The 57,671-nt window shown below is 66.7% G+C and carries 54 protein-coding genes and 1 riboswitch (2 of these 55 running past the window's edge); of the genes, 34 read left to right on the top strand and 20 right to left on the bottom strand.

Annotated features, from left to right (window positions below):
* Positions 1-598 carry the 3' portion of a winged helix DNA-binding domain-containing protein gene (locus tag ACZ46K_RS20125; RefSeq protein ID WP_464744398.1) on the top strand. Its footprint begins 587 nt before the window's first position, so 598 of the gene's 1,185 nt are visible here — the last part of the coding sequence; its start codon lies off the left edge, out of view; its stop codon occupies positions 596-598.
* Position 599: 1 nt separating this feature from the next.
* Here the strand turns inward: ACZ46K_RS20125 and ACZ46K_RS20120 are convergent, their stop codons facing one another.
* Both ACZ46K_RS20120 and ACZ46K_RS20115 read right to left on the bottom strand, forming a co-directional pair.
* A complete protein-coding gene (locus ACZ46K_RS20120) occupies positions 600-1,211 on the bottom strand; it encodes a hypothetical protein (RefSeq protein WP_054805712.1) in 612 nt (203 codons plus the stop codon).
* A gap of 56 nt (positions 1,212-1,267) precedes the next feature.
* Complete coding sequence (locus ACZ46K_RS20115) at positions 1,268-2,131, bottom strand: formate/nitrite transporter family protein (protein ID WP_054809577.1); 864 nt, start codon at positions 2,129-2,131, stop codon at positions 1,268-1,270.
* Between the two features lie 145 nt (positions 2,132-2,276).
* Positions 2,277-2,389, top strand: a riboswitch (SAM riboswitch).
* Positions 2,390-2,417: 28 nt separating this feature from the next.
* Between ACZ46K_RS20115 and ACZ46K_RS20110 the strand changes: the two genes are divergently transcribed.
* Positions 2,418-2,810 carry a hypothetical protein gene (locus ACZ46K_RS20110; protein ID WP_054807447.1) on the top strand — a complete coding sequence of 131 codons (393 nt, stop codon included), beginning with the start codon at positions 2,418-2,420 and terminating at the stop codon, positions 2,808-2,810.
* 9 nt (positions 2,811-2,819) lie between these two features.
* Here ACZ46K_RS20110 and ACZ46K_RS20105 read toward each other — a convergent pair whose 3' ends face one another.
* Positions 2,820-3,872 (bottom strand): alpha/beta fold hydrolase, encoded by a 1,053-nt coding sequence (locus ACZ46K_RS20105; protein WP_464744396.1) that lies wholly within the window; start codon positions 3,870-3,872, stop codon positions 2,820-2,822.
* A gap of 65 nt (positions 3,873-3,937) precedes the next feature.
* On the opposite strand from ACZ46K_RS20105, the gene ACZ46K_RS20100 reads away from it, so the two are divergent.
* Both ACZ46K_RS20100 and ACZ46K_RS20095 read left to right on the top strand, forming a co-directional pair.
* Entirely contained in the window at positions 3,938-4,606 is a 669-nt protein-coding gene (locus ACZ46K_RS20100) for a TetR/AcrR family transcriptional regulator (protein WP_464744394.1), read from the top strand.
* A 52-nt stretch (positions 4,607-4,658) separates the two neighbouring features.
* Complete coding sequence (locus ACZ46K_RS20095) at positions 4,659-5,015, top strand: VOC family protein (protein ID WP_464744392.1); 357 nt, start codon at positions 4,659-4,661, stop codon at positions 5,013-5,015.
* Positions 5,016-5,066: 51 nt separating this feature from the next.
* Here ACZ46K_RS20095 and idi read toward each other — a convergent pair whose 3' ends face one another.
* The 7 genes from idi to ACZ46K_RS20060 all read right to left on the bottom strand — a co-directional run bounded on the left by idi (position 5,067) and on the right by ACZ46K_RS20060 (position 13,556).
* Complete coding sequence (gene idi / locus ACZ46K_RS20090; protein ID WP_054809578.1) at positions 5,067-5,624, bottom strand: isopentenyl-diphosphate Delta-isomerase; 558 nt, start codon at positions 5,622-5,624, stop codon at positions 5,067-5,069.
* A gap of 159 nt (positions 5,625-5,783) precedes the next feature.
* Positions 5,784-6,464: a response regulator gene (locus ACZ46K_RS20085; protein WP_464744389.1), complete on the bottom strand. Its 681-nt coding sequence runs from the start codon at positions 6,462-6,464 to the stop codon at positions 5,784-5,786.
* A complete protein-coding gene (locus tag ACZ46K_RS20080) occupies positions 6,461-8,995 on the bottom strand; it encodes a DUF4118 domain-containing protein (protein WP_464744387.1) in 2,535 nt (844 codons plus the stop codon). Before ACZ46K_RS20080 ends, ACZ46K_RS20085 begins: the two co-directional genes overlap by 4 nt.
* A 7-nt stretch (positions 8,996-9,002) precedes the next feature.
* Positions 9,003-9,641, bottom strand: coding sequence for a potassium-transporting ATPase subunit C (locus tag ACZ46K_RS20075; protein WP_054809579.1), 639 nt, complete (start codon positions 9,639-9,641; stop codon positions 9,003-9,005).
* 3 nt (positions 9,642-9,644) lie between these two features.
* The gene (gene kdpB, locus ACZ46K_RS20070) at positions 9,645-11,660 is read right to left on the bottom strand and encodes a potassium-transporting ATPase subunit KdpB (RefSeq protein WP_464744385.1); all 2,016 of its coding nucleotides are present in this window, start codon (positions 11,658-11,660) and stop codon (positions 9,645-9,647) included.
* Between the two features lie 89 nt (positions 11,661-11,749).
* Positions 11,750-13,450, bottom strand: a complete 1,701-nt coding sequence (gene kdpA / locus ACZ46K_RS20065) for a potassium-transporting ATPase subunit KdpA (protein ID WP_054809580.1) — start codon at positions 13,448-13,450, stop codon at positions 11,750-11,752.
* A gap of 7 nt (positions 13,451-13,457) precedes the next feature.
* A complete protein-coding gene (locus tag ACZ46K_RS20060) occupies positions 13,458-13,556 on the bottom strand; it encodes a potassium-transporting ATPase subunit F (protein ID WP_054806438.1) in 99 nt (32 codons plus the stop codon).
* A gap of 481 nt (positions 13,557-14,037) precedes the next feature.
* On the opposite strand from ACZ46K_RS20060, the gene ACZ46K_RS20055 reads away from it, so the two are divergent.
* Positions 14,038-14,220, top strand: a complete 183-nt coding sequence (locus ACZ46K_RS20055) for a hypothetical protein (protein WP_054806437.1) — start codon at positions 14,038-14,040, stop codon at positions 14,218-14,220.
* Positions 14,221-14,329: 109 nt separating this feature from the next.
* Here ACZ46K_RS20055 and ACZ46K_RS20050 read toward each other — a convergent pair whose 3' ends face one another.
* Positions 14,330-15,511 carry a trans-sulfuration enzyme family protein gene (locus tag ACZ46K_RS20050; RefSeq protein ID WP_464744382.1) on the bottom strand — a complete coding sequence of 394 codons (1,182 nt, stop codon included), beginning with the start codon at positions 15,509-15,511 and terminating at the stop codon, positions 14,330-14,332.
* 212 nt (positions 15,512-15,723) lie between these two features.
* On the opposite strand from ACZ46K_RS20050, the gene acnA reads away from it, so the two are divergent.
* Positions 15,724-18,519, top strand: a complete 2,796-nt coding sequence (gene acnA / locus ACZ46K_RS20045; RefSeq protein ID WP_464744380.1) for an aconitate hydratase AcnA — start codon at positions 15,724-15,726, stop codon at positions 18,517-18,519.
* A gap of 107 nt (positions 18,520-18,626) precedes the next feature.
* On the opposite strand, the gene ACZ46K_RS20040 is transcribed toward acnA, so the two are convergent.
* Positions 18,627-20,336 (bottom strand): alpha/beta hydrolase, encoded by a 1,710-nt coding sequence (locus tag ACZ46K_RS20040; protein WP_464744378.1) that lies wholly within the window; start codon positions 20,334-20,336, stop codon positions 18,627-18,629.
* A gap of 41 nt (positions 20,337-20,377) precedes the next feature.
* On the opposite strand from ACZ46K_RS20040, the gene ACZ46K_RS20035 reads away from it, so the two are divergent.
* Positions 20,378-21,250 carry a TIGR03620 family F420-dependent LLM class oxidoreductase gene (locus tag ACZ46K_RS20035; RefSeq protein WP_054806440.1) on the top strand — a complete coding sequence of 291 codons (873 nt, stop codon included), beginning with the start codon at positions 20,378-20,380 and terminating at the stop codon, positions 21,248-21,250.
* Between the two features lie 277 nt (positions 21,251-21,527).
* Positions 21,528-22,067 (top strand): hypothetical protein, encoded by a 540-nt coding sequence (locus ACZ46K_RS20030; RefSeq protein WP_464744376.1) that lies wholly within the window; start codon positions 21,528-21,530, stop codon positions 22,065-22,067.
* 7 nt (positions 22,068-22,074) lie between these two features.
* On the opposite strand, the gene ACZ46K_RS20025 is transcribed toward ACZ46K_RS20030, so the two are convergent.
* Positions 22,075-22,350 (bottom strand): hypothetical protein, encoded by a 276-nt coding sequence (locus ACZ46K_RS20025; protein WP_464744374.1) that lies wholly within the window; start codon positions 22,348-22,350, stop codon positions 22,075-22,077.
* A 60-nt stretch (positions 22,351-22,410) separates the two neighbouring features.
* Here ACZ46K_RS20025 and ACZ46K_RS20020 point away from each other — a divergent pair, with 60 nt between their 5' ends.
* The 5 genes from ACZ46K_RS20020 to ACZ46K_RS20000 all read left to right on the top strand — a co-directional run bounded on the left by ACZ46K_RS20020 (position 22,411) and on the right by ACZ46K_RS20000 (position 28,613).
* Complete coding sequence (locus tag ACZ46K_RS20020; RefSeq protein ID WP_330131523.1) at positions 22,411-22,542, top strand: hypothetical protein; 132 nt, start codon at positions 22,411-22,413, stop codon at positions 22,540-22,542.
* A 106-nt stretch (positions 22,543-22,648) separates the two neighbouring features.
* A complete protein-coding gene (locus ACZ46K_RS20015; RefSeq protein WP_464744372.1) occupies positions 22,649-26,989 on the top strand; it encodes a cation-translocating P-type ATPase in 4,341 nt (1,446 codons plus the stop codon).
* Positions 26,990-27,027: 38 nt separating this feature from the next.
* The gene (locus ACZ46K_RS20010) at positions 27,028-27,327 is read left to right on the top strand and encodes a protease inhibitor I42 family protein (RefSeq protein ID WP_054807559.1); all 300 of its coding nucleotides are present in this window, start codon (positions 27,028-27,030) and stop codon (positions 27,325-27,327) included.
* Between the two features lie 11 nt (positions 27,328-27,338).
* On the top strand, positions 27,339-27,809 hold the full coding sequence (locus tag ACZ46K_RS20005; RefSeq protein WP_054807556.1) for a nucleoside deaminase: 471 nt from the start codon (positions 27,339-27,341) through the stop codon (positions 27,807-27,809).
* Between the two features lie 114 nt (positions 27,810-27,923).
* Positions 27,924-28,613, top strand: coding sequence for a hypothetical protein (locus ACZ46K_RS20000; protein ID WP_054807555.1), 690 nt, complete (start codon positions 27,924-27,926; stop codon positions 28,611-28,613).
* Positions 28,614-28,639: 26 nt separating this feature from the next.
* Here the strand turns inward: ACZ46K_RS20000 and ypfJ are convergent, their stop codons facing one another.
* Positions 28,640-29,551 (bottom strand): KPN_02809 family neutral zinc metallopeptidase, encoded by a 912-nt coding sequence (gene ypfJ / locus ACZ46K_RS19995; protein ID WP_054810732.1) that lies wholly within the window; start codon positions 29,549-29,551, stop codon positions 28,640-28,642.
* Positions 29,552-29,689: 138 nt separating this feature from the next.
* Between ypfJ and aspS the strand changes: the two genes are divergently transcribed.
* Together aspS and ACZ46K_RS19985 are read left to right on the top strand one after the other, a co-directional pair.
* A complete protein-coding gene (gene aspS, locus ACZ46K_RS19990) occupies positions 29,690-31,486 on the top strand; it encodes an aspartate--tRNA ligase (protein ID WP_464744369.1) in 1,797 nt (598 codons plus the stop codon).
* A 406-nt stretch (positions 31,487-31,892) separates the two neighbouring features.
* A complete protein-coding gene (locus ACZ46K_RS19985; protein WP_464744367.1) occupies positions 31,893-33,059 on the top strand; it encodes a kinase in 1,167 nt (388 codons plus the stop codon).
* Positions 33,060-33,086: 27 nt separating this feature from the next.
* Here the strand turns inward: ACZ46K_RS19985 and ACZ46K_RS19980 are convergent, their stop codons facing one another.
* On the bottom strand, positions 33,087-34,697 hold the full coding sequence (locus ACZ46K_RS19980) for an alkaline phosphatase D family protein (RefSeq protein WP_464749415.1): 1,611 nt from the start codon (positions 34,695-34,697) through the stop codon (positions 33,087-33,089).
* 193 nt (positions 34,698-34,890) lie between these two features.
* On the opposite strand from ACZ46K_RS19980, the gene ACZ46K_RS19975 reads away from it, so the two are divergent.
* The 7 genes from ACZ46K_RS19975 to ACZ46K_RS19945 all read left to right on the top strand — a co-directional run bounded on the left by ACZ46K_RS19975 (position 34,891) and on the right by ACZ46K_RS19945 (position 43,807).
* The gene (locus tag ACZ46K_RS19975) at positions 34,891-36,297 is read left to right on the top strand and encodes a replication-associated recombination protein A (RefSeq protein ID WP_464744365.1); all 1,407 of its coding nucleotides are present in this window, start codon (positions 34,891-34,893) and stop codon (positions 36,295-36,297) included.
* 121 nt (positions 36,298-36,418) lie between these two features.
* A complete protein-coding gene (alaS, locus tag ACZ46K_RS19970) occupies positions 36,419-39,085 on the top strand; it encodes an alanine--tRNA ligase (protein WP_464744363.1) in 2,667 nt (888 codons plus the stop codon).
* Entirely contained in the window at positions 39,085-39,606 is a 522-nt protein-coding gene (gene ruvX, locus ACZ46K_RS19965) for a Holliday junction resolvase RuvX (protein WP_464749413.1), read from the top strand. The genes alaS and ruvX overlap by 1 nt, the downstream gene beginning before the upstream one ends.
* A 50-nt stretch (positions 39,607-39,656) precedes the next feature.
* Positions 39,657-41,282, top strand: coding sequence for an endolytic transglycosylase MltG (locus ACZ46K_RS19960; RefSeq protein WP_464749412.1), 1,626 nt, complete (start codon positions 39,657-39,659; stop codon positions 41,280-41,282).
* 10 nt (positions 41,283-41,292) lie between these two features.
* Positions 41,293-42,132 (top strand): shikimate dehydrogenase, encoded by an 840-nt coding sequence (locus ACZ46K_RS19955; RefSeq protein WP_464744361.1) that lies wholly within the window; start codon positions 41,293-41,295, stop codon positions 42,130-42,132.
* Positions 42,133-42,222: 90 nt separating this feature from the next.
* Positions 42,223-42,576 (top strand): YciI family protein, encoded by a 354-nt coding sequence (locus ACZ46K_RS19950; RefSeq protein ID WP_054808028.1) that lies wholly within the window; start codon positions 42,223-42,225, stop codon positions 42,574-42,576.
* Between the two features lies 1 nt (position 42,577).
* Positions 42,578-43,807, top strand: coding sequence for an RNA polymerase sigma factor (locus ACZ46K_RS19945; protein WP_464744359.1), 1,230 nt, complete (start codon positions 42,578-42,580; stop codon positions 43,805-43,807).
* Here ACZ46K_RS19945 and ACZ46K_RS19940 read toward each other — a convergent pair.
* A complete protein-coding gene (locus ACZ46K_RS19940) occupies positions 43,794-44,162 on the bottom strand; it encodes a DUF1622 domain-containing protein (protein ID WP_464744357.1) in 369 nt (122 codons plus the stop codon). The genes ACZ46K_RS19945 and ACZ46K_RS19940 overlap by 14 nt on opposite strands.
* 144 nt (positions 44,163-44,306) lie before the next feature.
* Between ACZ46K_RS19940 and ACZ46K_RS19935 the strand changes: the two genes are divergently transcribed.
* Genes ACZ46K_RS19935 through aroB form a run of 4 tightly spaced genes read left to right on the top strand, consistent with a single transcriptional unit; the run spans position 44,307 to position 47,839 of the window.
* A complete protein-coding gene (locus ACZ46K_RS19935; RefSeq protein ID WP_464744355.1) occupies positions 44,307-44,933 on the top strand; it encodes a prepilin peptidase in 627 nt (208 codons plus the stop codon).
* 47 nt (positions 44,934-44,980) lie between these two features.
* Positions 44,981-46,168, top strand: a complete 1,188-nt coding sequence (aroC, locus tag ACZ46K_RS19930) for a chorismate synthase (protein ID WP_464744353.1) — start codon at positions 44,981-44,983, stop codon at positions 46,166-46,168.
* Positions 46,169-46,172: 4 nt separating this feature from the next.
* Positions 46,173-46,733 carry a shikimate kinase gene (locus ACZ46K_RS19925; protein WP_464744351.1) on the top strand — a complete coding sequence of 187 codons (561 nt, stop codon included), beginning with the start codon at positions 46,173-46,175 and terminating at the stop codon, positions 46,731-46,733.
* Complete coding sequence (aroB, locus tag ACZ46K_RS19920; protein ID WP_054807834.1) at positions 46,730-47,839, top strand: 3-dehydroquinate synthase; 1,110 nt, start codon at positions 46,730-46,732, stop codon at positions 47,837-47,839. The genes ACZ46K_RS19925 and aroB overlap by 4 nt, the downstream gene beginning before the upstream one ends.
* Positions 47,840-47,843: 4 nt before the next feature.
* Here the strand turns inward: aroB and ACZ46K_RS19915 are convergent, their stop codons facing one another.
* The 4 genes from ACZ46K_RS19915 to ACZ46K_RS19900 all read right to left on the bottom strand — a co-directional run bounded on the left by ACZ46K_RS19915 (position 47,844) and on the right by ACZ46K_RS19900 (position 50,535).
* A complete protein-coding gene (locus ACZ46K_RS19915; protein WP_464744349.1) occupies positions 47,844-48,437 on the bottom strand; it encodes a TIGR03086 family metal-binding protein in 594 nt (197 codons plus the stop codon).
* Between the two features lie 63 nt (positions 48,438-48,500).
* On the bottom strand, positions 48,501-49,337 hold the full coding sequence (locus ACZ46K_RS19910; protein WP_464744348.1) for an alpha/beta fold hydrolase: 837 nt from the start codon (positions 49,335-49,337) through the stop codon (positions 48,501-48,503).
* Positions 49,334-49,762, bottom strand: coding sequence for a helix-turn-helix domain-containing protein (locus ACZ46K_RS19905; protein ID WP_464744346.1), 429 nt, complete (start codon positions 49,760-49,762; stop codon positions 49,334-49,336). The genes ACZ46K_RS19910 and ACZ46K_RS19905 overlap by 4 nt, the downstream gene beginning before the upstream one ends.
* Positions 49,763-49,839: 77 nt before the next feature.
* The gene (locus tag ACZ46K_RS19900; RefSeq protein WP_464744344.1) at positions 49,840-50,535 is read right to left on the bottom strand and encodes a B-4DMT family transporter; all 696 of its coding nucleotides are present in this window, start codon (positions 50,533-50,535) and stop codon (positions 49,840-49,842) included.
* A 75-nt stretch (positions 50,536-50,610) separates the two neighbouring features.
* Between ACZ46K_RS19900 and ACZ46K_RS19895 the strand changes: the two genes are divergently transcribed.
* The 8 genes from ACZ46K_RS19895 to carA form a co-directional block, all read left to right on the top strand.
* Entirely contained in the window at positions 50,611-51,711 is a 1,101-nt protein-coding gene (locus ACZ46K_RS19895; RefSeq protein ID WP_464744342.1) for a M24 family metallopeptidase, read from the top strand.
* A gap of 36 nt (positions 51,712-51,747) precedes the next feature.
* Positions 51,748-52,311 (top strand): elongation factor P, encoded by a 564-nt coding sequence (efp, locus tag ACZ46K_RS19890; protein WP_054807759.1) that lies wholly within the window; start codon positions 51,748-51,750, stop codon positions 52,309-52,311.
* Positions 52,312-52,839 carry a transcription antitermination factor NusB gene (nusB, locus tag ACZ46K_RS19885; RefSeq protein WP_464744339.1) on the top strand — a complete coding sequence of 176 codons (528 nt, stop codon included), beginning with the start codon at positions 52,312-52,314 and terminating at the stop codon, positions 52,837-52,839.
* 223 nt (positions 52,840-53,062) lie between these two features.
* Positions 53,063-53,680, top strand: a complete 618-nt coding sequence (gene pyrR, locus ACZ46K_RS19880; RefSeq protein ID WP_464744337.1) for a bifunctional pyr operon transcriptional regulator/uracil phosphoribosyltransferase PyrR — start codon at positions 53,063-53,065, stop codon at positions 53,678-53,680.
* Complete coding sequence (locus ACZ46K_RS19875; protein ID WP_054807973.1) at positions 53,677-54,618, top strand: aspartate carbamoyltransferase catalytic subunit; 942 nt, start codon at positions 53,677-53,679, stop codon at positions 54,616-54,618. The genes pyrR and ACZ46K_RS19875 overlap by 4 nt, the downstream gene beginning before the upstream one ends.
* A gap of 29 nt (positions 54,619-54,647) precedes the next feature.
* Positions 54,648-55,970, top strand: a complete 1,323-nt coding sequence (locus ACZ46K_RS19870) for a dihydroorotase (protein ID WP_464744335.1) — start codon at positions 54,648-54,650, stop codon at positions 55,968-55,970.
* Positions 55,970-56,461, top strand: a complete 492-nt coding sequence (locus tag ACZ46K_RS19865; protein WP_054807465.1) for a PH-like domain-containing protein — start codon at positions 55,970-55,972, stop codon at positions 56,459-56,461. Before ACZ46K_RS19870 ends, ACZ46K_RS19865 begins: the two co-directional genes overlap by 1 nt.
* Before the next feature lie 105 nt (positions 56,462-56,566).
* Positions 56,567-57,671 carry the 5' portion of a glutamine-hydrolyzing carbamoyl-phosphate synthase small subunit gene (gene carA, locus ACZ46K_RS19860; protein ID WP_464744332.1) on the top strand. Its footprint extends 80 nt past the window's final position, so only the first 1,105 of its 1,185 coding nucleotides appear in the window; the start codon lies at positions 56,567-56,569; its stop codon lies off the right edge, out of view.

Here is a 57,671-nt window from a genome sequence, read left to right as displayed (position 1 = left end):
GCCATGGCGCATCTCGCGACCGAACTGGGCACGCACTGCCGCGTGGTTGGGGGAGGAGATCGAACCACGGAGCGAATCGGAAGGACTTCGCGACCTCGTCGAGATGTGGCTGCGCGCCTTCGGTCCGGGCACCGAAGCCGACATCAAGTGGTGGCTCGGCTCGACGGTCAGAGGGGTCCGGGCGGCCCTGACCGAACTGGAGGCCGTGGAAGTGGATCTCGAGGGACGTACCGGCTACTTGCTTCCCGCCGACCTCGACCGTGCTCCGGCTGTCGAACCGTGGGGTGCACTGTTGCCGTCGCTCGATCCCACGACGATGGGCTGGTTCGAACGCGAGTGGTATCTCGGCCCCTACAAGCAGCAACTCTTCGACACCAGTGGAAACGCGGGACCGACGGCGTGGTGGGACGGCAGGATCGTCGGCACGTGGTGGCAGACCGACGACGGCGCAGTTCGACTCCACATGCTCGAAGATGCAGGGAAGGAAGCCACGGAATTCCTCACCGACGAAGCGGCGCGGCTCGAGGAATGGCTCGGTGGTGTGCGGGTGATGCCGAGATTCCCGTCACCCCTCGCCAAGGCCTTGGCAGCCGGGTAACTCAGGAAACCCGCAGCGCGGGCCGGTCGGGGTGTTCGAAACGCACGACGATGTCGGCACCGGGCGAGGCGTCGGCGGAATGCGCGAGTAGTGGCGCGATCGTCCAACGATGGTCGGAGGGGGTTCGCCGCTCGAGCGCACCCTTGGACATTCTCAGATCGACGGTCGTATCGAACGTGAGACCGCGGCCGAGGAGCATCGGGCCGGCCACGATGATCACGTGATCGTCTGCGGCGTCGATCCGGCGGGCTCGGGCCGAGCGGTCGGTGGTCTCGTCCCACAGTCGCGGAAGAAAACGATGCCGCTCCTTCAACGACGACACCACCTCGCGGTCCAGCGCGTCGTAGTCGAACCAGCTCGACCGGTAACTCTGCTCGTCGGTGCGCCCGTGTTCGAGACGGAGCGATGCCGGTCGCACGAAATCGTGCAGTGCTACCGCGTGCGCGGGACGGCCCGCGGTGCGCAGGGTATCGACCACCCGCTTTGCCAGATCCATGGGGTCAGCGGCGTCGGCGGCCGAAATGGCCATGACGACCCGGCCCGGTCGTGCGCATGCCCGCTCGGCGAGCAGTTCGGCAAGTGCGGCCGGAGAGATCGGTGTGAACGACGCCATCCGATCAGAGTAGGCATCGAGTGCTCGTAAGAACCGGAAGGCCTCGAACGGACCCTTCACACGGATTCGGGAGTCCTATCGGTCACTGCAGCATGCTCCGGGAGCGGTGTCGCGACCGAGCGCTTGGGCTGTGTCCGAACGTGGGTGACGTAGAGGGCAAGACCCACGAACACGACACCGCCGACCAGATTGCCCAGAACCGTCGGGATTTCGTTCCAGATCAGGTAGTCACCGAGGGTGAAGTCTCCACCCAGCAGCAGACCGGACGGGAACAGGAACATGTTGACGACCGAGTGTTCGAATCCCATGTAGAAGAACAACATGACGGGCATCCACATGACGAGAACCTTGCCCGGCACACTCTTCGACATCATCGCTGCCACAACACCGGTGGACACCATCCAGTTGCACAGCATTCCACGGAAGAACAGGGTCGCCATGCCGGCAGCGCCGTGCTCGGCATACCCGAGCGTGCGGGCCTCACCGATCTCGCCGAGACGCTCACCGACCGCGTCCGGCGGGATCGAGTAGCCGTAGGTGAGGATGAATGTGATCAGCACGGCCACTGTGACGGCTCCGAGGAAGTTACCGACGAAGACCAGTCCCCAGTTCCGGAGCATCGACCCGATCGTCACCCCCGGACGTTTGTCCAGATAGGCGATGGGGACCATCGTGAACACGCCGGTGAGTAGATCGAACCCCAGCAGGTAGAGCAGACAGAATCCGACCGGGAAGAGAATCGCTCCGAGGAGCGCGTTGCCGGTCTGCACGGTGACGGTGATCGCGAACGCCGCTCCGAGCGTGAGGATGGCACCGGCCATGTACGCCCTGATCAGGGTGTCGCGGGTGGACATGAGGACCTTGCTCTGGCCGGCGTCGACCATCGCGCGGGCCAACTCGGCGGGTGGAACGTAGGACACAGCAACCTCCTGGTGAGAACAATGCCCGATCAGTGTCAGCAGTGCCCGTCACCAGTGTGTTGCGGGGCAATAAGGATGCGTTGCGTTCTCTTCCGAGCGGGGCCGCTCGGGTTGTGAGATCTCTCGATCATGTATATTGGCGGTGCTTCACGAGATGCCGTCGCCAAGCTCCGACTTGACGGCACGCCAACCCCACGCTCGCGGGTGGCTCGGATGACGAAGCGGCTCGCGGCCGACCGGCCCGGGCACGAGCGCCCCGCCCCGGGGCCGACCCGGAGGAATAACCATGACCGACCGTATCCACAGTACCGATCGCGCAGACGCCCACGAGTGCTCCTCGTTCGGCGACGGTCACCACGTCCATTTCATCCGCGCCCGTAAGGCCTTCGGCGATTCCGACCTCAGTGTCGGTGCGCTCGTGTGCGTGCTGGACGATACTCACGTCGAATTGTCCTGGGACGGAATACGGCTCGTATTCCGGCATCATGACGCCGCCGCGATCGCCCGGGTGGTCCACGCGGGTGGGGAGATCGGGACCTGGGTTCCGCAGTGGCGGGTGCTGATTCTGCCGGGTTCCGATCCCCATGTGCCCGCGACCTTCACTCTCGCCGCTCCTGATCACTGGACGGATTGCGTATCGGGACGTGTCCCGGCGCTGACGTACGTGCCCGGACGGTGAGGATTCGGATCAGTTCTGTTCGGCCTCATTCCAGAACGAGGGAAGCTCCACCGCCAGACGCTCTTTCGCCTGCATCGGTAGTGAATGGGTGGTCTCGGGGAAGACGTCGACCGTCGCGCGCGGAAGCGTTCGTGCCCGCTGCGCGGCGGTGTCGCCGCCGGCGAGTGAATCCCGTTCCGCGATGGCGACATAGGTGGGCATGGTGAGAGAGTCCATCTCGTCGTCGTTGAGGGGCGAGGGCGTCGGCAGTGCTGCCGAATAGTGCTCCGAGCCCGCAGCGATCATCTTTGCCATGTCGTCGTTCGGATCGAACTCGGCCCCGCCGACCTTGCCGAGGGCGGTGTTGCGCCAGGCCTCCGGCAGGAGCGGCAGGCTCGACACCATCGTCCACGCCATCATGCGAGCGGACGGATACGCGAAGGTGAAGACGGGTTCGAGGAGCGTCAGCGATCGGACGCGATCGGGGAATCGCCGTGCGTATGTCGCTGCAATCGCGCCGCCGAACGAATGGCCGACGATGTGGACGGGTTCGGCGGCGAGTTCGTCGAGTGCGTCGTCGATCCAGGTCGCCTGGTCACCGAAGGAGGTCAGCGGAACGCTCTGCACCGACAGTCCGGCATCACCGAGCGAGTCGAAGGCGAGAACGCGTCGGTGTGGCAGGAAGTCGGTGAGATTTTCGGTCCACATCGGGACACCCGACGACCGGCCTGGTACCAGGACGACCGGAGCGGAGTCCTCGGTTTCCGGTGAACTCCACTCGTAGACACGAACCGAGCCGAAACGGGTCGTGACGTCGAGGGTTGCCGTAGGGGAGGGGAGCGCAGACATTGCCTGTTCATACGCCTCGACGTAGGTGCGGCGACCCTCCGCATCGCGGAAGTGCCCGACCTTCTGAGCTCCGAAGAAGAACTGCTGCACACTTATTGCGCCCACTGTGGCAAGCGCGGCAATCACGACAAACCCGCTACGGCGAAGCCATCGGTGACGGAGCAATCGGTGGTGAAGGCGGGTGGGTGGTGGATGGTCGAGCCGGGCGTATGTGCCTACGGTGTGCTCACTCACGTCTCTTCTCCTCGATGTCGGCGATCCGAACTGTTTGCAGTATAGAAATATTGTAAAATCCTGTCATGCCTAAATTGGTCGACCATGCCGAGCGCCGCAGAGAGCTCGTGTGGGCTCTGTGGGCTGTGATCCACGAACGAGGTATCGACGGGGTGACTTTTCAGGCGGTGGCGGTCGAGGCCGGCGTCTCGATCGGCAGGATCCAGCACTACTTCGAATCGAAACAACATCTGATCCGGTCCGGAGCGCAGGAGATGGTCGCCGGTGCTGAGAAGAGCTATCGCGAACTGGGATCGTCCGGCGATCCGAAAGCAGCCCTCGCGACGTTGCTCATCCAGCCTGTCCCCACCGATGCATCGTCGCGTGTCGGTGTGTCGGTCTGGTACGCCTACCTCGCGAAGACGACGAACGATCCGTGGATCAGGTCGTTCCTTGCCGAGGCGTCGCGGGGGACCGTCGGCGAGGCCGAGCGACTTCTTCGTCGCGCCGGCCTGTCCGAGGTCGAGGCACACGACGAGGCCATGAGGTTGGTGGCACTCAGCAACGGTGCGACGCAATCCGTGCTGGTTGCGGGGATGGATGCCGATGGAGCGGTCGATCTCGTCACCCGCGAGATCGACCGCAGCGTGAAGGCGTTCACCGTCTGCGCGGCGGACACGGGGCTCGCTCGATCGCCAGACCGCACGGATGCGATCCCGTCGCCGGCTGGATCGAGCGGTGCGCGAAAGTCGTGACGGGATGCCGGGTCCGTCGGCCTATGTCGGTGGGGAGGGTCACCATGGCCTCATGGGAAACACACATCACGCATTCGACTACATCGAACTCGGCGCTACCGACCTCCGCGCGTCACGCACCTTCTACGAATCCGCCTTCGGCTGGAACTTCAACGACTACGGGCCTGAATACGCCGGCATTCGCGCAGTCGAGGGTGACGGAGAGGTCGGCGGACTGACGACTCTGCGCGCACCGGGCACAGCCGGACCTCTGGTCTTGCTGTACTCCAGCGATCTCGACGCCTCCGTCGGCGCGGTCGAACGTGCCGGAGGCAGAATCTCGTCAGGACCGTACGACTTTCCCGGCGGGCGCCGGTTCACCTTCCTCGATCCGAGTGGTAACGAACTGGGCGTGTGGTCCGACGCGTGAATCCTCTCGGCCATCGATCGTCGGGGACAGCCGTCGGGCAAGTGGGGTGGGTCAGACCGCGGCGTCGACCCACCGCGCAACTCCGGCCTGCGCGAGTTGCGGAATCTGCTCGGCTGCCCACGGGCTGATGAGCCACGGAACGGTCGCCGCAGTCTGCATATCCGTCCACGACACCCACGACCACTCCATCACCTCGGATGGTTCGGGGTCGAGGCCGGATGCGGCGCGGGCGCAGAACACTGGGCAGACCTCGTTCTCGACGGTTCCGTCCGCTGCCGTCGCGCGATACCGGAAATGCGGCAACACGCACGTGACATCGTCGACGACGAGGCCCAACTCCTGCTCGAGGCGCCGACGCACCGCGTCCTCGAGGGATTCGTCCGGCCCGGGATGACCACAGCACGCGTTCGTCCACACGCCGGGCCACGTGATCTTGTCCAGTGCGCGCCGTGTGGTGAGGACCCGGCCCGCGTCATCGAACACATAGCAGGAGAACGCCAGGTGGAGAGGGGTGTCCCTGTGGTGGACGGTGGCTTTCGGAGCGGTACCGAGGGGTCGCTCGTCCTCGTCGAGCAGAACTACGAGTTCTTCGTGGGCAAGCGCTGTCATCGGGGTCTCCGTGGGGTGCTCATGAGTGTCGGGCGAGGTCTGACGTTCGCCGGATCGAGCCTACCTGTGCGTCCGGGGCCGGCGAGTCTGTGTACCGGGAGACAGGTGTACCGGGCGACAGGTCCGACGCCCTTCGAGATGAGCAGATACACGACCACGTCACGGTTCGAAGCGGTAACCACGCCCCGGTTCGGTGAGCAGGTGACGGGGGCGCGCCGGATCGAGTTCGAGTTTGCGACGCAGCTGAGTGAGATAGACACGCAGATAATGACTCTGGGTCGTGTATGTCGGGCCCCACAGTTCGGTGAGCAGTTCGCGTTGACCCACGAGCTTGCCGCGATTGCGGACGAGCATCTCGAGCATGCCCCACTCGGTGGGTGTCAGGTGCACATCGATGCCGTCGCGCGTGACCTTCTTGGATTCGAGATCGACGGTGAAGGTTGCGGCCACCACCAGCGGATCCGGTAGCCCGGAGATCGCGGTGGCGCGTCGGACCGCTGCGCGGATCCGGGCCAGGAACTCCTCCATCCCGAACGGCTTGGTGACGTAGTCGTCGGCGCCGGTGTCGAGCGCAGCGACCTTGTCGGCGGCATCGGTGCGGGCGGACAACACGATCACCGGGGTCGTACACCAGCCGCGGAGCCCGGCGAGCACCTCTATCCCGTCGATGTCCGGAAGGCCGAGGTCGAGGACTATCACGTCGGGATGATGTTGTGCCGCGGCGCGCAGTGCTGTGCCACCGTCGGCGGCGGTGATGACGTCGTAGCCGCGCGCCTTGAGGTTGATCCGCAGAGCGCGCAGTATCTGCGGTTCGTCGTCGACCACCAGGATGCGAGTCATCGGTCCATCTTCGCCGGTGCGGTGGGGAGGTCGATGACCATGGTCGTGCCTCCGCCGGGGGTGTCGGTAGGAGTGAGGGTCCCGCCCATCACCTCGATGAATCCTCGGGCGACGGTGAGCCCGAGGCCTGCACGCCCGGTTGCGCGGTGATCTCCGACCCGCGGGAAGACCGTGAACGCGTCGTTGTGTTCGTCTAGGCGCAGCCCGGGACCTCGGTCGGCGACGGTGATGATGTTCCGATCGTCGGCGATGGTCGCGTCGATGCGGACCGGACTGTCGGGTGCGTATCGCAACGCGTTGTCGATCAGGTTCGCGAGGGCCCGTTCGAGCAAGGTCTCATCGGCGCAGACGGTCGTGTCGTCGACATCGACCTCGATCCGTTTCCGGAGCGCGAGGACGATGTCGGTGCTGCCGCTCGCGAGTGTGAGTATGGCGCGATGGACCACTTCGTCCAGATAAGCCACATCGAAGGACGGTGCGACGACGCCGGACGCCAGGCGCGACGAGTCGAGGAGATTTGTCACCAGGCGGGTCAACTGATCGGTGGATTCTTCTATGGTCGCGAGTAGTTCGGCGGTGTCGTCCTCCGAGAACTCGATGTCTGTGCTGCGCAGGCTCGACACGGATGCCTTGACCGCCGCAAGCGGTGTGCGCAGGTCGTGGCTGACCGCAGAGAGCAGCAGTCGTCGCAGCCGGTCCGTCTCGGCAAGTGTCGAGGCACGGGAGGCTTCGGCCGCAAGTTCTCGCTGCCGGACGAGTCCGGCGATCTGCCCGGTGACTGCGGTGAGTATCCGTCGGTCGCGTGGACGCAACTGCCGCCCGGACAGTATGAGCACGTACCGGCCTTCGTCGACCTCGCACACGGTGTCGGCGGTGTCGGGTGAGGTCGGTGCGTCGGCCCCTGTGCTGTCGACGACGAGGTGGGCTCCGTCCTCGACTCGCAGAACGGCCACGCCCTTCTGGCCGTACGTCTCGCGCACCTTGGCGAGCAGTGCGTGCACGTCGGCGCCGCGCAGTACGGCACCGGCGAACAGCGCGAGCAACTCGGCTTCCTGAGAGACGAAGCGCGCCTCCCTCGCCCGCGCGCCCGCCACGTCGACGAGGGCGGCCACGGCCACGGCGACGACGAGCAGCACGACGGTGGTGACGAAATTCTCGGGTGCCGCGATCGTCAGACTGTGAAGTGGCTCGGTGAAGTAGAAGTTGAGCAGTAGACCGGACAGCAGGGCCGCGACGATGGCCGGTCCGATACCACCGAACAAGGCAACGGCAAGCACGGCGACGAAGAACAAAGCTTCTTGGCCCGCGACCCCGACGGTGCGATCGACCAGAACCATCAGTGCGGTCGCCACGGTAGGGATCACGAACGCGGCGATCCATGCCTGGAGGCGCCGTTCGCGGCGACCGAAGAAAGCGATTCTCGGTGTGCGCACGGCATGTTCGTGAGTGACCGTGTGCACATCGATCTTGCCGGATTCTCGCACGACGGCCGCCCCGATGCCCTCGTCGAGGATGCGAGCCCAGCGTGATCGCCGTGATGTACCGATCACGAGTTGCGTGGCGTTGACCTCCCGTGCGAACGCGAGCAGCGTCGACGGCACCTCGTCGCCGACGACCTGGTGTACCCCCGCACCGAGGCTCGCGGCGAGCTGCCGGACCTTTCCCATCTGGCGTTCCGAGACACGGGCGAGGCCGTCACCGCGGACGATATTCACGACCGACAGCTCGGCGCTCGCCTTGGCTGCGATTCGGCTCGCGCGACGGATCAGGGTCTCGGACTCGGGGCCGCCCGTCACGGCGACGACCACGCGTTCGCGGGTTTCCCACGTGTCGGTGATGGCGTGCTCGCCGCGATACTTCGCGAGTGCCACATCGACCTGGTCGGCGAGCCACAGCAACGCGATCTCACGTAACGCCGTCAGGTTCCCTTCACGGAAATAGCTGCGCAGTGCAGCGTCGACCTTGTCCTGCGCGTAGACGTTGCCGTGCGCGAGCCGCCGTAGAAGCGCCTGCGGGGTGATATCGACGAGCTCGATCTGTTCGGCGCGGCGCACCACCGTGTCCGGGACGGTTTCGCGTTGCACGACGCCGGTGATCTGCTCGACGACGTCGTTGAGCGATTCGAGGTGCTGGATGTTGACGGTGGACAGGACGTCGATACCTGCGTCGAGCAGTTCCTCGACGTCCTGCCAGCGTTTCTCGTTCCTGCTGCCGGGCACGTTCGTGTGTGCGAGCTCGTCCACCAACGCCACCGCAGGCCTGCGAGCGAGCACCGCGTCGAGATCGAGTTCGTCCAACTCGACTCCCCGATATCTCCACCGCCGTGGTGGAACGACCTCGAGGCCCGTGACCTGCTCCTCGGTGCGGATGCGACCGTGGGTGTCGACGATCGCGACCACGACATCGCCACCACGTGCGATGCGGCGATGCGCTTCCCCGAGCATTGCGTAGGTCTTGCCTGCGCCCGGCGCTGCACCGAGGTAGATCCTCAGGCGCCCGCGCCGGGGCGGTGGGTCAGGAATGTCGCTCATTGCACACTCATGAGCCGGTGCTACAGCCGGGCGCCGTCGAACCCAGCGCTACGTTCAGTTCGGGCACGTTCACTCTCTCCATACCGAGGAATCCGAGCTGCCGGCCGTCTGTGTGCGCGGCGACGAGTTCGCGGACGCGGTCGGTGCTCAGGCCGGTCACCCGCGCCACCCGTGGAATCTGCATCGCGGCGTACTCGGGGGAGATGTGCGGGTCCACGCCGGACCCTGATCCTGTGACCGCATCGACCGGTACCTCCTCTGCAGCCACATTCTCGCGGGCAGCGATCGCGGCGCGCCGCTGCTCGACGAACTCTGCCAGGGTATCGCTGCTCGGACCCTGGTTCGAGGGGAGTGAGGCCGCGGGATCACCCGGTGTGAAGGGACCCGCGTCGGCGATCGATCCCACGACCCTCAGGTGGAAGAACGGGTCGGGATCGCCGGGCGTGACCTGCGGATCCACACCGATCAACGTGCTGCCGACCACACACCCGTTCGCGTCGGTCAGACGTGCTCCCTCGGCGCTCGCGGTCCCGATGCGGCTCACCGCCCACACCGCTGCCGGGTACACGCCTCCGACGATGACGGTGAGCAGCAGCAACACGACCGCCCCCACGCGGAGCTGTCTCAGAAAATTCGTGGTGTGCATGCCTTATCCCATTCCCGGTACGAGTCGGACCACGAGGTCGATGAGCCAGATCCCGACGAACGGTGCCGCGACACCGCCGACTCCGTAGAGGAGCAGGTTGCGGCCCAGAAGCGACGACGCGCTCGACGGCCGATATCGGACCCCGCGCAGTGCCAACGGAATCAACGCGACGATCACGAGAGCATTGAAGATCACCGCCGACAGGATCGCAGACTGCGGGGTTGCCAGGCCCATGATGTTCAGCGCCGACAGTTGCGGGTAGATCCCGCTGAACAACGCGGGCAGGATCGCAAAGTACTTGGCCAGGTCGTTGGCGAGGGAGAATGTGGTCAGTGCGCCGCGCGTGATGAGCAGTTGCTTGCCGATCTCGACGATCTCGATCAGCTTGGTGGGGTCGGAATCGAGATCGACCATGTTGCCGGCCTCCTTCGCAGCGGAGGTTCCGGTGTTCATAGCGACACCGACGTCCGCCTGCGCGAGCGCGGGTGCGTCGTTGGTGCCATCGCCGGTCATCGCGACGAGACGGCCACCCTGCTGTTCGGAGCGGATCAGTGCCAGCTTGTCCTCGGGTGTCGCCTCGGCGAGATAGTCGTCCACGCCCGCTTCCGCTGCGATGGCCTTGGCGGTCAGCGGGTTGTCGCCGGTGATCATCACGGTCCGGATTCCCATCACACGCAGCTGTGCGAATCGTTGGGCCATACCGGGTTTGACGATATCGGAAAGTTCCACGACGCCGGCAACCTCGGCCCCCCGTGCGACCACCAGCGGCGTGCCGCCGCGGCCGGCGATGTCCTCGACTGTTGCGGTCACTTCGTCGGGGACAGTGCCCTGTTGTTCGCGCACCCAGCGTGCGACGGTGTCGGCGGCGCCCTTGCGGATAGGGACGACAGTTCCGCTGTCGAGTATGTCGACGCCACTCATCCGGGTCTGCGCCGTGAACGGCACGAATTCGGCGCCGTCCTCAGCGGTCGAACTGTGAGGGTCGAGCCGATATCGGTCGGCACACAGTTCGACGATGCTGCGCCCCTCCGGGGTGCCGTCCGACAGGCTGGACACTCTCGCTGCGCCGGCCAACTCGTGTTCGGTGACCCCGGGTGCGGGGTGCAGAGCGGTCGCGCGCCGATTTCCGTAGGTGATGGTGCCGGTCTTGTCGAGCAGTAGCGTGTCGATGTCGCCGGCTGCTTCGACCGCGCGGCCCGACTTGGCCAGGACGTTCCGCTGCACGAGCCGATCCATCCCGGCGATACCGATCGCGGACAGCAGCGCGCCGATCGTGGTGGGGATCAGGCACACCAGCAGCGCGATCAGCTCTATCGGCCCCTGCTCTACGCCGGCGTACGCGCTCATCGGCCCGACGGCGACCACCGCGAGCAACAGCACGATCGTCAGGGCGGCGAGCAGGATGTTCAACGCGATCTCGTTGGGTGTCTTCTGCCGGACGGCACCTTCGACGAGGGCGATCATGCGATCGACGAAGGTGTGCCCGGGTTCGGCCGTGACCCGGACGACGATGCGATCGGACAACACGGTGGTGCCTGCGGTGACAGCACAACGGTCACCTCCGGATTCGCGGATCACGGGGGCGGATTCGCCGGTGATCGCGGATTCGTCGACTGTCGCGATACCTTCCACCACATCCCCGTCGCCGGGGATGAGCTCTCCGGCTTCGACCACGACGAGGTCGCCGACCCGCAGCTCGGTGCCGTTGACCGACTCCTCGTGATCCGGACTGGTCAGCCGTCGGGCCATGGTGTCCTGCTTGGTCTTTCGCAGAGACTCTGCCTGGGCTTTGCCACGCCCTTCGGCCACCGATTCTGCGAGGTTGGCGAACAGCAGGGTGAACCAGAGCCATACGGCGATCGCCCACGCGAACATGCTCGGGTCGGCGACGGCCGCGACCGTTGCGATCACCGATCCCACCAACACGACGAACATCACGGGATTGCGTGCGACGTGGCGCGGGTCGAGTTTGCGGAATGCACCGGGGACAGCGGAGGCGAGTTGACGGGAGTCGAACACGCCCGCAGTAACGCGGTCGGTGTGTGCCCCGGATGTTCGAGAGTCGGAAGGTCGAGGGTCGGGGGACGTAAGAGGTGTAGTGGACGCGGTCAATGCAATGCCTCCGCGATCGGGCCCAGCGCAAGGGCGGGGAAGAAGGTCAGTGCCGCCACGAGAACGGCTGTGCCGGTGAGAAGTCCGGCGAACGCGACACCCGAGGTGGGTAGGGTCCCAGCGCCTGCAGGCACACGGTGCGCGGACGCCAGGGACCCGGCGAGTGCGAGGACGAAGACTATCGGTAGGAATCTCCCGAACAACATGCACATCCCGAGGCTGGCCTGGAACCAGTCGTTCGTGACGGTGAGACCGCCGAAGGCGCTGCCGTTGTTGTTCGTCGCAGACGCGTATGCGTAGAGCACTTCGGTGAATCCGTGGATCGCGCCGGGAGTTCCGGGATCTCCCGAGCTGCCCAGAGCGCCGGCCGTCGCCGGCAGGATGACGGCGATGGCAGTGCCGACCAGCACGAGGGCCGGCATCACCAGGATGCTCAGCGCGGCGAGGGTGATCTCCCGCGTGCGTAGTTTCTTGCCGAGGAATTCCGGTGTTCGGCCGACGAGCAGGCCACCGACGAACACCGCCACCATCGCGATGACGAGGATTCCGTACAGTCCGGTTCCGACGCCACCCGGCGCGATCTCGCTGAACAGCATGTTCAGCAGAACCGCGCCCCCGCCGAGCGGCGACATGCTGTCGTGGGCGGAGTTCACCGCACCGGTGCTCGTTCCCGTGGTGGAGACTGCGAACAGCACCGATCCCGGAATGCCGAAGCGCACCTCCTTGCCCTCGAGCATTGCGCCGGCTGCATCGGCAGCGACACCGTGCGTGTGGGATTCGGCCGCGAGAGTCACCGCAAGTACCGCGGTGTAGAGCGTCGCCATCACGGCCAGCACCGTCAGGCCCTGCCGGCGGTGACCGATCATGGTGCCGAAGGTGCGGGTGAATGCGACCGGAATGAGCAGGATTGCGATGACCTCCACAATGTTGCTCACGGGTGTCGGGTTCTCGAACGGGTGCGCCGAGTTCGCAGCGAGCACGCCGCCACCGTTGGTGCCCAGTTCCTTGATCGCCTCCTGTGACGCGACCGGAGCCAACGCTGTGGTCATCGCATGCCCATCCAGTCCCGTTGCGGCGAAACCGCTCCGGTAGGACTGGACCACTCCCTGGCTCAGCAGGATCATCGCGATGACGAACGAGAGGGGGAGCAGGATGCGCAGCGTGCCACGGGTGAGATCCACCCAGAAATTGCCGATCTCCCCGCCCCGGCCGACGCGTACGAGACCGCGGATCAACGCGACGGCGACGCCCATGCCCACCGCGGCGGACACGAAGTTCTGCACCGCGAGTCCGGCCGACTGGGTCAGCGGGCTCATCGTGGTTTCAGGAATGTACGACTGCCAGTTCGTGTTGGTGACGAACGAGATGGCGGTGTTGAACGCGACCGAGGGACTCACACCTTCGAGTCCGTTGTTCAACGGCAACACACCCTGGATGCGTTGCAAGCCGTACAGGAGCAGCATGCTCGCGAGGGAGAATCCCAGCACACTCGCGCCGTATCCGTACCAGGTCTGTTCTGCCCGGGAGTCGATACGGCATGCGCGGTAGATCCACGACTCGATTCTCAGGTCGTTCGATCGGAGGTCGGTGTCGGTGGTGTAGACCTTCGCCATGTAGTCGCCGAGAGGGACATATACCGCGGCGAGGACTGCGACGACCAGAGCGATCTGCAGTCCCGCAGCAAGAGCAGGCGTCATCGTGGCCTCAGAACCTCTCCGGATCGAGCAATGCGACCAGGAGATACACCACGATCACCGCTGCGACCACGATGAGGGCAGTGGTCGTCACTCCGGCCCACGTCATCTGCGTTCTCCAGTCCTGTGGAGATCGATGCTGTGGAGGGCACGCAATGTCAGAGCACACATCACGATCCCAGCGATCATCAGCGCCACATAGGCGGCGTCGGCCATCTCGTTTTCCTGTCGTCGACACGGATCGGCGCCGGTCGGCGCCGCATCACACCATCGCGCCGGAGAAGCCCGCTCGGCTTCGATCCATACGAAATCTTGACGCTGCTGTCCGATGTCCTGACGATTTGCTTACGCCACGCCGCCGAGCGATCCGGGTCGGCCTCGAGGTCATCCCTCTGAACCGGAAGAGCGCCCGAAGCGTCGTTCGCCGGTATCCGGCCGTCCTCGTCGCTGTTACCGTGTTTCTTCTCGCACCGCTCGGCGCTGCGACCGCATGCACTCGCGGCTACGCTCGGGCGTGGTAGCTGCCGCAGATGTCACCCACCGCAACGGTGCCCCCACGTACAACCTCCGACGTACCGGGACGTGATCGCATGAGCAACAACGCACGCACCGCCCGAACCGACGACCCGGCACAGATCGTGTCGGCAAACTACGAGGGCCGGAACCTCGAGGTGTCCGGCCCGTACCGGATATATCCGTCCGGATTGTGGTACTTCCGGTCGGACGACTCCGACCCCGCGCCGACGTGGATTCCGTCAGGTCACCTCACCTGAACGGATCGGGTAGCCGCGAGCACCGACGTCGGACACCGAAGTCCGGTGAGTGCCCGAGCGCCGAGGTCACGAGCCCGGCGAGCCGGGCCCGTTGCGCCGCAGTCGGCAATCACACGGTGACGACTTCGAGAGCCTGTGTGAGGTCGGCGATGAGATCGTCGGCATCCTCGAGACCGACAGACAGACGGATCATCGAGCCGGTGATTCCGCGTCGTTGCTGCTCCAGAGGAGCTAGATCGTAGTGTGTCGTGGTCACCGGCTGCGTGACCAGGCTTTCGACGCCACCGAGGCTCGGCGCCAACGCGAACAGGTCGAGACGGTCGACCACCTGCACCGTCGTCTCGGTATCGCCGGCGATCTCGATCGTCACGATGCCGCCGAAACCTGACATCTGCTTCGCGGCGAGCGCGTGCCCGGGGAAGCTCGGCAGACCCGGGTACAGCACCCGCGCGACCCGAGGGTCGGCTTCCATCGCTTCCGCAACCGCCTGTGCATTCGCGTTGTGCTGCTTGACGCGGACGATCAGTGTGCGCAGGCTCCGCGACAACAACGCTGCCGGCTCCGGTGCGATACACGACCCGAAACTCTTGCGCCACGGCTTCAACGGTTCGATCAGCTCGTCCGCGCCGAGCACGAACCCGGCCGTGACATCCGAATGCCCGCCGAGATACTTGGTGGCCGAGTACGAGACGAGGTCGGCGCCGAGTGCGAGTGGCCGCTGGTTGACGGGCGAGGCGAACGTGTTGTCGACCGCCACGAGCGCACCGTGACGGTGCGCGGTCTCGGCGATCGCGGCGACGTCGTAGATGCCGAGTGCGGGGTTCGTGGGGGTTTCGAAGAACACCAGTTTCGGCCCTCCGCGGAGCACCTCGTCCAGACGATCGACTTCGTCGCCGAGCAGGAATGTGGTGGTGATGCCGAGCTGGGACAGTTGCGTGGTGAGCAGTTCCATGGTGCCGCCGTAGGCGTCGCCGACGCACACGATGCCCTCGCGTCCGTACTGAGCGAACAGTGCGGTCTCCGCGGCCATGCCCGAGCAGAAGGCCAATGCGCTCCCTGCGCCTTCGATCGACGTCATCGTCTCCTCCAGCGCGAAGATCGTCGGATTGAGCCCGTAGCGGGTGTAGAGCGCGCCCTTCCGGCGGCCATCGGCGACGTCGAGCAGCGCCGCAGTGTTCTCGAACGCGAAGGTCGTCGTGTTGTAGACCGGCAGGTGCGGCGCGCCGTGGGCATCGGTGATGCTGGTGCCGTGGATGGCCTGGGTCGACTGACCTGCTGATTTCTGCTTCACGCCTGAACTCCGTTCACGAATTGCGTTCGAGGGGACCTCCACGAGTATCGCGTGGGCTGCTGTGCCGAGTGCGCGCCGATGCTCCCTACCGTCAGATCCTCTGACGGACTGCGACAGGTGTCGTAGCGTCGAGGTGACACCGTTTCGGCACGGTGATCGAGGTGCAGCGGTGTCGGACACGCACTCGAGCTGTGCAGCCCAGGAGGCACGATATGAGTCACGACAGTTTCAGCACACGAGACACACTCACCGTCGGGGACACCGACTACCGCATCTATCGCATCGACAGGGTGCCGGGCTCGGACCGACTGCCGTACAGCCTCAAAGTCCTGCTCGAAAATCTGTTGCGCACCGAGGACGGCAGGCTGGTCACCCGCGAGCAGATCGAAGCGGTCGCGGGATGGGATCCGGGGTCTACGCACAACCCCGAAATCCAGTTCTCGCCTGCCCGCGTTCTCATGCAGGATTTCACCGGAGTGCCGTGCGTGGTGGACCTCGTCGCGATGCGCGATGCCATGACAACCCGCGGCGGCGACGCCACCCGGATCAATCCGTTGATTCCCACCGAACTCGTCATCGACCACTCGGTGATCGCCGACGTGTTCGGCACCGAGGATGCATTCCGCATCAATACCGATCTCGAATTCTCACGCAATCGCGAACGCTACGAATTGTTGCGATGGGCGCAGGGCGCATTCGACGACTTCAAGGTCGTCCCTCCCGGTACCGGCATCTGCCACCAGGTCAACCTCGAGTATCTCGGTCGCGTCGTCTTCACCCGCGAGACCGAGGACGGAGAGATGCTGGCCTACCCGGATTCGCTGGTCGGGACCGATTCCCACACCCCGATGATCAACGGCATCGGTGTCGTCGGGTGGGGCGTCGGCGGAATCGAAGCCGAGGCCGCGATGCTCGGCCAGCCCGCCTCGATGCTGATCCCGCAGGTCGTGGGATTCAAGCTCAACGGACAGCTGGGGGAGGGCACCACCGCCACCGACCTGGTTCTCACCGTCGCCGAAATGCTGCGCAAGACCGGCGTGGTGGGAAAATTCGTCGAGTTCTTCGGACCCGGTGTAGCGAATGTGCCGCTTGCCAATCGCGCCACGATCGGCAACATGAGTCCCGAATACGGCTCGACCATCTCGATCTTCCCGATCGACGACATCACCCTCGACTACATGCGTCTCACCGGCCGCTCCGACGATCAGGTTCGTCTGGTCGAGGCGTATGCCAAGGAACAAGGGTTGTGGCACGACCCCGCCCGCGAACCCGCGTACAGCCAGGTCGTCGAACTCGACCTGTCGACGGTACGCCCGTCGATCGCCGGCCCCAAACGGCCACAGGACCGCATCCCGGTGGCTCTCGCGCCCCAGGCGGTCGGGGCGCTGCTCGCAGGCGCTGATGTGCCGGGCGTCGTCGCACAAGTGCAGGAGGTGGGCCTCGACGAAGGCTCGATCGAGTCGTTTCCTGCGAGCGATCCCGTCGCGATCTTCGGTAAGGACACCAGCGCACCACCGCGTAACCCCCTGCCCGACGACCTCATCGCAGCCGATCCGCCGTCGAACAAGATTCCCGTGCACATCGGCGACGGACCCGACTTCGAACTCGACCACGGTCACGTCGTGATCGCTGCGATCACGTCCTGTACCAATACGTCGAACCCCTCGGTCATGATCGGTGCCGGTCTGCTCGCCAAGAAGGCAGTGGAGAAGGGCCTGCGCAGCAAACCGTGGGTCAAGACCACCCTCGCGCCCGGATCGAGGATCGTCACCGACTACTACGAACGCGCAGGACTCACGCCATATCTCGAGAAGCTCGGGTTCAATCTCGTGGGATACGGATGCACCACATGCATCGGCAACTCCGGCCCCCTGCCCGACGAAATCGCCTCCGCGGTCGACGAACACGACCTCAACGTGTCGGCCGTGCTGTCGGGCAACCGCAATTTCGAAGGCAGGATCCATCCGCAGACGAAGATGAACTTCCTCGCCTCGCCGCCACTGGTGATCACCTATGCACTCGCGGGGTCGATGCTCGTCGACATCTTCGAGGACGAACTCGGCACCGACACCGACGGAAACCCCGTGTTCCTGCGCGACATCTGGCCGTCCACCGAGGAGATCCAGGCCGTCATCGACGAGTGCGTGCGCTCGGAGATGTTCGAATCCGGCTACGCCGACGTGTATCGCGGCGACGACACATGGCGGAACCTCGATGTCCCCACCGGTGAGGTGTTCGAGTGGAAGGACGACTCGACATATGTGCGGCGCCCGCCGTACTTCGACGGGATGCCGGCCGAACCCGAGCCGCTGCGCGACATCGCGGGCGCGCGGGTGCTGGCACTCCTCGGCGACTCTGTCACCACCGACCACATCTCCCCGGCAGGCGCGATCCGTCGTGACAGTCCAGCCGGACGTTATCTTCAGGAGCACGGCGTCGACCCGGCAGACTTCAATTCATACGGGTCGCGGCGCGGCAATCACGAGGTGATGATCCGCGGCACCTTCGCCAACATTCGGCTGCGGAACCAACTCGTCCCCGACGTCGAAGGGGGAGTCACCCGGTACCTTCCCACCGGCGAACAGATGGACATCTACGACGCCGCACAGAAATACGCGGACGACGGCACACCGTTGGTCGTACTGGCCGGGGCGGAGTACGGATCGGGCTCGTCGCGTGACTGGGCGGCGAAGGGCACGCTGCTGCTGGGAGTGCGCGCGGTGATCGCTCAGTCGTACGAACGCATCCACCGGTCCAACCTCATCGGGATGGGGGTGCTGCCATTGCAATTCTCCGATGGAGCCTCGGCGGAGAGCCTCGGCCTGACCGGGGAGGAAGAATTCGAGATCACCGGACTTGCCGACGCCGAAGCGATACCCGAGACCGCGCATGTGCGGGCGGGGGACATCGAATTCGATGCGAAGGTACGCATCGACACCCCCGCAGAGGCGGAGTACTTCCGGCACGGCGGAATCCTGCAGTACGTACTCCGTCAGCTCGCCACATAGCCGTGTGCGCCTCGGCCAGGTGCCGTTCATCCGGAATGGGACGGGCGAGGGCCGACTCGTGATCGACCGTGCGTTGCAACGAGACCGGGTCGCAGTATCCGGGCAGGTCAATCCTCGCGCTGCATATCGGTGATCGCTGCGGCCACCCGCTGGGTGTCGGCGTCCGTCCATCCGTCCGGTGCCGTGACGGACGCCCACCCGTACGGGATGAGATCCTCGTAGTTGTGCCCGTGCCCGACCGGAGGCGAATTGCCGACCATGATGTCGGCCGCGACCTGCCAGAACGTGACGATCGGATACCAGCGCATCGACGGCACCCGATCTGCACCCGGTGGCTCGGCGAGCCAATCGGGTCGCTCGAACAGCAGCCCGGGACCCCACCACACCACCGGGTCCGATGCGTGCTGCAGATACAGCACACGCGGATCGTGCCACGGTGCGTCGGAGGATTCCAGGTCCGGGAGGTTCGAGGCGAACCGCACCTCGAGACCGTCGTGGTGGACGGGCAGGACCTCCGGCGATCCCGGATCGCGCTCGGCGATGAGGCTCCGCCACAGCGAGTTCGAATTGGGCGGACCCACGAACAGTGCACCGTCGACGTCACCGCGCAGATCGACGAGGTCGTCGAACGCTGCCTCGGCAGACTGCGACCCGAGACTCTCGCCGTACACCACCAGTTTCGGACGTCGATCCTCCGGGAGCTGCGCCCATCGCTCGTGCACGCCGTTGATGAGCGCATCACCCGCCGCTTTCGCGGCCGAACCGTCGACCAGGAACGAAATCCAGCTCGGCAGGAACGAATACTGGATCGCGGCGATCGCCGAATCACCGTTGTAGATCATCTCGATCGAATCCGCCGCAACCGGGTTCACCCACCCGGTGCCGGTCGTTCCTGACACGACCAGGATCTCCCGGTCCCAGGCCTTGGTCCGGTCCAGTTCGTCGAGGATCGACTGCACCTGCGATTCGGTGGAGGTGTCGGCCTGCAGGCCCGCGTACACGCGGATCGGTTCACGGGCGGGCGCGCCGTTGAGCTCGGTCAACTCGTCGGCCCGGAGGCCACCGTCGGCGAACGTGCGTCCTTGCCTGCCGAGACTGTCCCACGACGATGCCGACGCAGAACTGCCCGAGCGTTCCGGTTCGTGCGGTGGTGCGACGCCCGGGTCGGTGCTGTTGTTGTCGGACGCGAACACGAATCGTGCGGCGGTCGATGTGCTTGCGAGGATCACCTGGTCGACGAATACCACCGCCGCGACCGCGAGCACCGCCGGTGCGATCACGTGAGCGGCCGGAACCGGGATACGCAGCCGTGCGCTGAGGAACCGTGCGAACCCGTGGGCCACGCGGCGCAGGCCGCGCCCGATCAGCAGGAGAACAGCGAAGACCGCGACACTGACCAGCCCGGTACGCAGATACGCGAACGAGGTGGTGTCGTCGATGCCCATGAGCGCGCGGATATCGTTCTGCCAATTGGCGGCGACCAACAGAGATCCGGTCACCGTGATGAGAGCAAGAACAGCGACGACGATCTGCGCAATGATGCGGGCGGTGCGTCGCCTGCGCCACCACATCAGGCGCGGTCCGATCCAGCGGCGCGCCGGATAGGCGAGCAGAACTCCGATTCCGTATCCCGTGACGCTTGTGATTCCGCTGACGAGGCCTTGATACAGCCATTCCCGAGGTATCAGCGACGGGCTCAGACTCCATGCGAAGAACAACACCGCGACCACGAGCCCGACGAAGTCCAGCCCGAATACCGAGAAGTACGGCCGCTGCTCGACGGTCGGGGTGCCGTCGAGGGCCGATGCGGTCGTCATCCGCCGACGGTATCCCGATGCGGGCAGATAGGCTCGGCATCATGACACGACGGGTGAGTGTATGGGGCGGCGGATTCTGGCTGAGCCGGAAAACCTCGGAGGCCGCAATCGATGCGGCGCGGGAACTCGACGCGCTGGGCTACTCGAGGTTGTGGACATCGGGCGGGTTCGGCGACGGGTTGCCCTCCATCTACGGCGAAGTGCTCGCGGCGACGCCGAAGCTCGGTGTCGCGAGTGGAATCATCAGCATCTGGCACGCGGATCCGGCGGATCTCGCGAAGGCGGTCGACCGATTCGAGCGGGAGTATCCCGGCCGTTTCCTGCTGGGCCTGGGCGCGAGCCACGGCCCGGTCGTGGAGGCGACCGACGCGGGCCGGTACACCAAGCCCTACAGCCGCATGGTCGAGTACCTCGACGCGCTGGATGCGACGAGCACCCCGGTGCCAGCGGAGCGTCTGGCGCTTGCGGCGCTCGGTCCCCGCATGTTGACGCTGTCCGCCGAACGTACTGCGGGCGCACATCCGTATTTCGTACCCGCCGAACACACTGCCCAGGCCCGGGCAATCCTCGGCGACGGCCCGCTTCTGGCACCCGAAGTCGCCGTGGTGCTCGACGAGAACGAAGACACTGCCCGCGGAATCGCTCAGGAGTACATGCGGGGCTACCTGTCGCTTCCGAACTACTCCAACAACCTCCTGCGTCTCGGTTACACCGAGGATGATGTGGCGGGAGCGGGCAGCGACCGGTTGCGTGAGGCGCTCATTCCGTCGGGCAGCATCGAACGCGTCGTCGCCGGGATCGAACGGCACTACGCGGCCGGCGCCGACGAGGTGCCCATCCAGGTATTGACAGCAGACCCGACATCGTTCCCCACACAGGCATACCGAGACCTCGCCGCCGCACTCATCGGCTGAGGGGAGGTACCAAGTCCGGCCGTCCGGCAGACTCGGTACCCACTCGAGGAACGGAACGACAAGGTCGATGGCAGGGGGAGGCACGAAAGTAGCGGAGTACGTCGCAACGCTTCTCGTGCAGGCGCGCGATGCAGGTGATCTTGCCGAGGGTGTCGACCCATCGGTGATCGTCGGTGGGCCGACCGCGACCCGAGAATCTTCCTGCTGCAGGCCGAACCACCTCCTGACCTGGACATCGGTCGTACGATGGAATGACCTATCGAGCGGGAGGCATGGAATGCAGATCCTCGACACGGCCGCGCGAGTGGTCACCGAAACCTCGTATGCGACCACGAGAGTGGCAGGCGCGACCGGTGGAGCTCTGGTGGGTGCCGTCGTGGGGAGCATGAAAGGTGCAGTCCGCGGTGCTCGTTCGGGAATCAGCAGCGGCGCCGATTCGACGCCGGCGGCGGCCCTGACCATCGGCGCACTCGGGGCGACCGGTCTCGCCACCGGGATCGTCGCGGGCCCGGTATTGGCCGCACTCGGTGCCTCCGCGCTGACCGTTCGGCTGCTCGCACCACGTCAAGGTGATCAGTATTCCGAAGGCCGGTCGTCGCGTGCCGAGTCGTCGACGCGCTCCGGTGCGAAGAAGGAATCTTCGAAGACCACGCCCGCCAAGCGCGCGCCCGCCAAGCGCGCGCCCGCCAAGCGCGCGCCCGCCAAGCGCGCGCCCGCCAAGCGCGCGCCCGCCAAACGCGCTGCCACCAAACGTGCACCGACAAAGCAGGCACAGCGTGCTCCGGCTGCGCACAAAGGTAGAGCCAAGACCACCTAGCCGCCGGTCACGCCGGCTGCTCTCCGGCTGCCGGCGGACGTGCCCTGGACATCTGCTCACTGATCAGTACCTGCCCGGCGCCGAGCGCGAGCGCAACCGGCCACTCGATCAGCTCGAGTGCCACGAGCGCACCCAAACCGGCGAAGTAGGCCATCTGTTCAGGTCGGGGAACGCCGATCCGGCCCACCAGCGGAAGGTTCAGCGCAAAGCGCTCGGATTCACGGACCACCCGCGCCAACGTGCGATGGGAGTCCCAGAACGATTGCTGTTCGTCCGTCATCATTCTCTCCTTCGTCAACTCCGGTTCACCTGATGCGTATTCGCGGCGAATAGGGTCGGGCCCATGTCGACTCCACCGATCGTTGCCGGGCCGGATGCGGTAGTCGGAGCCGTGGTCCGGGTTCTCACACCCCCACTCTGTGAACTCTACGCACTGCTGATGCGTACCGGTGTGCTCATCGTCGACGATGACTGACCGGCCTCCTGTATCTGTGTTGTGATTCGGGGGTTCGTGGAGTGCATTCTGTGGAACTCTGGACCGATGCAGGTGTCCAAGGCCCCGAACCACACAGGGTGACCACATGCTCGGTGTGAAAAGGCTGATCAATGGGATCGTGTCGGTCGCCGGATCCGGCATTGCGCTCGTCGGCGCGCCGTCGATCGACGTACGAGGAGTTCCGGCACCGGCGCCCCTGGCGCGCTCGATGCTGGAATTGGCTCGCGAGGCAGTGGGTGGGGGACGCAGCCGTCGCTGTGGCTCGGGATCAGGCCGCACCTGGATAGAAGTCCACGGTCTCCGATCCGAGGCCGGCCAGGACATCGGTGAGCGGGTACAGAAAGTCCTGCGCGACATACCCGGCGTGCAACGGGTGGAACTACATCGCCCCTGGGTTCGGCTGGTGGTCACGACGGAGCCCGACGGGCCTACACCCGAGGCCATGACCCGCATCGTCGAGGGCGTCGAGCGGCAGTTCGGCATCACCGGCCCGGATACCTTTCCGGTCGACCTTCCCGGCGACGACGGACTCCTTGCGCGCCGGGTGGTCTCGGTCGCGGCTGCCGCGACGGGGCTGGGCGTCAGCCTCGTCGGTAGCGCCGTTCGGATGCCTCGGATCACGGGGCCGATATCGGCCCCTGTGGTCGCGATGGACTACCAGCCGAAGCTGCGCCGGATTGTCGAGTCCGCGGTCGGAACGGACGGAGCCGAGGTGTTGTTCTCCGTTCTCACGGCGGCCGCTTACACTGCGGCACAGTCCCCTTCGTCGCTTGCGGTCGAGACTACGATGCGCATCGCAGTGATGGCCGAGACGCTGGCCGCCCGCCATACCTGGCAGGAGAGGGAACCGGTCTACGCAGAGGAAGCCGTCGACGCGGACGGTCCGCCCGGACCGTACAGACCTTCGGTCCGGTCGACCGGCCCGATCGAACGGCATGCGGAGCGCTCCGGCATTGTGGGCGCAGTCGCCGTAGGTGTGCTCGGCGCGTTGTACCGAAATCCGTTCAGTGCGGCCAACGCGGCCATCGTGGCTGCCCCCAAAGCGACCCGCACGACGCGAGAGTTGTTCGCTGCGACCTTGGGTCGACGCCTGCCCGCACACGGCGTCCTGCCCGTTGCAGCTACTGCGTTACGTCACCTCGATCGTGTGGATGCGATCGTGATCGACCCCCGGGTCCTGTACACGGCGAAACTGGATGTCACCCGCGTGTTCGGTGTGGACGACCGTGATCGCACCCGCCTGTGGGAACATACGCGACGCGCCGTCGAGAATGGTGATCTCGAGCCGGGATGGCATCCGGTGCAGTCGATTCCGGGTGTGAAGGGATTTGAGGGCGGGCGCGTGTTGGTCGGCCCTGTCCACGACGGGTACGCGTCGGAGCTCCTTGCCGAAGCGCGGCGGGCCCGAGTCGAGGTGATCTCGGCGGACGATGAGTCGCTGCGCTCTCTGCGCAACGGCTTCGACAGGCTGCAACCATTCTCCGAATCGATGGATCGCACACTGCGAGACGCGGTCGAAGATCTTCGGGAAGACGGACGGACGGTCGCGGTGATTGCCGCGGATGCACCGCACGCGCTGGCTGCGGCCGATGTGGGCATCGGGGTGGCGACAGCGCCCGGCGCGCGTCCCTGGGGTGCACACCTGATCTGTGACGACCTGACCGGGGCATGGCGGGTCCTGCACGCTCTTCCTGCGGCGCGATCGGCGAGTCGGCGCGGGGTGCAGCTTTCATTCGACGCGACCGGGCTCGGGGCACTGTTGATGTTGCCCGGAGTTGCAGGACAGGGGCCGGAGTCGGTGACCGCGTCCGCCGCTGTCGGTCTGTGGATGGGATATTCGGCGGCCCGCACCGTTTTTGCCGAGAGGATGCCCGATCCTCGGCCGGAGCACGAGTGGCACGCGATGCCGGTCGACGAGGTGATTCGCTCGCTTCCCCGTTCCGATTCCCACGAAGGACGGCCGCACGACACGAGCGCACCCGTCCCGGCATTGCTGCGTCGGGTGCCTGCTCGCGCGATCGTTCCCCTTGTTGCCGTCTACGACTTCGCGCACGCATTGCGCGGCGAGTTGGCGGATCCGTTGACTCCGGTGCTCGCCACCTGCGCGGCGGCGAGTGCGGTCCTGGGGTCGCCGGTGGACGCAGTGCTCGTCGGTTCGGTCCTTGCGCTCAACGCGGTCATCTCGGCGTCGCAGCGCCTCCGATCCGAGAGGGCCTTGAAATCACTACTGGTGCAGCAGGATCCGATCGCGCGCCTCCTTCAGGGTGAACAGACCCAAGTCCGGTACATCGAGACGACATCGGCACAGGTCCGTCCCGGTGATGTCATCGAGGTCCGACCAGGCGAGGTGGTGCCCGCGGACGGACGGATCGCCGTGGCCGCCGGCGTCGAGGTCGACGAGTCGTCTCTCACCGGCGAATCGCTACCCGTCACCAAGGACCCCGCCGCCACTCCAGGGGCACCTCTCGCCGAGCGGACCTGCATGATCTATGCGGGCACAACGGTGCTCACGGGGACTGCGGTAGCACATGTGACGGCCATAGGGAGCGCCACCGAGACCCGGCGTGCAACCGCGATGGCGCCGACCGAGATACGCGACGTGGGACTGCAATCCCAATTGAGTGCCTTGACCCGCAAGGCCCTACCGGTCAGTTTCGGAGGTGGCGTCCTGGTCGGGATCATGGGGCTTCTGCGAGGAACCGGGCTTCGGACGGCGGTGGTCAGCGGTGTCTCAGTGGTGGTGGCTGCTGTTCCGGAGGGATTACCGCTGGTCGCAACCCTGGCGCAGACAGCATCGGCTCGTAGGCTCGCGACGTTGTCTGCCCTTGTCCGCACTCCTCGCGCGATCGAGGCGCTCGGCCGTGTCGATGTCGTCTGTTTCGACAAGACCGGCACGCTGAGCGAGAACCGGTTGCGGGTCCGGACGGCCCGGCCGGCTACCGGATGCACACGCGCCCAGTTGCTGAGCTTCGCCGCCCGGACCGGTGTGTCGGACAACGGTGGACCACCCGACCATGCCACCGACGCGGCGATAGTCAGTGCCGCTCTGGCCGATTCGCTCGACGATGGCGGGTCGACGCGCACCGCGCATCTGCCGTTCCGTTCCGGCCGGGCCTATGCTGCCGCATTGGCCGGAAATCATCTCGCGGTGAAGGGCGCGCCGGAAGTGCTGTCGGCCGCGTACACGGACGACCATCAATGGCTCCCCGACCAGGTCGCGAGGATGGCGGAGGATGGACTTCGGGTCATTGCCGTCGGCGATCGTGTCCTCACGGACGAGGATGCCGTCGCGGCCGCCGATAGCCCTGATGTGCTGCAAGCATTGTGCGAGAGCGGGATACGACCGGTCGGGCTGATCGGACTGTCCGACACCCCGCGTCCTGAAGCGCTGGGTCTTCTCCCCGCGCTGAGGGAGCAAGGTATCGGCGTGCGGTTGATCACGGGGGACCATCCGGTCACTGCCGTCGCGATCGCGACGGAATTGGGGTTGGAGGTGACGGCGGATCAGGTGATCAACGGAACGGAGTGGGATTCGCTGTCCCTCGAGGAACAGGAACACGCGGTGCGGAATCGACTCGTGTTCGCGCGGATGACACCCGAGCACAAGGTGCAGGTCGTGCAGACGATCGAGCGCTCCGGTCTGGTGTGTGCCATGGTCGGCGACGGCGCCAACGATGCGGCGGCAATCCGCGCGGCCAGCGTCGGTGTGGGGGTTGCGTCCCACGGCAGCGACCCCGCGCGCGGTGCGGCGGATGTCGTGCTGCTCGACGGGAAGGTCGGAGCGCTGCTCGACGCGCTCGACGAGGGGCGTCAGTTGTGGCAGCGGGTCACCTCGGCGGTGGCCGTGCTACTCGGTGGCAATGCCGGTGAGGTGATGTTCGCGATCATCGGCAGCGCCGTCACCGGGCAGTCGCCGCTCAACGCCCGCCAGTTGCTGCTCGTGAACATGCTCACCGACGCGCTGCCCGCCGCGGCGCTCGCCGTCGGATCGGCGAACGGACGAGCTCCCGGTGCTGACACGACGCGCGGACTCGACCAGGCAGCCTTGCTGAAGGTCGTGGCTGTCCGCGGTGTCACCACCGCGGCGGGCGCCACACTTGCCTGGGCAGTGGCGAGCATGACGGGTACCAGGAAGCGCGCTTCCACTGTTGCTCTGATCGCGCTGGTCTGCAGCCAGCTCGGCCAGACTCTTCTCGATTCGCACAGTCCACTCGTCGTGGCGACAGCGCTCGGATCCCTCGTCGTGCTGGCGCTGATCATCAGTATCCCTGTGGTGAGTGTCGCACTCGGATGTGTGCCCGTGGGTCCTGTCGGCTGGGCGGTGGGTCTCGGATCGGCCGCAGCGGCAACAGCAGCGGCTGCCGTGGCCCCCGCAGTGCTACGACACATGCCCGCGCTCGAGAAGGTGATGGCCACGGCCCCATAGTGGTGGTCTGCATCACATTCTCGCCGTACCCTGGATCCATGAAGCACATCACCACTGGTCCACGCGATTTGACGGTCGATGTGGGGGACATCATCGAACTGCACCTGCCGGAGAACACCTCCCGCGACTACTGCTGGTCGACGACACGGATCGGGAAGGGACTCAACCTGCGCGACATCAGGTTCGTCCCCTCGAACAATCCGTTGCCCGGCGCCACGAGCGAACGAGTGTTCTACCTTCGCGCGAAGCGGTCGGGGACATGGCCGCTGTCGCTGCGGATGCGCCGGCACATGGACCTGTCTGCGGCGCTCGCCGACATGACCGTCACGGTGACCTGAGGCTTCCAACGATGGGGATCGACGCATACGCCCTCATCGATGTCGCACTCGCCGAGGCCGAAGTGGGGCTGTCCGAAGGTGGTATACCGATCGGAGCCGCACTGTTCGACGCCGACGGCACACTGCTCGGGCGGGGACACAACAGACGAGTTCAGGACGACGATCCGACGATCCACGCCGAGACTGCGGCGTTCCGCGAGGCCGGTCGCCGTCGCGATTACAGATCGACGATCATGGTGACGACGCTGTCACCGTGCTGGTACTGCAGCGGCTTGGTGCGCCAGTTCGGCATCGGGTCGGTCATCGTCGGGGAAGCGGTCACGTTCTATGGCGGCCACGACTGGCTCGCCGACCACGGAGTGTCGGTGACCGTGCTCGACGACCCGCGGTGTGTGGCGCTGATGACCCGGTTCATCGACGATTCACCCGAACTGTGGGATGAAGATATCGGCGTCGCACCGTCGTCCGATCACCTACCGTGAACGGGAGGCAACGGGGCTGGGGGAATTGTGTCGTCGGCGAATCGGATTCGTGGATCTGTCTGGATCGGTGTTGCGGGATTCGTTTCGGTCTCCTGTGGCGTATCGAGTGAGCATGTGGGTCTCCTACCCGCCGATCGACTGGTGTTCAGCGTCGGCACCAGCGGCCACGGATGGACGCCTGCCGTGGTCCAGTCGATTCACTCGCCGGTGATCGCGGTCTACGGGGACGGCCGAGTGGTCTACACCGAGAGAACCGAACCCGACACGATGGCGCCGCCGGAATATCTGGTCGTCCAGGCGGATCCGGATGATGTCGCTCGTTTCGCCGACGAACTCGAGGCCCGGCACCTCATCGATCTGGGTACCGATGTCGGAAGTCCTGGCGTGACCGATCAGGCAACGACCACCGTCACCTTGCACGGACGTGGCGACCCCTCGGAATTACGTGTCTACGCGTTCGGTACTCGGTTCGAGCAGGATCTACCGTCGACCGCGCTCGAGAATCGTGATGAACTGCGCGACGCGATCTCGGGCGCCTGGGGATTGGCCGACGGCGAATCCGAGCCCTTCGTACCCGATACCGTGCACATCCATGTTCCGACGGCGGGGACCGCGCCGGACGGTGATGTTCCGTTGTGGCCCGGTCCCGATCCCGCAACGTTCACGATGGGCGACCCTCGAGCGCCCGGGGCGATCACCGGGGACGCCGCAGCCCTCGTCTACGCCGCAGCCCGGGAGAATCCGGACGCGTGGTGGCGCGTCGACGGCGACGTGATGCGGCTGGTTGTCGACCCTGTCCCGTGACAACCACCCGTCGGCAGACCCTGTTGTCAGCGCAGTGCGGCGGGAGCGTCCAGATCGGACGCTGCATAGGTGTCGCACGCGGCGATCTGTCCGGTGTTGTATCCCGCGATGAACCACTTCTGTCGCTGCTCGGACGAGCCATGGGTCCACGCTTCCGGGTTGACGCGGCCGGTCGCGGCGGACTGGATCCGGTCGTCGCCGACCGCAGAGGCGGCCGACAGCGCGTCGCGGATGTCGGTCTCGCTGAGCGTCGTCAGGAACGGCACACCGGTGTCCGGGTCGGGGAGAGTATCCGCGTAGTGCGCCCACACACCGGCGTAGCAATCGGCCTGGAGTTCGGTGCGCACCGCTCCCGACTCGGGGCCGCGGGGATCGGACTGCGCCCGGCCGAGGTCTCCCAGCTGATTCTGCAGGTGATGACCCACCTCGTGCGCGACCACGTACTCCTGGGCCAGCGGTCCTCCGCTCGAACCGAACTGCGTCACGAGTTGCTGGAAGAAGCTGGTGTCGAAATACGCGGTCCGATCCGCAGGGCAGTAGAACGGGCCGATGTCGCTGGTGGCGTTACCGCACCCCGTGGACGTCGACGAGACAAAGACGTCGACGCCGGGCTGCACGTACGCCACGCCGGTCTGCGCAGCGAGCTGCTGCTCCCACACCGTGTCGAGCGAACCGACCGTGTAGAGCACACGGCAGTCGACATCGGCGTTGGCTTCCGCGCCGGTCGCGCACTGCTCGAGCCCTCCGGTGCCTGCCTGCTCGGAGGCATCGGGCACTCCCGACCCGAGCAGTGACGACGGATCCCCGCCGAACAGAAGGACGAGGATCAGCACGACGATGCCACCGGCGCCGCCTCCCAGCGCGATCTTGCCGCCTCGGCCACCCCCTCCGGTGCGGACCCGATTCGGGTCCATCCGCGCGCCCTCGTTGAACGTCATCGCATCCGCCTTGTCCTCGAGCCACTGAGCCGCACAAGTCTGGCACGGCCGATTCGGCACGTGTGTGCTCGGCCGGTTCGTGTCTTTCGTAGGATTGCAGCGACGACCCCCGTCGATGATCGTTTCGAAAGGAATTCCGTGCTGCGCACCCATCTCGCCGGCTCGTTGCGAGCCGAGCACGCCGAGCAGACCGTCACCCTCACCGGTTGGGTTGCCCGGCGCCGCGACCACGGCGGGGTCATCTTCATCGACCTGCGCGATGCCTCCGGCGTGTCCCAGGTGGTGTTCCGTGACGCAGAGGTGCTCGAGCAGGCGCACAAGCTGCGCGCCGAATACTGCGTGAAGGTGACCGGAGTCGTCGAGATCCGGCCTGAAGGCAACCAGAACTTCGAGATCCCGACGGGTGCGGTGGAGGTCAACGCCACCGAGCTCGAGGTGCTGGGAGAGGCGGCGCCACTGCCGTTCCAGCTCGACGACCAGGCCGGCGAAGAGGCCCGCCTCAAGTACCGATACCTGGACCTGCGCAGGGAAGGGCCGGGCAAGGCCATCCGCCTGCGCAGCAAGGTCAACGCTGCTGCCCGCTCGGTGCTCGCACATCACGAGTTCGTCGAAGTCGAAACCCCGACACTGACCCGCTCGACCCCCGAGGGTGCCCGCGACTTCCTGGTGCCGGCGCGTCTGCAGCCCGGCAACTTCTACGCTCTGCCGCAGTCACCTCAGCTGTTCAAGCAGCTGCTCATGGTCGGCGGCATCGAGCGGTACTACCAGATCGCGCGCTGCTACCGCGACGAGGACTTCCGTGCCGACCGGCAGCCGGAATTCACCCAGCTCGACATCGAGATGGCGTTCGTGAACCAGGACGACGTGATCCTGCTCGCGGAAGAGGTGCTGCACGCGCTGTGGCGTCTCGTCGGATACGAGCTCGACACCCCGATCCCGCGCATGACCTATGCCGATGCCATGCGGCGTTTCGGTAGCGACAAGCCCGACCTGCGCTTCGGCATCGAGCTCGTCGAATGCAAGGAGTTCTTCAAGGACACCACCTTCCGGGTCTTCCAGTCCGAGTACGTCGGCGCCGTTGTCATGCCGGGTGGCGCCTCGCAGCCGCGTCGTCAGCTGGACGCGTGGCAGGAATGGGCCAAGCAGCGCGGCGCCAAGGGCCTCGCGTACGTCCTGGTGGGCGAGGACGGCGAGTTGGCGGGGCCGGTCGCGAAGAACCTCACCGACACCGAGCGGGCCGGACTGGCCGCGCATGTGGGTGCCGCGCCCGGCGACTGCATCTTCTTCGCCGCCGGCGCTACGAAGCCGATGCGTGCCCTGCTGGGCGCAGCGCGCGGCGAGATTGCCCGGAAGCTCGACCTCATCGACCCGAACGCGTGGGCGTTCGTGTGGGTCGTCGACGCCCCGCTGTTCGAGCCGGCGTCCGATGCGACCGCGTCCGGTGATGTCGCTCTCGGTTCGTCCGCGTGGACGGCGGTGCACCACGCGTTCACCTCACCCAAGCCGGAGTTCCTCGACACGTTCGATACAGATCCGGGCTCGGCCCTGGCCTACGCGTACGACATCGTCTGCAACGGCAACGAGATCGGCGGCGGCTCGATCCGTATCCATCGGCCCGACATCCAGGAACGCGTGTTCAAGGTGATGGGAATCTCCGAGGATGAAGCGAACGAGAAGTTCGGGTTCCTGCTCGACGCATTCAAGTACGGTGCGCCGCCGCACGGCGGCATTGCCTTCGGCTGGGACCGGATCACCGCACTGCTCGCCGGTGTGGACTCGATCCGCGAGGTCATCGCGTTCCCCAAGTCAGGTGGGGGAGTCGACCCGCTCACCGATGCGCCCGGCCCGATCAGTGAGGCGCAGCGTAAGGAGTCCGGTATGGACTTCGAGCCCGAGGCCGAGGACGTGAAGGACGCGGCGCCCGCCGCACAGTAGGTTCGCCGACTGCCTGCGGTGAGGTTCACCGCCTGACAGCGGACAGCCGCGGAAGTCTTGCCCACACCGACGGGGCGCGTTCATCTCTGTGAGCGCGCCCCGCTCGTCGTCCTGAGGCGCGGATTTCGGGTGTAACGGAACAGGTTGATATACCGAATCGGTGGCTAGGCGGTTTTCGCCTATGACAAGGCCTCCTCGGTTCACCCTTCCGAGAAGAACTTTCGAGGAGGCTGCGACACTCGGGTGCGGATTGTCCGTTTCGGTGAAATGCGTCGGTGATCAGGCGCGACCCGGTCCGCCGGGGCGATTCGCAGTCGCTGATTCGGTTGAAATGGACCTTCGTCCCGAGTCCGTGGGGAATTCCGCACGCCCTGTCGGTGACCGCAACGATGTAGATTGTTCGGTGATGACCGCAACATTGGCAGACCCCGTTTCGGAGGTAGTGCAGGCAGCGGAGACGCTGCTCACTCGTCGCACCGGCGCCCCGGTTACGCTCGCGGATCCTGTGGACCTCGGCGGCAGCGGCCGCTCGGTGGTTCTTCGCGTACGAGTTGCTGCGAACCCCTTCTCGCTGCCGCGCACCCTCGTCCTGAAGCAGGTGCCGCCCGCCCGTGGCGCCGGTCAAGTCGACCTCCGTGGCGCCGCAGCCGACGAAGAGGTTGCCTTCCTCCGTGAAGCCGTGTCGTACCAGTTCGCGACTGCGCTCGCCAAGGACCATCGGCCCGGGGCGGAGCTGCTCGCCTATGACTTCGAGACCCGACTGCTGGTGCTCAGCGACCTCGGTGACGCCACCCCGTTGGCGACATTGCTGCGCAGCGGCGACACCGACACCGTCGGAAACACGCTCATGGCGCTCGCGCAGGCTCTCGGTCGTATGCATGCCGCGACCGTCGGCCGGGAAGAAGACTTCTCGGCGTTACTCCGGCGGGCCGGTGTCGTGTCCGTCAGTGATGCCGTGGCCGAACAGGCCGTCGACGCGGTCCAGGGTGTGCCCGAACTGCTGGCAACCGACTTCGGGCTCACCGTTCCCCCGTCGGTACTCGACCGTGCGGAACGGGCCGCGAAATTGTTCACCGGTGGGCGCTTCCGTGCATTCAGCCCTTCGGATCTGTGCCCCGACAACATCGTCGTCGGCGACGACGGGGTGCAGTTCCTCGATTACGAATGGGGTGGATTCCGCGACGCGACGCTCGACATCGCGTACGCGCTGACCTCGTTCCCGCTGTGTCTGTGTGCAGCACCGCTGACCTCCGAGCGGGTGCAGGCCATGGCCGATGCCTGGCGCGCCGAAGTGGTGGGCATGTGGCCCCAACTCGCCTACGACGAAGTGCTCGCCGAGCGTCTCCTCGATGCCCAGCTCGCCTGTGTCTGGTTGAGTACCCACCTGTTCCTGCCCGAGGATCATGCCCGCATCGCATCTGTGCGCGCCCACGAACTGTCTGTGGCGCGACTCCCGGCATTGAGCTCGCGGTGGTCGCTGCTGGCGGATTTCGCGACCGACACCGGGCACGACGATGTGGCAGGACATGCGCGCGCCGTCCTCGAACGCCTGGACCAGCGCGTCGCGGACTGAGGGCCCCGGTCCTGCTTCGCCCCGGTGCTAGATCGGCGGAGCGGGATCGACCCGCGCGCTGTCTGCCGCGACCCGTAGACCGGCGGCTCGTGTCACCCCGGTGCGCGGGTCGGTGCGGTCATGCAGATGGAACCAGTCCATCTGGACCGCTTCGGGTGCGACATCGAGAACGCCGTAGCCGTGTGAGTCGAGTTCGACGTACTTGATGTGGTGATTGGTGGCCCGAATCGTAGATTCGAGGGCAGGGCTGACCGTTCGTGGAGGGACTCCGAGCAGTTCGTCGATGTTCGACGAGGTCACGGAGGGCACCACGAACTCGGTCGCGACCGTGCCTGCCGCCGGGTATGCGGCAGCATCCGCAGGGACGTCCGCAGCCCACGACGTGTGGATGTCGCCGGTGAGAAACACGACATTGCGGCGACCCGCCGAGGAGATCGAGTCGAGCAGTCGTCGACGGTCGGTGGGGTAGCCGTCCCACTGGTCGGTGTTGTAGGGCACACCGCCCGACGGCACACCGAGAAGCTCGGTCAGTGCGCCTGTCGTGTGCGGGTCCAGGGGCGGGAGCAGCACCGGTGCGATCATCACCGAGTTGCCCACCAGCTGCCACTGTGTCTGCGAGCTCGCCAGCCCCGCGGTCAACCATGCCATCTGTTCCGGCCCGGTGATCGTGCGAGCGTCGTCGTCGACGGTGCGCCACCCCGCTCCGGCGCCGACCTGCCGGCTCCGGTAGCTGCGCAGATCGAGCATGGACAGTTCGGCGAGGTCCCCGAACTGGAGTCGCCGGTAGAGGCGGGTGCCGTCCATACGGACCGGCATCCACTCCGAGTAGGCCCGGACCGAGGCGGCCTTGCGCGCGACCCAGTCACCCTCGGTCGCCGGGTCGTGATTTTCCGCACCGCCGGCGTACGCGTCGTTGGCCGATTCGTGGTCGTCCCACACCACGATCCACGGCGCCGTCGCGTGGAGGGCCTGCAGGTCGGTGTCGGTCTTGTACTGCCCGTGCCGGATCCGGTAGTCGGACAGGGTTACGATCTCGTGTGCCGGCGCATGGGTCCGGGTGCCGGTTCCGGAGACAGGAAACGTGCCCGCCGCGTATTCGTACAGGTAATCGCCGAGATGCAGAATCCCGACGAGGTCGTCGCGGGCCGCGAGATGCCGATAGGCACCGAAGTAGCCGCCCTCCCAGTTCGAGCACGACACCACGCCGAAGCGTAGGTGATCCGTCGGTGCGCCCGGGGCAGGCGCGGTGCGGGTACGCCCCGTCGGTGACACGACATCTCCGACGACGAAGCGATAGTGATACTCGGTCGCGGGTGTGAGTCCGGTCGCGTCGAATTTGACGGTGTGATCCGATGCGGCGGAGGCGGTGACCTCCCCGGACGCGAAGATCGTCCCGAATGATGCGTCGTGGGCGAGTTCCCAGCGCACCCTCGTGTCGGAACCGAGTCCCGAACCAGGTGCCGCCTCGGGGGACGGGGACACCCGCGTCCACAGGATGACCGCGTCCGGAAGCGGATCTCCGGAAGCGACGCCGTGGCGGAACATCGCCGATGACGCCGATGCCGTACTCCTTGTAGTGATGAGTGCGGCGGCGCCGGCGACACCGACGCCGGAGCGCAGCAATGTGCGGCGGGACATCTGTGTCGAGATCACGCACCGATCCGAACACAATTCTGGACGGGTGTTCGACGAACGAGCAGGATACCCACCGAGATTTCACCGAGCGTTCGCCTTCCCGGTCCCGTTTTCGAGCGAACGGCACTCGTATTCGATCCGACAAGATCGACGGCATATTCGCCGGAAAGGTAGGGGCGCTTGTAGCGTCGACGGGGTGAGTGATCTTTTCGGTGCGAACGACCCGTCGGCCGAACCGGACGCCCTGTTCGAAGCGTCGCCCGAACCCGACCCGGAACCGGCGATCCGTCGTGCCCCGACCGGGTCGCCCGGGCCGAACGCACCGCTTGCGGCCCGGATGCGCCCGGCGTACCTCGACGAGGTCCTCGGTCAGCAGCACTTGCTCGAACCGGGCGCGCCCCTGCGGCGACTCGTCGAAGGCTCCGGTGCAGCCTCCGTCGTCCTGTACGGACCTCCGGGCACCGGCAAGACAACCCTCGCGTCGCTCATCTCTGGTGCCACCGGCCGACGCTTCGAAGCGTTGTCCGCGTTGTCCGCAGGCGTGAAGGACGTGCGTGCCGTCATCGACCTCGCGCGTCGTCGGCTCACCCAGGGCGAGCAGACCGTGTTGTTCATCGACGAGGTCCACCGCTTCTCCAAGACCCAGCAGGACGCGCTGCTCGCGGCGGTCGAGAACCGGATCGTGCTGTTGGTCGCGGCGACGACCGAGAATCCGTCGTTCTCCGTCGTCGCACCGCTGCTGTCGAGGTCGCTGGTGCTGCAACTACAGCCCCTCGGCCCGGACGACATACGTGTATTGCTCGATCGAGCTCGCACGGATCCGCGCGGGCTCGGCGGGACGGTCGCGATCACCGAGGAGGCGCTCGATCACCTCGTGAGACTCGCCGGCGGCGATGCCCGCCGCGCACTGACCGCACTGGAGGCCTCGTCGGAAACCGCTCTGGATCGCGCCGGCGACACCGAGGCTGTCATCGATCTGCGGACCGTCGAGTCCAGCATCGACAAGGCCGCGGTCCGGTACGACCGCGACGGTGACCAGCACTACGACGTCGCCAGTGCCTTCATCAAGTCGTTGCGAGGCTCCGACGTCGATGCTGCATTGCACTACCTCGCACGGATGATCGTGGCAGGGGAGGACCCGAGGTTCATCGCCCGGCGCCTGATGATCCAGGCCAGCGAGGAAGTCGGCATGGCAGATCCCACCGCGCTCCAGACCGCGGTCGCCGCGGCGCAAGTGGTGCAACAGGTCGGCATGCCCGAAGCGCAGCTCGCCCTCGCGCAGGCCACCATCCACATCGCGACCGCGCCGAAATCCGGGTCGGTGACCGCCGCGCTCTTCGCCGCGATCGGGGATGTGAAGGCCGGTAGAGCGGGGCCGGTCCCGAGTCACTTGCGCGACGGCCATTACCAGGGTGCGCAGAAACTGGGCAATGCCATCGGCTACCGATACCCGCACGACCACCCGGACGGTGTGCTTGCGCAGCAGTACCCGCCGGACGAACTGGCGGGTGTCGATTACTACGAGCCGACAGGTCGCGGCGTCGAGCGTGAGTTGTCGTCGCGGGTGCCGAAGCTGCGCCGCATCGTGCGGGGGGCGAGGTAGCTGCCGTGGTCGTGATAATCCACTCGCAACGGCGCGATAAGCTGAAATACGGCCGATTGACCTGATCGACCGCCCCTAGCCGGGCAGCTCCGCCACCGTCAGACCACAAAGGACCATCGACGTGCAGACCCACGAGATCCGCAGGCGCTTTCTCGACCACTTCGTGAAGGCAGGCCATACCGAAGTGCCGAGCGCCTCGCTGATCCTGGCCGATCCGAACCTGCTGTTCGTCAATGCAGGCATGGTCCCGTTCGTACCGTTCTTCCTCGGTCAGCAGACTCCGCCCTACTCTCGGGCGACCTCGGTGCAGAAGTGTGTGCGCACCCTCGACATCGAAGAAGTGGGCATCACGACCCGCCACAACACGTTCTTCCAGATGGCGGGTAACTTCTCGTTCGGCGACTACTTCAAGGAAGAAGCGATCACGCACGCGTGGTCGCTGCTCACCGGCTCCGTCGACGACGGCGGATACGGGATCGATCCCGAAAAGCTGTGGGCAACGGTCTACCTCGATGACGACGAGGCGTACTCGATCTGGCGCGACAAGGTCGGTCTCCCTGCCGAGCGGATCCAACGCCGCGGCATGAAGGACAACTACTGGTCGATGGGCATCCCCGGCCCGTGCGGTCCGTGCTCGGAGATCTTCTACGACCGCGGCCCCGACTACGGGGTCGAAGGCGGCCCGGAGGCCGACGAGGACCGCTACATCGAGATCTGGAATCTCGTGTTCATGCAGAACGAACGCGGCGAGGGGGGCGCCAAAGAGAACTATCCCGTCCTCGGCCCGCTGCCGAAGAAGAACATCGACACCGGCATGGGTGTCGAGCGGGTCGCGTTCCTGCTGCAGGGCGTCGAGAACGTCTACGAGACGGATCTGCTGCGCCCGGTCATCGACAAAGCCGAGGAACTGACCGGCAGCCGCTACGGCGCCGACCACAGCTCCGACGTGCGCTTCCGCGTGATTGCCGACCATGCGCGTACCGCGGCGATGCTCATCGTCGACGGCGTCAACCCCGGCAACGACGGCCGCGGCTACGTCCTGCGCCGCCTACTGCGCCGCATCGTGCGGTCGGCTCGACTGCTCGGCGCCGACCAGCCCGTCATGGCCGAATTCATGATCGTTGTCCGCGACACGATGGCTCCGTCGTACCCCGAGCTCGCGACGGACTTCTCGCGCATCGAGACCGTGGCAGTGGGTGAGGAGACTGCGTTCCTCAAGACCCTCGGCACCGGCAGCAAACTGTTCGAAGGTGCTGTCGAGTCGGCGAAGGCACAGGGCAAGTCAGTGCTCGGCGGTACCGAGGCGTTCGCACTGCACGACACCTACGGATTCCCGATCGATCTGACCCTCGAGATGGCGTCCGAGGCGGGGCTGTCCGTCGACGAAGAGGGCTTCCGTTCCCTCATGGCCGAACAGCGTCAGCGCGCGAAGGACGACGCTCGGGCCCGCAAGCACGCGCACGCCGACCTCACGGTCTACAAAGAACTGCTGGACCGCGGCCCCACCGAGTTCACCGGATTCACCGAACTTGTGACAGAGGCCCATGTCCTCGCGGTGATCACCGGCGGTGAACGCCTGCACACCGCGACAGCCGGACAGGAGGTCGAGCTGATCCTCGACCGCAGCCCGCTGTACGCGGAGGCCGGCGGCCAGATCGCCGACATCGGTGTGATCACCGGTCCGGGTCTGAAGATCAAGGTCGACGACGTACAGAAGATTGCAAAGCAGCTGTGGACCCACAAGGTCACTGTCATCGAGGGGCAGGTCACCGAAGGCGACGCTGTGCTCGTGCAGGTCGATCCGGAATGGCGTAAGGGCGCGACGCAGGGACACTCGGGCACCCACCTGGTGCACGCCGCACTGAGGGAGGTCCTCGGGCCGAACGCCGTGCAGGCAGGCTCGCTCAACAAGCCCGGCTACCTGCGCTTCGACTTCTCGTGGCCCGGTGCGCTCTCGGAGCAGCAGAAGCGGGACATCGAATCCGTCACCAACGAAGCCGTCGCCGCGAACTACCCGGTGAACACCTTCGTCACGGACCTGGACAACGCCAAGAAGATGGGCGCGATGGCGCTGTTCGGTGAGAACTACGGCGACGAAGTGCGTGTCGTGGAGATGGGCGGGCCGTTCTCGATGGAACTGTGCGGTGGCACGCATGTGCAGCACTCGTCGCACGTCGGGACCGTCACACTGCTCGGTGAACAGTCCGTCGGCTCGGGAGTGCGCCGCGTGGAGGCCTACGTGGGCCTCGATTCCTACCGGCACCTGGCCAAGGAGCGTGCTCTGCTCGCAGGTCTGTCGTCGACGCTGAAGGTGCCGTCGGACGAGGTGCCCGGACGTGTCGAGTCACTCCTCGAGCGGCTCAAGGTCGCCGAGAAGGAACTCGAGAAGACCCGCGCCGCGAATGTCGCTGCCGCTGCCGGTTCCTTCGCCGACAAGGCCGAGCGCATCGGCGATGTCCTGGTGGTCGCGGGCCGGGCACCCGAAGGACTATCCGGTAATGCACTGCGCACTCTGGCGTCCGACGTCCGAGGACGTCTCGGCAGCGAACCTGCCGTCGTGCTGCTGCTCGGCACCGCCGACGGCAAGGTGCCGTTCGTCGTGGCGACCAGCGACGCCGCACGGGCCAAGGGCATCAAAGCAGGAGACCTGGTGTCGAGCTTCGGCCCGGCGATCGGTGGTCGCGGCGGTGGCAAGCCCGACATGGCGCAGGGACAAGGCTCGGACGCCTCGGGTATCGATGCGGCGCTCGACGCGTTCCGCGGTCGGCTGCGCGAGCTGGCCGGCTGATCGTGGCGGAGCTTCCCGGCCCTGATCGTCCCGGTTCGGATGATCCGGGCCGGGGTCGTCGTATCGGCATCGACGTCGGCAGTGTGCGGATCGGGGTGGCGTCCTGCGACCCCGACTGCATCCTCGCTACCCCGGTCGAGACTGTGCCGCGGTCCAAGGAACGTGGCCCCGACGCGCCCGATATCCGGCGCATTGTCCAGATTGTTATGGAATACGAGGCGGTTGAGGTTATCGTCGGGCTGCCGCAGACCCTGCGCGGCGAGCCGGGGAAGGCCGCGAAGCTGGCGAGCGAATTCGCGCGCCGACTTCGCCGGCAGATTCCCGAGGTTCCCGTTCGGATGGCCGACGAACGCTTCACGACGGTCACTGCGGCGCGTGCGCTTCGCGACAGCGGAGTCAGCGCGCGCGGTGCGCGGCCCGTGATAGACCAGGCCGCGGCCGTCGCCATCTTGCAAGGTTGGTTGGACGAGCGGAGTGCAGCAGTGAACGTGGCAGACGGGGACCAGGGGAGCGGCCGGTGAGCCGGGACGGACGGTACGGCGACGACACTCCCGATGCTCGGCAGGGCGGTATGTTCAGCGACCCCTATGCCGGTAGCTACGACACCGCAGGTCGCTACACCCCGCCCACTCCGCCCGCGGCGCCGCGGCGCGACGACCCCGGCCGGACTCCACCCGCAGGTGGTCGGCATTCGGACGACGACCCCACCAACGTCCTGCATTTCGAGGAGGGCGTGTTCGACGGCCCCCCGCCACAGCAGGAAGCGCGGTTCGGGGACGAACCCCGACGGTCCCGTCGCGACGACGAATACGTCGGTGGCTACTCGTATGCCCAACGTCGAGAAGACGACTACGCCGACGATCACTACGCAGATGATCACTACGACGGTGCAGACTACGACGAGCCCGGTGTGTTCGATCGGACCGAGACCATTGCAGCGATCCCCGGCGACGAAGCGGACGCCGAGTCGTGGAACGACGACGATCGCGCAGCCCCGACCGCCGTGGGCGCTACAGCCGTGCAGCGATCAGAGAACACCGCATCGGCACGGCGCCGTAAGCGCGGCAAGGCCGTCGGCTCCCTGGCGGCCGTGCTGCTTCTCATCGTGGTGGTGGGTGGCGGCTACTTCGCCTACAACCGTTTCCTGGGGCCGGGACTGCCGCCCGATTTCGCCGGCCCTCCCGGACCGGTCGCCATCGTGCAGGTCAATGCGGGCGAAACCGCCACCGAGATCAGCAGCGAGGTCGCAGACAAGGGCGTGACTGCCAGCGCCGACGCGTTCTACAACGCCGCGGTGCAGAATCCCGGAATGAACGCCGTGCACCCCGGTTTCTATGCGATCCCCACCAACATCTCCGGTGTCGACGCGGTTACCACATTCGTCGACCCGGAGAGCCGGGTGGGCGCGCTCGTCATCTCGGAAGGTCGTCAGCTCCACGACATTCGCGATGTCAACACCGGCGCGGTCCGCAAGGGCATCTACACGCTCATCGCGGAAGCAAGCTGCTACGACGATGCCGGTGCCGCGCAGTGCTTGACCTACGAGGAGCTCGTTGCAGCAGGGGCGAACATCGATCTGGATGCGCTCGGGGTCCCGGTATGGGCGCGCGACGCCGTCTTGCAGGTCCCGGATCGAGAGCGTCAGCTCGAGGGACTCATCGCGGCGGGTAGCTGGGACTTCGACCCCTCGGCCGAGCCCGCCGAAGTGCTGCGCACACTCGTGACCGGCAGCGCTGCTCGATACGACGAGACGGGAATCGCAGCTGCCGCACCGACAGTGGGACTGACACCGTACGAGATGCTCGTTGCCGCATCCCTGGTCGAGCGTGAAGCCATGCCGGACGATTTCGCGCGGGTCGCACGCGTGATCCTGAACCGACTCGATATCGACCAGATGTTGCAGTTCGACTCGACGGTCAACTACGCGCTCGACGAGACCGAACTCGCGACCACCGACGCAGACCGCGCGCGCGTGACCCCGTGGAACACGTACGCGAGCGTCGGCCTGCCCGCCACTCCGATCTCGTCACCGAGCATCGGTGCCCTGCAGGCAGTGGAGAACCCGGAACCGGGAGCATGGACATACTTCGTGACGATCGACGACCAGGGCACCACCCTGTTCGCCGACACCTACGACGAACATCTCGTCAACACTCAACTGGCTCTCGAAAGCGGAATCCTCGACAGTGGTAGATGACAGCACGCACATGCCCCGCAAGGCCGCGGTGCTCGGCAGCCCGATCGGGCATTCGAAATCCCCACTGCTGCATCTCGCCGCGTATCGGGCACTCGGACTGACCGACTGGACCTACGAGCGCATCGAATGCACGGGGGAGCAGCTACCGGGTTTCGTGTCCGGTCTCGGCGACGAGTGGGTCGGACTGTCCGTCACGATGCCCGGCAAGTTCGCCGCGCTCGAGTGTGCGACCGAACGCACCGAGCGGGCGGTCGCGATCGGCTCGGCGAACACCCTCGTCCGTATCGCCGGCGGCTGGCGCGCCGACTGCACCGACATCGACGGTGTCAGCGGTGCGCTGGGCACCATCGGCGTGACCGATCTGACGGGGCGGCCCGCGGTCGTCGTCGGCAACGGCGGCACCTCCCGTCCCGCGATCGTCGGCCTGGCCGACCTCGGCGTCCGCGAGGTGACCATCGTGGCGCGCTCGGAGCAGCGGGCGGCCGAAACCTTCGACTGTGCCGAGGCCGTGGGGGTCGCACCGCGGTGGGTGTCGTTCGACGATCCGGCTCTGGGCGAGGTGTGTGCAGCATCCGGAGCGTTGGTCTCGACGGTGCCCGCTGCCGCGGCAGCGTCGTATGCCGACGCGCTGGCGAAGGCACCGTTCATTCTCGACGCGATCTACGACCCGTGGCCGACTCCGCTGGGTGCGGCCGCACGCGCACGTGGCAGCGTCGTCGTGTCGGGCTTGACGATGTTGCTGCATCAGGCGTTCGGTCAGGTGGAACAGTTCACGGGCCGTCCCGCGCCGAGGGCCGCGATGGCTGCGGCCGTCGGTCTCGGCCGGCGAATCGAGAAATTCTCGGGCTGATCGTCGAAGCGGCTGTCGAATCCGGCATCTACCGTTCGTGTAGTAGATGAGAGGCCGGGAACTGCCGGCCACGCCCGAAGGGAACACGACATGGCCCAGTACCTGCTCAGCATCTACCAACCGGACGGAGAACCGCCGGCACCCGAGTTCCTCGAACCGATCATGCGTGCGGTCGAGGCATTCGGCGCCGAACTCCGAGAGTCGGGCGCGTGGGTGTTCTCCGGTGGGCTGCACCCGCCGAGCAGCGCCACGGTCGTCTCGGCGAAGGACGGCGAGGTCCTGACCACCGACGGCCCGTATCTCGAAGGCAAGGAACATCTCGGGGGATTCAACGTCATCGAGGCACCCGACCTCGACGCGGCACTCGACTGGGGACGCACACTCGCGAAGGCGACGACCCTGCCGATCGAAGTGCGCCCCCTCCAGTGGGGCTCGTGCAGCTGACATGAGCGAGGCCCCCGCATCGCGGATCGAGCTGATCTTCCGTGAGGAATACGGACGGGCCGTGGCGGTCCTCACCCGTGTCCTCGGCGACATCGACGCCGCCGAGGACGCGGTGCAGGACGCCTTCACCGTCGCCGCAGATCGATGGCCCGGCGACGGCATACCTCCGAGTCCCGCCGGCTGGATCATCACGACCGCGCGGCGACGCGCACTCGACCGCGCGCGGCGCGAGAGGACCCGCGCGTCCAGGCAGGCGGAAGCCGAACTCCTGCGACCCGGCGATGAACAGGCCCCGATCGAACCGACCGACACGCTCGACGACCGACTGCGCCTGATCTTCACGTGCTGCCACCCGGCACTCGCCCCCGCCGCGCGGGTCGCGCTGACACTGCGATTGCTGGGCGGCCTCACCACCGGGCAGATCGCCCACGCCTTCCTTGTACCCGAACCGACGATGGCCCAACGAATCACGCGCGCCAAGAACAAGATCCGCGACGCGCGAATACCGTTCCGGAACCCGGACGTACACGAGCTGCCCGAACGGCTGACCGCGGTGCATGCCGTGCTGTATCTGATCTACACCGAAGGACACACGTCGAGCACGGGCAGTGATCTCGTCGCCGTCGACCTGTGTGCCGAAGCCACCCGTCTGGCCCGGATACTGACCGAGCTGATGCCCGACGATCCGGAGACGACGGGCCTGCTCGCAGTGATGCTGCTCGGTGAATCCCGCCGTCCCGCACGGACGTCGGACGACGGTGAACTTGTGCTCCTCGCAGATCAGGACCGGTCGTTGTGGGACCGCGCGCTCGTCGAGGAGGGACAGACCCTCGTCCGCCGTTGCCTGCGGTGGAACACGCCGGGCCCCTACCAGATCCAGGCGGCCATCGCGGCCGTGCACTCGGATGCACGCACCGCTGCCGACACCGACTGGTATCAGATCGTGCAGCTCTACGATCAGCTGTATCGGGTCGCGCCCACACCTGTCGTCGCACTGCACCGCGCGGTTGCGGTTGCGGAGGTGGACGGTCCGGCAGTCGCCTTGGGGATCGTCGACACGCTCGCGCTCGACCGCTACCACGTGGCCCACGCCGTGCGCGCCGATCTGCTGCGACGTCTGGGCCGCACCACGGAGGCCGTGGCCGAGTACATCATCGCGGCCGAACAGACCGGAAACGACGTCGAACGACAGTTCTTGCTGCGCCGCCGCGATGAGCTCAGCTCGCCGTAGCGGCGGGGTCCTCCTCCTCCTCCTTCTGCCATGGCCACCGGCCTTCGATCTCGAGCTGGAGCGACCAGCTGAGAAAGGTCCTGATGAGGACGATGATCGCGAGCACCCCGACCGAAGTGAACGTGGGAGTGACCGCGACGGTCTTGATGATGTCGGCCGCGACCAGGAACTCGAGTCCGAGCAGGATGGAGCGCCCGAGATTTCGTCGATAGGGCTCGTAGATCTTCGCGCCGCTCCTGCGCCGCCACGAATCCAACGCGATCCAGGTGGACACGGCCGCGCCGAGAACGATGCATGCGACACCGACGACATCGATCGCGGAACCCACGTGCTCGAGAAGTTCTGCCACCTGCATCAGTGAAACTCCCTCCCACCCGGGACAACCGACCTGCTCATGCTTGCACGCCGAGTTGTCCACAGGAGGCGCATCGATCCACAGATTCGGCGATTCCGGGGCCGGCGGCGCCAACGGTCGGCGCGAACGACCCATGCTGCGACTGTGATCCCCGCAGTTGTGATCCCCATGATGATGGCGCTCCTCGGAGCGGTGGCCGGCGTGCGTGTGCGGAAGCTCACGGCGCGACTGTCCGGAGCGGAACCGTGGCGCGGCGCATGCGAGGCCGCGTGCGCAGCCGGCGGCGTCCTCGCAACCACGGCGACGTGGCCCGCGACGGCAGCGCTCGCTCTGTTGATGTGGTGGTGCGTGTGCTGCAGCGGGGTAGACGTGATGGTGCAACGGCTTCCCAACGTGCTCACCCTCGGCGGGGGACTGGCGGTCGTGACGATCGGGGCCTGTGCGGGACACGGTCGCGCGGCTGCGGTCGGCGCGGCCCTGCTGACCGCGGTGATGCTCACCGCACATCTGCTCTTCCCGCGTTCGCTGGGTGCCGGCGACGTGAAACTCGCGATCGGACTGGGCGGCGCCGCGGGTGTCGCCGGAGCACAGGCCTGGATGATCGCGCTGTTTCTCCCGCCGCTGCTGACCGCCGTCGTCGGGTCGCTTGTGCTGCTGTGCCGGCGTATCGGACGGGTCTCGTCGGGTGAGCGATCGTCCGGGTCGACGGTGGTGCCACACGGTCCGTCGATGTGTGTCGCGACGGTGCTCGCGGTGCTGGCCGCCGGTTGATCAGGGTGGCGTCACAACTCACCCGGGGACCATGGAAGGATGGACGCGTGCTGCGCTGGATAACTGCCGGAGAATCCCATGGTCCCGCCCTCGTTGCGATGCTCGAGGGCATGGTTGCTGGTGTCGAGGTGACGTCGAACGACATCTCGGAGCAGCTCGCCCGCCGGCGACTCGGCTACGGACGCGGCGCGCGCATGAAGTTCGAGGCCGACAAGGTCACCATCATCGGCGGCGTGCGCCACGGACTCACCCTCGGTGGTCCCGTCGCCATCGAGGTCGGCAACACCGAATGGCCCAAGTGGGAAACCATCATGGCTGCCGACCCGGTCGACCCCGAACTGCTCGCCGGGCAGGCGCGCAACGCGCCGCTGACCCGCCCTCGGCCCGGTCACGCCGACTACTCGGGCATGCTCAAGTACGGATTCGACGACGCACGCCCGGTGCTCGAACGCGCCAGCGCCCGCGAGACCGCGGCCCGCGTCGCCGCAGGCACCGTCGCCCGCAACTTCCTGCGCCAGGTGTTCGGCGCCGAGGTCGTCTCCCACGTCATCTCCATCGGTGCCTCCGATCCGTACGTCGGCCCGGAGCCATCCGCTGCAGACCTCGACGCGATCGATGCGAGCCCCGTTCGCGCCTTCGACAAGACCGCCGAAGAATCGATGATCGACGAGATCGAAGCCGCCAAGCGCGACGGTGACACCCTCGGCGGTGTCGTCGAGGTCGTTGTGCACGGACTGCCGGTGGGCCTCGGTTCGTTCGTCAGTGGCGCCGAACGCCTCGATTCGCGGCTCGCCGCGGCGCTGATGGGAATTCAAGCCATCAAGGGTGTCGAGGTCGGCGACGGATTCGAGACCGCACGTCGTCGCGGCAGCGCCGCCCATGACGAGATGGTGCCCGGACCGGACGGGGTGGTCCGGTCGACCAACCGCGCCGGTGGTCTGGAAGGCGGTATGACCAACGGTGAGGCGCTGCGTGTGCGCGCGGCTATGAAGCCGATCTCGACGGTGCCACGCGCCTTGTCCACCATCGACATGAGCACCGGCGAAGAGGCCGTCGCGATCCATCAGCGCTCCGACGTGTGCGCGGTGCCCGCCGCGGGTGTGGTGGCCGAAGCGATGGTCGCGCTCGTCGTCGCGCAGGCGGCCCTCGAGAAATTCGGTGGCGACTCGCTGGCCGAGACGGCGAGCAACGCCGACCATTACGTGAAGGGGATCGCGGCGCGTCCGCCGCGGTGACATCGTGGCACCGCGCGCAGTCCTGATCGGGCCACCCGGGGCCGGAAAGTCCACCATCGGGCGACGGGTGGCCCAGGCACTCGAGGTGCCGTTGCTCGACACCGACGCCGAGATCGAACGCGTCACCGGGCGAACCATCCCCGAGATCTTCACCGAGGACGGTGAGCCCGAGTTCCGCCGGATCGAGGAGCAGGTCGTGGCGGATGCTCTTGCCTCGCACGACGGCGTGGTGTCGCTCGGCGGTGGGGCGATCCTGTCGGAGCGGACTCGGGAGCGGCTCTTGGGGTGCACGGTGATCTACCTCGAGCTCAGTGTCGCGGAAGGACTGCGTCGAACCGGGTCGAACACCACTCGGCCGTTGCTCAACGGTGGTGATCCGGCGCAGAAGTACCGTGATCTGATGCGGCGCAGACGGCCGCTGTACCGGAAGTCGGCGACGATCCGGGTGCGCACCGACGGCCGTAGCCCCGGGCGCGTGGTCCAGCAGGTGCTCGCCAAGCTCGTTCCGGCGCAAGAAGACTCGAACAACATGACCAGCGAAGAGAATCGGAGCAGCACACCGTGACCGAACCGGTACGCATCGACGTCGACACCTCCCGGCCTTACCCGGTTGTCATCGGACGCGGATTGCTCGGCGATGTCGTCGAGACCCTCGCGGGCACCCGCACCGTCGCGATCTTCCATCAACCGACGCTGACTGCCACCGCGGAAACGGTGCGGGAAGCACTGGCGGCGGCGGGAATCGACGCGCATCGCATCGAGATCCCGGATGCCGAGGATGGCAAGGAACTCGCGGTTGCCGGTTTCTGCTGGGAGGTGCTCGGGAAGATCGGGCTCACCCGTTCGGACGCGGTCGTCAGTCTCGGTGGCGGCGCCGCCACGGACCTCGCGGGCTTCGTGGCTGCGACCTGGATGCGCGGAGTGCGGGTCTATCACATTCCGACGACGCTGCTCGCCATGGTCGATGCGGCCGTGGGCGGCAAGACCGGTATCAACACCGAAGCGGGCAAGAACCTCGTGGGGTCGTTCCACGAGCCGTCGGCGGTGTTCGTCGACCTCGCGACCCTCGAGACGGTGCCGCGCAACGAGATCATCGCGGGTCTGGCAGAGGTCATCAAGACCGGCTTCATCGCTGATCCGGTGATCCTCGAACTGATCGAAAAGGACCCGGCGGCCGCGCTCGACCCGACCGGAACCGTGCTGCCCGAGCTGATCCGGCGCTCGATCGAGGTCAAGGCGAAGGTCGTCGCTGCGGATCTGTTGGAATCGAGCCTGCGCGAGATCCTCAACTACGGCCACACGCTCGGTCACGCGATCGAGCGCCGCGAGCGATACAAGTGGCGTCACGGCGCGGCTGTGTCCGTCGGTCTGGTGTTCGCCGCGGAGCTGGGCAGGCTCGCGGGGCGTCTCGACGACGCCACCGCCGACCGGCATCGCACGATCCTCGAATCGGTGGGTCTGCCCACCACGTACGCGTCGGATGCGTTCGGTGACCTGCTTGCAGGCATGCAGACCGACAAGAAGAACCGCGCCGGCATGCTGCGATTCGTGGTGCTCGACGGCCTCGCGAAGCCGGGCCGGCTCGAGGGCCCGGATCCGTCGCTGCTGGCCGCCGCCTATTCCGAAGTGGCCCGACAGGGAACAGCCGACGCGGGCACCGTCCTGCTGTAATCCGTCAGGAACCGTCAGGTGCCCACGCCGGATCGCGACCGGTGAGGCCGATCAACCGATCGAGGTCCGACCCGCGATCCGGAACGGGCACCGCCGGACCGAACAGCCCACCGGCGTCCCGTTGCTCGTCGGTGATCGACTCGGCGAACGCGGTGCACGCGGCGATCTCGAACGGTGTGCACGAGTACGACCGGCCCGTGGCGACGGCGAGATCCCAACCGTGCACGACGAGTTCGTCGAGCGCGACGAGCCCCGCGATGTTGCCGGGCAGATCGAGGCCGCCTGCTCGGGTCGGGCCCGACCACGCCTCCGGAGCGCGCCACGCCCGGCGGAGCGCGTCGAGACGGTCGCGGCCGACCGCACGCCAGTTGTCGGGTAGCTCGACTGCGCCGGGCGAGGGGGCACTGTCGGTGAGAGCACCGAGGTCCTTGCGTGCGGCGGCATCGAACGCGAGCGATAGACCCAGCACGTGGTCGACGAGAACTCGGACCGGCATCCCGTCACACGGTGTGGGCCGGTCCAGGTGATCGTCGTCGATTCCGTCCAGGACGCCGGTCATCCGGTCGGTGGCGGGGGACAGGTCGAGCATTTCGGACATGTTCTCTCCTCGGTCGGTGGTTCTGGTAGTACCGACTGCCGCCGAGTAGGAAACTGAGCGCCGCTACGGGCTGCGGAGGAATCCGAGAACTGTGTCGGTCTGGCCGAGGATCGCGTGCCCGACGCCGGGCAGGACCTGCACCCGGGCGGTGGGTAGGACGCGTCCGAGTCGTGTCGCGGTGTCGGCGGAGTCGAACATCAGGTCGCGGTCACCGACGAGCGCCAGCACCGGTACGTCGATGCCGGCCAGCGCAGCGTCGTCGAACACCGGAAGTCGCTCCGTGCGGGGCCGGAAGATACCGAAGGTGGCGGTGATCTCGTCGACGACGGGATTGTCCGGGGCGAGCCCGGTCATCCGCGCAGCGGATCGGCGTCGACCCGATCGCCCGAACAGGCTCAGTGCCGCGACGGCGGCGACACGTCCCGTGGTCTGCCGTCCGATCCCGCCCGGGCAGAGCAGCGCCAGCCGGTCGACCCGATCCGGTCTCCGGAGGGTGTAGTCGAGCGCGCTCCACCCGCCGAGCGACATTCCTACCAGGGCGGTACTGGTCAGGCCGAGTCCGTCGAGCACGTCGTCGAGCCACAGCGCGACCGCATCGGTGTCGAGGCGTGGGCGGGACCGGGCACTCAGGCCCGGTTCGCCCACCATGTCCACAGCGTATACGCGGAAATCCCGGGACCAGGACTCGATATCGCCCTGCCACGTCGACGAGTTCGCACCGGACCCGTGTAGCAGCACCACTGGGGGCGCATCGGCGGGACCGCAGGCGAGGGCGAACGTCTCGCCCTCCCTGGTGCCGATCCTCAGATTCTCCGCGGGTACGGGCCACGCGTCGAGTTGTTCGAGGTAGCGCTGGATCATCCGGCGGGCGCCGGCCTCGGACCGGTAGATGGTGCTCATGAGTCGAGCACCGCCTCGACGGATTCCAGCAGTCGAGCGGTGTCGGCGAGGCCACCGAGGATGACGACCTTCATGCGACCGCGCTGCTCGTCGTAGATCGTGTCCAGGCGCAGTGTCGTGCCCTCGTCGCGATGTGCCACCGACGCCGTGAGCAGTGTGCTGAGCCGATAGGCAGTGTGGGGGTCGACGGCGTCGATCTCGATGATGCTCGACACCTCGCTGTGCCGCATGGTCGAGGTGCTGTCGCTGAGCGGTGGTGGCACCGGGCGGCCGGTGAACGCCTCGAGGTCGTCGTGGGCGATCCGGTACTGCTTGCCGATGCGCACGGCGGGGAGCTTCCCGTCGCGCACGTAGTTGCGGACGGTGCGCACGTGCAGCCCCAGGCGTTCTGCGACCTGGTCCACTGAGTACAAAACTTCAGGCATGAAACAACCCTATCGTCCCCTATAAGATGTATCAATGGGGAACGATAGGGTTGTTTGTGGAATGTTGCGAGCGGGTGTCAGGCGTCGCGGTTGCGGGACGTCTGATCGACGGCCGGGAACACCTCTGTCGGCGCCTCGTCGTTGCGCCAGGCCTCCGTCGCGGCGGTGCCGTGGATCGAGTCCGTGGCGGTGCCGTGGATCGAGTCCGTGGCGGTGCCGTGGATCGAGTCCGTGGCGGTGCCGTGGATCGAGTCCGTGGCGGTGTCCTGAGAGGCCCCTCGGGTGGAGGCGGCCATCGCGGGTTCGCGCTCCGGACGGTTCGAGTGGTCGGACCAGTCGTCGTCGCCGGACTTGTCGTGACGGACCAGGAATCGGCCGACTGCGACCGCGGCCATCGCAGGAAGGAACACCAGCAGCACGGTGAAGGCGGCGCCGGAGGTCAGTTCGAAGAACAACGACTTCACGCCCACCGGGATGGAGGTGGCGGTGTCGACCAGCCATGTCACGAAGCCACCGACGAGGCCCGTGACCGCACCGGCGGCGAGCCACCGCATCGTCAGATCGTCGCCGTCGTCGGCGTCCGGGTGGGCGCGACGGTCGCGGATGCCGTCGAGACCGGCCCATGCCACCGCCGCGAGAACGACCACGGCCAGTCCGGCCCATCGCAGGACCGACCCCTGCAGGGGCCACTGGATCAGTGCGGCACCGAGCAGGACCCGCACGACGACGTGGACCACGGCGAGCCCGAGCCCGCGAAGCAACCAGGGTTTCATGTACCCGAGAGTAACGCCTGCCAAGGGGGAAGTGTGTCCAGGCCCACATTCGGTCTGCGCGGTAGGTTGAACGACATGCCCGCCGATCATGCTTCCCGCCGCGCGGCGCTGCGCGGACTCCTGGCCGAACGCGGCCTCGATGCCCTGCTGGTGACCGATCTGCTCAACATCCGGTACCTCACCGGATTCACCGGATCCAATGCGGCCCTGCTAGTGGCGACCGATGATGATGTCGACGAGTCGCGCACCCTGATCTGCACCGACGGGCGCTACCTGTCCCAGGTGGCCGAGCAGGTCCCTGATCTGCGCGCCGAGATCGGGCGCGCGTCCGCCGCCCACCTCGTGAGCACTGCGGGGCAGGGATCCAACCCGACATGGGGTTTCGAAAGTCACATCGTGACGGTCGACGACCGTGGTCGCTGGGACACCCTCGACGCCGCTGTGGCCTTCGCCGCCGCTCCCGGCCTCGTCGAGAAACTGCGCATGGTCAAGGACGAACACGAGATCGACCTGCTCCGGCAGGCGTGTGGAGCCGCGGACCGGGCGCTCGCCGATCTGATCGCTGCAGGGGGTCTGCGCCCTGGGCGTACCGAGAAGGAGGTCGCGCGCGACCTCGAATGGCGCATGTTCGAGCACGGCGCCGACGGCATCTCGTTCGAGACGATCGTTGCTGCCGGTACCAACTCCGCTGTACCGCACCACCGCCCGACCGACGCGGTGCTCGCCTCCGGGGATTTCGTGAAGTTCGACTTCGGGGCGCAGGTGGGTGGGTACCACTCGGATATGACCCGCACCTATGTCCTCGACCGTGCCGCCGACTGGCAGCGCGATGTCTACGACGTGGTCCTGCGCGCCCAACGCGCCGGGCGGGAGGCTCTTGCGCCGGGAATCGAATGCGCTGCCGTCGACGCTGCCGCCCGATCGGTGATCGCCGCAGCCGGACACGCAGAGCTGTTCGTGCACGGCCTCGGGCACGGAGTCGGCCTCGAGATCCATGAAGCGCCGGGAATAGGTGCCGCCGCGCCCGGTACACTTGTCGCCGGTGCGGCGGTGACCGTCGAGCCGGGTGTGTACTTCCCGGGGCGCGGAGGCGTGCGGATCGAGGACACGCTCGTGGTGCGCGAGCAGTCTCCGGAGCTGTTGACGCTCACCGCCAAGACATTGACCGTCGTATAAGGGGCGGTCCCCCCGACTCTAGGAGACGCGAAGTAAGTGGCTGACACCAGTGATTTCAAGAACGGACTCGTTCTGAAGATCGAAGGCCAGCTCTGGCAGATCATCGAGTTTCAGCACGTCAAGCCGGGCAAGGGTCCCGCGTTCGTGCGTACGAAGCTCAAGAACGTGACGTCGGGCAAGACTGTCGACAAGACGTGGAACGCCGGTGTCAAGGTCGAGACCGCCACCGTCGACCGTCGAGACATGACGTACCTGTACAACGACGGCACCGACTACGTCTTCATGGACGGCGAGACCTACGACCAGATCTCGATCACGCCCGAGCTGCTCGGCGATGCCGCGAAGTTCCTGCTCGAGAACATGCCGGTGCAGGTGGCGACGCACGAGGACCTGCCGCTGTTCGTCGAGCTGCCGGTGACCATCGAGCTGGTCGTGAAGCACACCGATCCCGGCCTCCAGGGCGACCGCTCCACCGGCGGCACCAAGCCCGCGACCCTCGAGACGGGCGCCGAGATCCAGGTCCCGCTGTTCATCAACACCGGTGACAAGCTCAAGGTCGATTCGCGCGACGGCAACTACCTGGGGCGAGTGAACTCCTGAGTGTCCGGTACCCAGAAGAAACTCGGAGCCCGTCACAAGGCGCGTAAGCGCGCCGTCGATCTGCTGTTCGAAGCGGAAGCCCGCGACACCCACCCGGTCGACCTCGCGGCCGATCGGGTAGCGCTCGCCGTCCGCGACGATCAGGTCGCGCCGGTACCGCCGTACGCGCAGACGATCATCCGCGGTGTCGCGGAACACCTCGACGAGATCGACCGCACGATCGCCGACCACCTGCACGAGTGGACCCTCGATCGCCTTCCGGCAGTGGATCGCGCGATCCTGCGGCTGGCGGTCTGGGAGCTGTTCCACACCACCGATGTGCCGCCCGTGGTGGCCGTCGACGAGGCCGTCGAGCTGGCCAAGCAGCTGTCGACCGACGACTCGCCGGCCTTCATCAACGGCGTGCTCGGCCAGATCGTGGCACTTGCGGATCAGGTGCGTGCCGCGGCGGCGGCTACCTCGGCCCGCCCGGCCACCGCTGAGGGTCGGACCCCGGGCACGGACTCGGCACGAGCCGATCGGTCCTGACGGGCCACCACTCCGCTGTTCCGTGTCGAGCGGGTCCGTCCAGGTTTGCCTGGAGGACCCGCTCGACACGTTTTCATCGATGCCGACGGCCGACGTTCCCACAGCGGCTGTGTTGAGCTTCACCTGCGAACCAGGCCGGGCTCTGCCGGGCCGCTGATAGGCTCATTGACCGTCAGGCATCCTTTAACGACCCGTCCAGTGAGGCGGAGAAGGAGGTCGCTGGATGGCCATGTCCGAGGACAGGTCCACAGCTTCACCCGAGTCGATACCAGGCGTGGCCACACCGGCCCGCGAACTACTGTCCGCTGCTGATGTCAGCCGGACCATCGCGCGAATTGCGCATCAGATCATCGAGAAGACTGCGCTGGACGCCTCCGACGACCACGCACCCCGCGTCGTCCTGCTCGGAATCCCGACTCGCGGCATCACCCTGGCGCACCGCCTCGCCGACCGCATCGAAGAATTCTCCGGTGTGCGTGTCCCCGTGGGATCGCTCGACATCACCCTCTACCGCGACGACCTGCGCACCAAGCCGCACCGTCCGCTCGAACGCACCTCGGTGCCGGAAGGGGGCGTCGATCACACTCTCGTCGTCCTCGTCGACGACGTGCTCTTCTCCGGCCGTTCGGTGCGCGCTGCTCTCGACGCGTTGCGCGACCTCGGCCGGCCCGACGCCGTCCAACTGGCCGTGCTCGTCGACCGCGGGCATCGCGAATTGCCGTTGCGCGCCGACTACGTCGGCAAGAACGTGCCGACCGCGCGCACCGAAGACGTGCGGGTACTGCTCGACGAACGGGACGGCCGCGACGCCGTGGAAATCTCGGGAGGCAAGACCTCGTGAAGCACCTGCTCTCCATCGCGGACCTGACCAGGGACTCCGCGACCGAGCTTCTCGACGACGCCGAACGCTTCGAACAGGCATTGCTCGGCCGTGAGGTCCGCAAGCTGCCCACGCTGCGCGGCCGCACCGTCATGACGGTGTTCTTCGAGAACTCCACCCGTACTCGCGTGTCCTTCGAGGTCGCCGGAAAATGGATGAGCGCGGACGTGATCAACGTGTCCGCGTCGAGTTCGTCGGTGGCGAAGGGCGAGTCGCTGCGCGACACCGCGCTGACCCTGCACGCCGCCGGCGCGGATGCACTGATCGTCCGTCACCCCGCATCCGGTGCTGCACACCGCATCGCGGAGTGGGCCAACGAATCCGGGTCCGGCCCCGCGGTGATCAACGCCGGCGACGGTACCCACGAGCACCCCACCCAGGCACTGCTCGATGCGCTGACCATCCGCCAGCGGCTCGGCTCGGTCGAAGGTCGCCGCATCGCGCTCGTCGGCGACATCCTGCACAGCCGCGTCGCCCGGTCGAACGCGTTGCTGTTGAGCATGCTCGGCGCAGAGGTCGTGCTCGTCGCTCCGCGCACACTGCTACCCGTCGGGGTCGAAACGTGGCCGGTGACCGTCGCCGATTCTCTCGACGCCGAATTACCCGCACTCGACGCGGTGATGATGCTGCGCGTGCAGGCCGAACGCATGAACGGCGGGTTCTTCCCGTCCGCGCGTGAGTACTCGATCCGCTACGGCCTCAGCGCCCGGCGCGCCGCGATGCTGCCCGAGCACGCCGTGGTGCTGCACCCCGGCCCGATGCTGCGCGGCATGGAGATCGGATACCCGGTCGCCGATGCGCCGCAGACCGCTGTCCTTCAACAGGTCACCAACGGTGTGCACGTTCGCATGGCGGTGCTCTTCCGGTTGCTCGTCGGCACGGAAGGGGACCTGTCGTGACTCATCCCTCAGGAACAGGAGATACACCGGTGACGCCGCAGGTGCTCATCCGCAACGTCCGGCTCTACGGCGAAGGGGATCCGGTCGACGTCCTGCTCGGCGACGAACAGATCCTCGAGATCGGCACCGCCGTCGCCGCGTCGGCAGACGCGACGATCATCGACGGGACCGGGCAGATCATGCTGCCCGGATTCGTGGATCTGCACACCCACCTGCGCGAGCCCGGACGCGAGGACACCGAGACGATCGAGACGGGCTCGGCCGCGGCCGCGCTGGGCGGTTACACCGCTGTCTTCGCAATGGCCAATACCGACCCGGTCGCCGACTCGGTGGTCATCACCGACCACGTGTGGCGCCGCGGCCAGGACTGCGGCCTCGTCGACGTGCACCCCGTCGGTGCCGTGACGGTGGGGCTCGAAGGCAAGCAGCTCGCCGAGATGGGGACCATGGCCGCGGGCGTCGGTCAGGTCAAGATGTTCTCCGACGACGGCAAATGCGTGTACGACCCCCTCATCATGCGGCGCGCCCTCGAATACTCCGGTTCGCTCGGAGTGCTCATAGCGCAGCACGCGGAAGAGCCGCGCCTGACGGTCGGCGCGGTCGCGCACGAAGGACCTACCGCCGCGCGACTCGGCCTGGCAGGTTGGCCGCGCGCGGCCGAGGAATCGATCGTCGCGCGCGACGCACTGCTCGCCCGCGACGCCGGGGCGCGCGTGCACATCTGCCACGCCTCCACCGCCGGCACGGTCGATCTCGTGGAATGGGCTCGCGGGCAGGGTATCTCGATCAGCGCCGAGGTGACGCCGCATCACCTGCTCCTCGACGATTCGCGGCTCGAGACCTACGACGCTGTGAACAAGGTCAACCCGCCGCTGCGTGAATGCTCCGATGTCGAAGCGCTGCGTCGCGGCCTGGCCGCAGGCATCATCGACTGTGTGGCCACCGACCACGCTCCGCATGCCGAGCAGGACAAGTGCTGCGAGTTCTCCCAGGCCCGCCCGGGCATGTTGGGTCTCGAGACCGCCCTCTCGATCGTGATCGAGACGATGGTGCGCCCGGGCCTGCTCGACTGGCGTGGCGTCGCGAAGGTGATGAGCGAGCGGCCCGCGCAGATCGTCGGGCTCGATGATCAGGGCCGGCCACTCGCGGTCGGCGAACCCGCCAACGTGGTGCTCGTCGACCCGGACACCGAGTGGACCGTGAGCGGACCGGACCTGGCGAGCATCTCGCACAACACCCCGTACGACGCGATGACCCTGCCGGGCAAGGTCACGGCCACGGCGCTGCGCGGACGGATCACCGCCCGCGACGGCGCGGTGTTCCCGCGTCACGGCGGCGAGTGGGGGCTCTGATGGACCGCATCCTGCTGACCCTGATCTTCGTTGCACTGTGGCTGGTGCTGGTCCTGCTCATGTGGAAGGGCTGGCGCAGCCGCGCCCGGCGGCAGGCCGATGTCGTCGGTGAACTGCCCGCGCTGCCCGACGATCTCGGCGACGAACTCATCGCCCCGAGCAGCGGCCTGTATGTGGGCAGCACCCTCGCCCCGAGCTGGCAGGACCGCATCGCCGTCGGCGATCTCGGACACCGCGCAGTGTCGGAACTGAGCCGCCACACCAAGGGCATCCTGCTGAGCCGCACCGGTGAGATGCCCATCTGGATTCCACAGGACTCGATCCGTGCCATCCGGACCGAACGGGGACTCGCGGGGAAGGTGATGACCAAGGACGGTGTCCTGGTGATCCGCTGGGAGTTGCCCTCGGGTACCGAGATCGACACCGGATTCCGCGGCGACGACAAGTCGGTGTACCCGGCCTGGACCCACGAAGAGAACGAAAATTCATAGGACTGTGACGATCACAACGACGATGACGATCACGACAATCACGACACGCGAGAATTCAGCCCATGCGGCCGGCTCTGGTGAGGTCGAACAGAACGGAGACAACGCATGAGCGACAGAACATTCGGCGGTGGCACCGCAGTGTTGGTCCTCGAGGACGGGCGCGTCTTCCGAGGCATCCAATTCGGCGCCGTCGGGCAGACCCTCGGTGAGGCCGTGTTCAGCACCGGCATGACCGGCTACCAGGAAACTCTGACCGACCCCAGCTACCACCGTCAGATCGTCGTGGCCACCGCGCCGCAGATCGGCAACACCGGCTGGAACCAGGAGGACAACGAATCGGTCGGCCCGACCGGCGAGGCCTCCGAATCGAAGATCTGGGTGGCGGGATTCGTGGTTCGCGACCCGTCCCGCCGCACCTCGAGCTGGCGCGCCACCGGATCGCTGCAGGACGAACTCGAGCGGCAGAACGTCGTCGGACTCGCAGGTATCGACACCCGCGCGCTCGTGCGGCACCTGCGCACCCGCGGCTCTATGCGCGCCGGCGTGTTCTCCGGCGACGCCCTCGCGTGGAAGGGCGACGACCTCGACATCGATACCCTCCTCGACCGCGTCAGGAGCCAGCCGTCGATGCTCGGCGCCGACCTGGCCGGTGAAGTGAGCACCAGCAGCGGATACGTGGTCGAACCCGCCGATGGCACGGCACGCTTCACGGTCGCTGCGATCGACCTCGGTATCAAGACCAACACCCCGCGCATGTTCGCGCAGCGCGGCATCCGAGTGCATGTGCTGCCGTCCACCGCGACACTGCACGACATCCTGGACCTGAAGGCCGACGGTGTGTTCCTGTCCAACGGTCCCGGCGACCCGGCCACCGCCGACGGTGCGGTGCACCTGACCAAGGAGGTGCTCGGTCAGGGCCTGCCGCTGTTCGGTATCTGCTTCGGCAACCAGATCCTCGGCCGCGCACTCGGGCTGAGCACCTACAAGATGAAGTTCGGCCACCGGGGCATCAACATCCCGGTCGTCGAACACGAGACCGGCCGTATCGCCATCACCGCGCAGAACCACGGGTTCGCGCTCGAAGGTGAGGCGGGCCAGGAATTCGACACCCCGTTCGGACGCGCCGTGGTCAGCCACACCTGCGCCAACGACGGTGCAGTCGAAGGCGTCAAGCTCGTCGACGGCTCTGCGTTCTCCGTCCAGTACCACC

The organism is Rhodococcus sp. JCM 9793 (assembly GCF_055380405.1).
Note: the sequence above shows the minus strand (reverse complement) of the source record. Positions and strands in the feature narration are given on the sequence as shown.

Bases quoted from the DNA above. Each gene is read 5' to 3' on its own strand.
- ACZ46K_RS20120 (WP_054805712.1), bottom strand. From the start codon at position 1,211: ATGGCGTCGTTCACACCGATCTCTCCGGCCGCACTTGCCGAACTGCTC.
- ACZ46K_RS20110 (WP_054807447.1), top strand. From the start codon at position 2,418: ATGACCGACCGTATCCACAGTACCGATCGCGCAGACGCCCACGAGTGC.
- ACZ46K_RS20100 (WP_464744394.1), top strand. From the start codon at position 3,938: ATGCCTAAATTGGTCGACCATGCCGAGCGCCGCAGAGAGCTCGTGTGG.
- ACZ46K_RS20095 (WP_464744392.1), top strand. From the start codon at position 4,659: ATGGGAAACACACATCACGCATTCGACTACATCGAACTCGGCGCTACC.
- idi (WP_054809578.1), bottom strand. From the start codon at position 5,624: ATGACAGCGCTTGCCCACGAAGAACTCGTAGTTCTGCTCGACGAGGAC.
- ACZ46K_RS20085 (WP_464744389.1), bottom strand. From the start codon at position 6,464: ATGACTCGCATCCTGGTGGTCGACGACGAACCGCAGATACTGCGCGCT.
- ACZ46K_RS20080 (WP_464744387.1), bottom strand. From the start codon at position 8,995: ATGAGCGACATTCCTGACCCACCGCCCCGGCGCGGGCGCCTGAGGATC.
- ACZ46K_RS20075 (WP_054809579.1), bottom strand. From the start codon at position 9,641: ATGCACACCACGAATTTTCTGAGACAGCTCCGCGTGGGGGCGGTCGTG.
- kdpA (WP_054809580.1), bottom strand. From the start codon at position 13,450: ATGACGCCTGCTCTTGCTGCGGGACTGCAGATCGCTCTGGTCGTCGCA.
- ACZ46K_RS20060 (WP_054806438.1), bottom strand. From the start codon at position 13,556: ATGACGTGGGCCGGAGTGACGACCACTGCCCTCATCGTGGTCGCAGCG.
- ACZ46K_RS20055 (WP_054806437.1), top strand. From the start codon at position 14,038: ATGAGCAACAACGCACGCACCGCCCGAACCGACGACCCGGCACAGATC.
- acnA (WP_464744380.1), top strand. From the start codon at position 15,724: ATGAGTCACGACAGTTTCAGCACACGAGACACACTCACCGTCGGGGAC.
- ACZ46K_RS20040 (WP_464744378.1), bottom strand. From the start codon at position 20,336: ATGACGACCGCATCGGCCCTCGACGGCACCCCGACCGTCGAGCAGCGG.
- ACZ46K_RS20035 (WP_054806440.1), top strand. From the start codon at position 20,378: ATGACACGACGGGTGAGTGTATGGGGCGGCGGATTCTGGCTGAGCCGG.
- ACZ46K_RS20030 (WP_464744376.1), top strand. From the start codon at position 21,528: ATGCAGATCCTCGACACGGCCGCGCGAGTGGTCACCGAAACCTCGTAT.
- ACZ46K_RS20025 (WP_464744374.1), bottom strand. From the start codon at position 22,350: ATGATGACGGACGAACAGCAATCGTTCTGGGACTCCCATCGCACGTTG.
- ACZ46K_RS20020 (WP_330131523.1), top strand. From the start codon at position 22,411: ATGTCGACTCCACCGATCGTTGCCGGGCCGGATGCGGTAGTCGGAGCC.
- ACZ46K_RS20015 (WP_464744372.1), top strand. From the start codon at position 22,649: ATGCTCGGTGTGAAAAGGCTGATCAATGGGATCGTGTCGGTCGCCGGA.
- ACZ46K_RS20010 (WP_054807559.1), top strand. From the start codon at position 27,028: ATGAAGCACATCACCACTGGTCCACGCGATTTGACGGTCGATGTGGGG.
- ACZ46K_RS20005 (WP_054807556.1), top strand. From the start codon at position 27,339: ATGGGGATCGACGCATACGCCCTCATCGATGTCGCACTCGCCGAGGCC.
- ypfJ (WP_054810732.1), bottom strand. From the start codon at position 29,551: ATGACGTTCAACGAGGGCGCGCGGATGGACCCGAATCGGGTCCGCACC.
- ACZ46K_RS19985 (WP_464744367.1), top strand. From the start codon at position 31,893: ATGACCGCAACATTGGCAGACCCCGTTTCGGAGGTAGTGCAGGCAGCG.
- ACZ46K_RS19980 (WP_464749415.1), bottom strand. From the start codon at position 34,697: ATGTCCCGCCGCACATTGCTGCGCTCCGGCGTCGGTGTCGCCGGCGCC.
- ACZ46K_RS19960 (WP_464749412.1), top strand. From the start codon at position 39,657: ATGTTCAGCGACCCCTATGCCGGTAGCTACGACACCGCAGGTCGCTAC.
- ACZ46K_RS19955 (WP_464744361.1), top strand. From the start codon at position 41,293: ATGCCCCGCAAGGCCGCGGTGCTCGGCAGCCCGATCGGGCATTCGAAA.
- ACZ46K_RS19950 (WP_054808028.1), top strand. From the start codon at position 42,223: ATGGCCCAGTACCTGCTCAGCATCTACCAACCGGACGGAGAACCGCCG.
- ACZ46K_RS19945 (WP_464744359.1), top strand. From the start codon at position 42,578: ATGAGCGAGGCCCCCGCATCGCGGATCGAGCTGATCTTCCGTGAGGAA.
- ACZ46K_RS19940 (WP_464744357.1), bottom strand. From the start codon at position 44,162: ATGCAGGTGGCAGAACTTCTCGAGCACGTGGGTTCCGCGATCGATGTC.
- ACZ46K_RS19915 (WP_464744349.1), bottom strand. From the start codon at position 48,437: ATGTCCGAAATGCTCGACCTGTCCCCCGCCACCGACCGGATGACCGGC.
- ACZ46K_RS19910 (WP_464744348.1), bottom strand. From the start codon at position 49,337: ATGAGCACCATCTACCGGTCCGAGGCCGGCGCCCGCCGGATGATCCAG.
- ACZ46K_RS19905 (WP_464744346.1), bottom strand. From the start codon at position 49,762: ATGCCTGAAGTTTTGTACTCAGTGGACCAGGTCGCAGAACGCCTGGGG.
- ACZ46K_RS19900 (WP_464744344.1), bottom strand. From the start codon at position 50,535: ATGAAACCCTGGTTGCTTCGCGGGCTCGGGCTCGCCGTGGTCCACGTC.
- ACZ46K_RS19895 (WP_464744342.1), top strand. From the start codon at position 50,611: ATGCCCGCCGATCATGCTTCCCGCCGCGCGGCGCTGCGCGGACTCCTG.
- pyrR (WP_464744337.1), top strand. From the start codon at position 53,063: ATGGCCATGTCCGAGGACAGGTCCACAGCTTCACCCGAGTCGATACCA.
- ACZ46K_RS19865 (WP_054807465.1), top strand. From the start codon at position 55,970: ATGGACCGCATCCTGCTGACCCTGATCTTCGTTGCACTGTGGCTGGTG.